This window comes from Streptomyces sp. P3, assembly GCF_003032475.1.
Classification (GTDB): domain Bacteria; phylum Actinomycetota; class Actinomycetes; order Streptomycetales; family Streptomycetaceae; genus Streptomyces.
In genome coordinates this window covers 6,933,535-6,991,205 of sequence record NZ_CP028369.1, presented here as the reverse complement: position 1 = coordinate 6,991,205, position 57,671 = coordinate 6,933,535, and the positions used below count along the sequence as shown (strand labels likewise).

Genomic DNA, 57,671 nt, shown 5'->3' with positions numbered 1-57,671 from the left:
CCGAACTGACCAAGGTCTCGAAGCCTGAGCTGTCGCAGTAAGACACTGCACGACCCTCAGCCCCGATGTCGCCGCCGACCGCGTTGACGGTGTCATCGAGGATGTCGGTACCACCGTGTTCCAGGCTTGCCCGGTCAAGCCTTTTCGAGGCCTCGATGACCGCATGCCCTGCCGATTCGGCGTTGTCGAACTCGGGCGACTGGACACTCTGTCCGTCACCGGCATCGGCGTCTGGCTCGCCGGTTGTCGTGGCGTGCGCCGTGTCCTGCCAGGACCCCAGCTTGGTGCAGTAATCCCGTTGTCGCTCCTTGGCCTGCGCTGGATCGTCCGACGAACAACTGCTCATCAGGACAGCGGCAACGACAACGACCGCTGCTCGCCCGACTGCTCGTGTAATCCCACTGCTGTGCTGCAAGGACATGCCCTCCCCGAAGCTGCCGCCACAGAGTATGGATCACGAAGGTGTCACATTGCACCGATCTCCACGCATCATCAGCACCGGATCGGCAAGGAGTTGAGCAGTACACGGCCAACCCGGCGAACCTATGCGGTCACAGCACTAGCCTCCGGCACTGACCCGTCAAGGGTTGTCAGGCTCTTGGAAGCCCTTCGTCTTGATGTGCGCGATGGCTGACGGATGACTGGTCAGCCACTCACCGCACACCCGCCAGTGATGAATGGTGCCGTCGCTGAACTCGGTGCGTACTTGCGCGACGAGCTTGTGGTCGCAGTCGCCGCGCGAGGCCATGGAACAGATCACGTCCTCGTGTTGCCCAATGGCCGGTATGTACGGGTGGATCGACAGGATCGGAGAGCGCATCTCCCGCGCCGCATGATGCATGGTGCGGAGGGTAACAACGCGGCACCGTAGCTGCTCCGCGTCACGGTGCTTCCGGCACCGCACCGCGGCCTCGGCCCCGATCCGCACTGATCCGCCCGGCGCCGCCACCAGCACCGAGCCGTCCAGGCCCACAGCCGACGGAACACCGCCCTCGCAGAGGCGGCCAACCCGACTGGAGGACGGAGATCCCGACCCGCACCCGTCGCGGCAGAACAACCAGGGTACGCCGGCGGGGTGAGCGCCGGTGGGGCCTCCGTGGACCTTTGCGTGGAAGGTCCGGATCCGGCAGGGTTCGCGGGCGTTGACCTACTCCGCCGCTGTCCGGGCCGGTAGCATTCGGCCGCGAAGCGGACGGAGGGGGACCATGTCGGCGTCCGGGGACACGGAGCACCAAGGGAACGGCGGACACACCGGGTGCCAGCAGGATGTCGGGCGCGGCGGGCACAGCGAGGCCAGGATCGCCGTAGCGGCGGTCGACGACCACCCGGTGGTCCTGCTTGGCCTGCAGGCGTACTTCGCCGAGCACACCGCCGACATAGAGCTGGTACATGTGGCGCCCGACGTGGACGCGCTCCTCGCAGGGCTGCACCCGCCCTCGCCTGCCGGCCCGTCGGCGGGCGCCTTGCCCGGCGCACCATCGGATTCGTCTCCCGGCGCACTGCCGGGGGTGCTCCCGGCGATGCCCTCGGTGGTCCTGCTCGACCTGCGGCTGCGAGACGGCAAGGCCGTCGACGACAACGTCCGGCGCGTTCGGGCCGCCGGAGCGCGGGTGCTGGTCTTCACCACCGAGCACCGGCCCGCCGCGGTACGCAAGGCGCTGGACGCGGGGGCCGCTGGTCTGGTGCTGAAGGAAGACCCGGAGGCGCGATTGGTGGACGCCATCCGCGCTGTGCACGGCGGGGAGCCTTATGTGTCCAGTCGGCTCGCACACGCCATTGTCACCGATCCGCGCGGTGCCGTCCGCCTCAGCGGTCAGGAGCGCCGCGTCCTGGAGCTGATCGCCCGGGGTCTGCCGCACCGTCAGGTGGCGCGGATGCTGCACATCACCGAGGACACCGTCCGCACGTACCGCAAGCGTGCCATCGAGGCGTACGCCGCCGCGGGCGAAGGGCTGCTGGAGGACAACCGTCAGCTGGTGTGGCGCGCCGTGGCCGACGGCCACATCGACCTCGCGCCGACTCCGGCGGACGACCTGCCGGACAGCCCGGGGTGGTGACACCGAACCCCGAGGCGCCGAGGCCGGGAACCTACCGCCATGGCGTGTGGTCCGGTCTTCAGCGCGCGATGGCAGCGGTCACGGCGCTGTTCGCGGTGAGCTGGTCGATGCTGCTGGTGTCATCGGGCGGACGGCTCGCGCCCGCCGTTCTCGCCACCGCCGTGGTGTTCACCGCGCTGGCGGCCGCCCTGACGGTGCGCGGCGCACTCGTCCTGCTGGGCCGTCACGATGTCTGGGCGGCTGTGGGTGTCTCGCTCGTCACGGAGGCGGTGTTCGCGGTCGAGCGGCCGTCGCTGATCGTCGTCGGGCTGCGCTGCGAACCCACCGCCGCCACCGTGCTGGTGGCGATCGGGTTCGGACCGCGCCGACTCGCGTGGCCGGTGTCCTTGGCGGTCATCGGCGCGCAGATCGCGGCGAGTTGGCCGATGGACGGTCCGGCTGCCGCGGTGCAGGGCACCTGGCCGGTGCTGGCCGCCGCGGTGGCGGCCGCGGTGCTGGGCCCACTGCTGCGCACCGCCGGAGCCCGTGCCGACGCCGCACAGGAACAGGCACTGACGGCAGGCGCCACGGCCGCACGCGCGCAGGCCCGCCGGGAGGCGCACCATCGCTTCCAGGACCTGCTGCACGACGAGGTGAGTTCCGCGCTGCGGGCGGTCAGCATGCCAGGGATCGCCACGACGCAGGTGAGGCAGGCATGCCGCAGTGCCGTGGACGCGCTGCTGCGGGTGCCTGCCGCACCAGGGCAGGCCGCCGACCTCGCGGCCCTGCTCACCAGGCTCACCGCCGGAGGCGGGCCGCCCCTGAGCGTCGAGGTCTCGGGTGCCGTCCCGGTGCCCGCCGAGGTGGCCGAGGCCGCCCTGGGTGCGGCGGCCGAGGCGGTGCGCAACGCGGTCCGGCACGCCGAGGCGCAGGCGCTGAAGGTGCGGCTGCGCGGGGACGAGCACGGCTTCGTGCTCTCCGTCGCCGACGACGGGGTGGGGTTTTCCCCGGCCGGGGTGCAGGTGTCCTCGGTGGGACTGCGCAGATCGGTGCTGCGGCGGATGGCCGACGTGGCAGGCACCGCGGAGGTGCACAGCTCCCCCGGCGACGGCACCACCGTACGGCTGGTCTGGCAGCGGGCGCGGGCGGTACGCACGGGCGAGTTCCGCGGGGCTGCCGCAGAAACCCCGGACCGGATGGCGAGCATCCGCGCCGCGGTCGGGGACGTCCGCCGGCCGCTGGCCGCGGTCTGTGTCCCCTATCTGCTCGCCACCGGGGTTGTCGCCGCGATCCACACCGTTCGGTCCCCACGGGTGAGCTGGCTGATGGTGTGGTATGTGCTGCTGGCCGCGGTGACGGTGGCGTTGCTGTTGCGCGCCCGGACGGCGATCGGGGGGCGCGCGGCCGCCGCCGCGAGCGCCTTCGCCGTCGGCGGGGCGGTCGGCAGCTTCCTTGTGATCCCCACGTCGGGCATCGCCGATGACACCTCCTGGCCGATCGGCGCGGTCACCCCGCTGCTGACCGTGCTGGTGATCGTCCGGCCGCCCTGGGAAGCCCTGCTGGCCCTGGTACTGGAACAGGCGGGGGTCGTCCTGGTGCTGCTTGCCGGGCCGCCGTTCGCCGACTCATGGGGCGAGAGCGTGGCGAAGGCCGTGCCGGCGTTGTTCGCCCCGGCGCTGGGTGTGGGCATGGGGCTGGCCATCGGGCAGACCGTGGCCCGGCTGGGCGCGGCGGTGATGCGAGCCAACGCCGAGCGGGCGGCCTCGGCCGCTGTGGAGTCCGCCCGGCAGGCCCGCGAGGCGGTGCACCGCAGACGCCTGGCCGACCTCGACGAGGAGATCCTTTCCTTCCTGCGCCGTACCGCCTCCGGTGATCTCTCCCCGCAGGCGTCGCAGATCCGGGTCCGGGCGCGGATGCTGGATCTGGCCGTCCGCGACGAGCTGCACCTGCCCGGTGCGCTCGGCCGCTCCACCCGTGAACTTCTGGGTGCGGCGCGTGCCGAGGGCTGTGTGGTGACCATCCAGTCGGACGCCGACCATCCGCCCCCGCCGGATCTGCTGCGTCGCCTGCTCACCTGCGCGCTGGGCACGGGCCCCGCCCCGAGTGACCTGATCCTCAGCGTGGAACCCCGGCCGAGCGCGCTCCTGGTCAGCCTGGTGACGCTGCCGGGAGATCCGGCACGGGCCGCCGCCCTGCGCAAGGCCCTGACGGGGACCTCCGCGGTCGTTGAGGACGGTACGGAATCCACCTGGGTCGAGGTCTCCACCCACGCAGCCGGCGTCGTAGCCCCGCCTACCGCTGTCCCCATCGATGGGGACAGCGCGATCGGTGCCCCGGCGGCAGGATGACCGTACGACGGGCGGCCGTTCGGGGGATGGCCGCCCGTCGGTGACAGGTACGAAGACCGGACCGTACCGCGGTCGGCCCAGGCGGTCCTGACCGGGACGGCCATTGCGCCGCCCGGTCCGCAGGGACCCGAAGGAGAACGGGAGGTGGCCGTGGCCACGGCTGAGGAATACGAACGGGTGCTCCGCAAGGCGGAGTTCGGGGGCAAGCTCAACCAGCAGGAACTGGACATGCTCAAACGCCTGTACCGGGAGGCCGGTGAGCGCGGAAACCGCGCACGCAAGATCATCGACGGCTGACAGGCCCGCGGTCGGCCACCGGGCGTCCGCAGCGGCTCTCCGCGACCGGCCGCCTGCCCCGACTCGGTACGCACGGCTTTTCACAGCAGAACGGAACCAAGGAGATCATGGTGGGGTTCTTCGGAAGCAAGTCCAAGCGGTCCTCGGCAGTACGGGACTGGTCCACCGGCCCGCTGGTGAAGCAGAGCCCCCTCGCAGCCGATGCGCCCGACGTGCTGGCGTTCGCCGTCGAAGCGGCCAAGCAGGCGGACCGGCCGGGCGGTGTGGACGTGGAGAAGGTGCTGGCGGCGATCGACAGGATGCTGGCGGGCCAGATGGACGCTTACGCCGGTGCGCTGCCGGGACTGGACGCCGGACAGATGGCGCAGATGCGCGAGGCGCTCTACGCCAGGCCGGACTTCCGCTTCGAGATGTTCTTCGACGGGCTGACGTACTTCGGGTCGAGCGGCATCGCGATGTGCAACGGCCTCGTCGAGCAGTGGGGGACGTTCCAGTCGGTGGTCGTGGGCCTCATCGAGAAGGGCGAGTTCGACCGGGGCTGAACGAACCGGCAGCAGGCCGGGTCGACGCCGCCCGGCCGGCTGCCGGTTCGTCCTCGCGACACTGCGGGCTGACCGGCCGGTACCCACGTTCCCCCGTCAGCCGCGCGGGCCCACGGCGGCAGGTCCAGATCAGGCAGGCCACCGGGCCGGTCGCATCACGAGAGCCGGAGTCATGCGCAACGCGATCAAAGTCCTGTTCGCCCTCGCCTGCTTCTACATCTTCTGGAAGTTCCGCAACACCACGCTGGGGCAGAGCAGTTTCATAGTGTCCGTCATCGGCCTCTTCATCGACGACTGGTTCTTGAACCACCTGCGCGGCGGTGTGGCGCACCGCACCAGCGGGCCGCAGCGGCACGCGGACGCGCCACAGCCCCCCACCAGCGACGGCGGGCGGCCCCCGGTCGGCGTAGGCGACTACCCCGCGGTCGTGGTGACATCCGTACTGTCGGCCGTCATGGCGGATTCCTTCTTCTTCACCACCTGGCTCGACCTGCCGCCGGCAACGGGTTCGGCCGGCACCAGCGGCCTGGCGGTCGTGGTGAAGGTCGTCGCCTCCGTACTGGCCATCGCCGTGGCGGTGCTGGCGCCCGTGGTCCTCGCGGCCTTCACGTACCTGACCTGCGCGGAGTGGCTGGCCGACCGCTCAGGTAGCCCTTACCGCAACGGCGGATGCCTCGCCCTCTTCCCCGCGGCCCTGCTGGGCATCGCGGCATATGGGCACTTCTACCTGGCCTACGACTTCTACCAGCTCCTTGGGGTGCTCCGACCGCACGGCTAGACCTGACCGCCGCACACTGCGGGCTGTGCCTGGCTTGCTCGTGGATCAGCACCCGCGCCTCGCACGAGGGCCGGTACGGGAAACGGAAGATCGTCAACGCGCTGCTCCACCGGAGCCGCACCGGCGGGCGACGGTGGTGCCGGCCGTCTCGAACAGGCCCTCGTCGGCGCAGAGCTGGTCCGGGACGAGGACGGGGCCCACCGCCATGGCGAGGGTCGCCACGGGGACGGCGCCCGCCGCTTCCGCCCAGCCTCGCGGCCGGACTACGGCGAAGGCCAGCACGGCCAGCACGGCCAGCAGCAGGACGGCCGAGACGGTCTCGGCAACACACGCTGGAACAGCCCTGGAACCTGGGCGGGTTCGCCAACAACGCCGTCCAGCGGGTTCCCGTGCCCTCCCCGATCCTCCTGACGCCCTCGATCCTCCTGGCGCCCTATGACCGTACGCCCCGCCGCCCGGCATGGCGGGTGCCAACCGGCGCGTGTGAAGATGAGCCGCGCCGGGACGGCAAGGGGGGCTCCGGGTGGATGCATGGGCGTGTGAGGCGTGCGGTGGCGAAGTGCCTCAGTCCGAGGACGAGACCACGGCTGCGGCGGTGCGCAGACACACACGCGCGACCGGGCACCCACCGTCGAGCGTGCGCAAGGAACTGCCCGGCGGGATCAGTCAACGGTGGCGTACTCCCGAAGACCGGGAGCGGGACCGGCAACGGGAAAACGAACAGGAACGCGGACGGCTCCACCACGCCCATCCGGTCGGCCGTGAAAAGCCCGAAGCCCATGCCGGAGAAGGCTCGCCGGGCAGAGCCAGCCAGGCCGACAAGCCCTGGTGGGCTGTACCGACGCTCCGGGCCCTCGGTTCGCTTCGTGACAGTGCGCTGCTGCAGACCCTGCTCGCTGCGGTTCTCGTACTCGTCCTCGGGACACTGGCGATCGTGTCCATCAGCGGAGCGGAAAGCACGCAGTCGTCGGCGGAGGCCGCGGGGAGTTCGTCCGTCCCGCCGGAAGGCGCGCTTCGCGACGCGTTCTCGTTGTCCGGCCTCGAAGGCAGTACATGGGGCGAGGCGCGGGATGTGATGGAGGACAGGTCGGGCTGCGGCGAGATCAGCGTCCTGGAGCATGGGACCGGACTTCCACTGACGTTCGCGTACAGCGGCGATCCGCATCGCGACGAGTGGACGGTGTGCACCGCGGATTTGACCAGCGGCACCTTCGACGAGCCGGGCTGGCTGGTCACGATGGAAATAGCGAGCCCCGACGACGGATGCCCAACGGGCGCACTCGGATCCGAAGCCACGGCGACCGACCGGTACGACGATGGATCCGAGACCGCCGCTCCCGAAGCCCGGGACGGAGGCTCCGGGCAAGGGGTGCGTCCTGGTTCCTGGTGCGGTGATCCCGGAGCGTACGGCTACACCGGTGCCGGAACCCGTATGCAGTGCCGGTACGGTGCGGGCAACGACTACCGGTGGCGTCGCGCGGGCTGAACGAGTGGCCGAGCCCGCGCCGGGCGGTCGCACGCGACGCCTTACGACGGCCGGAGGGGATCACCATGGGGTTGGCCATGTGCCCGTTGTGCAGCGACGACGAGGACATCGAGGTGGTACAGAACCTGGAGGGCGGGCGTCGGCGCGTCCGGCACCGGTGCGGCTTCGCGTGGGAGCACGGGGAACCGACCGACCCGAAGAAGCAGCCCTCCCGCTCCATCAGTGACCTCAAGGCCCGATTCCCGAAGTCCGAGGACGTCGAGCCCGGCGTACTGGAACGCGCGAACCGGCTCAAGGCTCAGTTCCTCGCCACCAGACCGGGCCTCGACCCCGAGGTGGCGGCCTACTGGGAGAAGTACCAGCAGATCTTCTCGCGCGAGGGACTGCGCACCGGCGGCCCCAAGGCACTCAAGGACTTCGCCAACTCCGACGTCGGAGCCCACCCCGGCAACCAGTCCATGTTCAACGCCGCCTGGAACGCCATGGGTGACGCCGATGCCGCGGAGTCGACTCGCCGGACGATCGAGCACCTTCTCTACGGCCCCGACGACGCACCGCCCGAGGACCGGCTGCAGCAACTCCTCGACGGCACCTGGTCGTTCGCCATGACGGGCTTCAAGGAAGCCCTCCTCACAAAGGTTCTCTGCGTCATGGAGCCGGACAGGTTCCTGTCCGTCCTCAAGTACACGACGGAGGCGGGCGGCAAGCGCGAGATCGCGCGGATGGTGTACGGGCTGGATCTGCCGGCGCCGGAGTCGGTGAACTGGACGCTCGGCCGTCTCGTCTTCTGGAGCAACGGCCTCCTGCGCGAACTCGTCGGCGAGGGATTCGCCAACCAGCAGCACTCCGCCGCGTTCCTGTGGTGGGCCAAGGACCAGCCCGGGGCACCCGGGTGAGCGAGCGGGGCCGGCACTGGCCGGCGCGGGGCGGGCGCCGGCCTCGCCTGCCACCGTGATCAGCACAGTGACGGCCGTGTCTGGACCGATGCCCACCACCTCGAGCAGTTGCGGAGCGTGGCGCTCAACCAGCCGGGTCAGGCGGCCTTCCAAGTCCTGGACCTCGTCGCTGAGCTGCCTGATGTGCCGGGCCAGGAGACCCAGGGTGACGTGGGTGGCGTGGAGCACCGCCCTCTCGCCGGCATCTTGGTTCAGTTGTCGTCGACGAGCCCGGCGCAGGTGCGGAAGAGTTTTGCGTTGCCCAGCCCGGCAAGTTCCTCTCTCAGCTGCGGATCGGCACGGATGAGGACGGCCTTAATTGGTTGATCGCCTGCGTGCGGGCCTTGACCGCCGAGTCCTTGGCCAGTTTGTACCTCCGGGCGATCTCCACCGGCCCGTCGCCCCTCTTGGCCTGGGCGCGCGCCCGCCCGCTCAGCACCGCCCGGGCCGCGTTCTCGGCATCGAGCGGGTCGGACTTGCCGCGCCGACGGCGGTCGGCCCGGTCAAACCGATTGACATCGAAAGCGTCCACGCCCTGGGCCAGCAGGTAGCGGGACAGGGCAGCCCCGAAGGAACCGGTACCTTCCACTCCGGCCCGGCGCACCGTACCCGACGTCCTGGCCCACCCCAGCAGGACGGTATCCAGCCGCACTGGCTGGGAACTCCTCGGTGCCGATCACTTCCCCCACCAGGGAGAGCACAGCGGCCACATGGGCATCCCGATGCGTGGACCAGGTCTCGGCGATCAAACTGTGGTCGACCGCGCCCGGGGCCTCTTTGTCCACGGTGCAGACCATTGCGTCCTACGCCTACGACGCCAGTGGCCGGCTGCGTGAGCAGTGGGACCCCCGTGTCAGCCCCGCGCTGAAGACCGCCTACACCTACGACGACGCCGGTCGCGTCACCACCTTGGCCCCGGCCGGACAGCTGCCGTGGACGTTCACCTACGGACAGGCAGGATCCAACCCTGCCGCCGGAGCCGGCATGCTGCTGAAGGCATCCCGCCCGACGCTCACTCCGGGCAGCGCCAGCCAGACCAACGGCACGGCCGCCACCAGCATCGTCTACGGCGTGCCGCTGACCGGTTCCACCGCGCCGGAGGACCTCGGCACTTCGACCCTTGCCTCATGGGGGCAGACCGACATTCCCACTGACGCCACCGCGGTCTTCCCTTCCGACCAGGTGCCCGCGGGCAACGACGGCAGCGCCCTGGCCTCCGGCTCCTACACCCGGGCTAGCAGGCGCCGGCCGCCTCATGGGCTACAAGTGCAGCTACCGCTACGGCATGAGAACGTGCGTCGACGGATGGGGTCTGCACGCGCGCGGTGGCACAACACTCGGAACCACCTATTTCACGTCGAATAATTCCGACTTCCTCTCAAGGGACCGGATTGCTCACGAGAAGAGGCACAGGTCCCAATGGCTGCGCTATGGTCTTGGTTTCGGCATCCGCTACTTGCGAGCTGGCAGTAATCCCTGCCGCAACCGGTGGGAGCGGTTGGCCGACTGGGGACAGGGAGGATACAAACAGTGCTACCGGTGATTCGTTCCACGCGGCAGCAGGACATCTTGTCAGGTCTCCTGACCGTGATCGCACTGTTGGGAGCATCCGGCTGCGGCATGTTTCCATCGGATCCAGCCGACCCGCCGGAGTTCGGGGCACGGGTCGAGGGCGACGCGATCTTCGTCAAGATACCCATGTGCCCCACGGATGAAATCAGGCGCGTTGAGGTCTACGACTTCGACGATGTCAAGCACGAGAATCCCGCGCGTCGTGTGGTCCGCCTCAGGACCGAACTCGACATCCACCCGGAAGGGTCTCATCACGCTTTGGTCCGGAGAGGGCTTCGCGAAGCACTCAGAAAAACCCAGCAAGTCCTCTATTCCGCCCAACAACGGAGTGAGCTACACGAATCCGACGGGCGATGGTCGCGACGACGTCTTCGCCCTGCGTACGATCGAGAGCGCGAAAGTGGAACCGGGCAAGTATTGGACCCGCGACGGTCCCATGACCGCCAAACAAATCGACGCGCAACTCCACTGCAGTGAGTAGCCGTAGCTCAACTGATCTCGAAATCCGCGAGTGAACGGAATCCCTGGTCGGGTAATCCGTCAGCCCTAGTACTCCAGCCGTAGATCGTGACCTTCATGTCTGAGGTGGCTGAGCGCCATAGTTGGACACCGCGCACCTCAGCTGGCCACTTTGTGGCGCTTCAGCCACCCATCACGGGCCCAGCGGAGGCAGCTTGCGGCTACCGCGGCGGAGGGTGTCGCGGTCGCGCATGACCAGAATGAAGCCGCCAAGGCTGAACGCTGCAAAGCAGACGGTGAGGATGAAGCCGAGCGGCTGCTGGCTCCCAGACAAGGAACTGGCTGCGCGAAAGAACTGCCCCAACCCGATCGCCATGGCGCCCCATCCCGCACGGGTGCTGGCGCGCCTGCGGTGCTGTCGCCCGACGAACCACACGCCAAAAGTCATGCAGATGAGACCACCAGCACCGAACATCACTGCATCGAACATCCCCACCTCCGCGGGAAGCGTACCGATCGCGATCGGGCCCGGCCCGGCCCCGGCCCCCTGCAACGCGAATGCGTCGTTGCCGCGCGGCCGACTGACATGCTCAGTCACATCTGAACTGCGGCTTGTCGCCGATAGTGACTGACGCGTGATCGGGCTTGATGACGTCGTCTCCACTCGGACCAGCTGAGGCGGTGAGTCACGGTGGACAGCGGCTGGACGACGAGCGCGATGAACAGGTGCTGGATCTCGTTGCAGGACAGCGGGACCAGGTCGTCGGGGATGGACTGGCGGGTGTGTTCATCGGCGCGGACGACGGCGAGGAAGGCGTGGGCGAGCATCGCGAGGGTGACCCAGCGGGCCCAGGAGGGGTAGCGGCGGACCTGGTGCTCGTCCAGTCCGGCCAGACCCTTTCCGGACTGGAAGGTCTCCTCCACCTGCCATCTCGCCCCAGCCACGCGGACCACAGTGGTCAGGGGCACCGGGGCGAGGGACCAGCGGCGGTAGTAGGCGAGTTCGCCTGTGGTGCGGTTACGGCGGATCAGCAGCTGGTGACTGCCGGGGCGGGGTTCGGCCAGGCCCGCTTCGGCACCTTCGCGGCCAGGGCATCCGCGCGGAACCTGCCTGCACTGGTGATGACTTCGGCCGAGCAGGCGACGGCAAGCACGTAGCCGACCCCGTACTGTTCCAGCGCGGACCGAAGCTTCGGGTTGCCGCCGTAGACCTCGTCGCCGGCGACCCAGCTCGCGCGGTGCCCCGCGTTGAGGAACCGGCCAATCATGCGGGTGGCCAGCTCCGGCTTGGTTGCGAAGACAGTGTCCTGGCTCAGGCCCGCGGCCCTGCAGCGTTCCGGATCAGCAGTCCACGAGCGCGGGACGTACAGCTCGCCGTCCACCGCCGCGTGTCCACGGTGGCCCGCATAGACGAGGTAGACCGCGACCTGTGCGTTTTCGATTCTGCCGACGGTGCCGGTGTACTGGCGCTGGACACCGACGGTGTGTGTGCCCTTCTTGACATCCCCGGTCTCGTCGACCACCAGGACCGCATCCTCGTCGTGTAGGTGTTCGAGCACATACTCACGCACGTCGTCGCGGACGGCTTCGGCCTCCCACCTGGCCCGGCCGAGCAGGTGCTGCATGCCGTCCGGAGTGGCTTCCCCGGCCCACTCGGCGATCGTCCAGCAGTTCTTGCGCGGCAGGTCCGAAAGCAGCCCAAGTACCAACCGCGCTATCCGGCGCCGCGGTTCAACCCTGACGAACCGGCCTGCGATCCGGCCCATCAGGCCCTCGAATGCCGCCTGCCACCGGGCAGGGTCTACGCTGTGCCCCGCGGCCACCGCATGATCTTCAGTCTTCACACATCGATGATCAACGCTGGCTGCACCCGTCTTCCTACCGGGTTGGAGTGGGGTGCGAAGTGTCGACATCGTCCGAGTTCCGTGGCTTCGATCTGACGCGGCGGGGCTACGACCGCCATCAGGTCGACCGCTATCTCAAAGTCCTGTCTGAAGTCGACTCGCCGGTCGGCCCGCCGCCGTTCAAGATCGTGTGGCGGGGCTACGACCGCCAACAGGTTGACGCACGCATCAAGGACCTTCTTGCGGACAGAGGCATCAGCGGCTAACAACCACTCGCGCCCTACCAGTCAGTGCTGTTCACCGTCTCTACCGGCGAGATCACGATCTACGGCTGGAGTACTAGTACTCCAGCAGTACTTCGTGGCTTGACCTGGGGAAACGTCGAGCGGTGGGAGTGTAGCGGGCAGTTGGCCGTCACGAACTGCTTCTGCCCGCACACCCCTCGAAAGAGTGCCCACGACGGCGGTAGTGGCAGCGGCGGGCCACCGCCTGGCGTCGTCGGCGCCAGTGCGACCAGCTCAACGCATGGGTGTGGGTGCGAAGGTCTCGGGGTGCGTGAGCTGCCAGGAGTCGCCGCACTTCCGCCACGGTGAGCTCGATGACCACGGCATCCTCACCGGCGGATCCCCCTTTTCGGCTGCTCGCGCGCTCATCGCCGCTAGGAAGGCGTGGGCGAGCATGGCCAGGGTGATGTGCCGGTACCAGCCGACGTAGCGGCGGACTTCGTACTCGTCCAGGCCGCACTCGTTCTTCGCCGCCTGGAAACACTCCTCGATCGCCCACCGGGCGCCGGCGACCCGCACCAGTTCGTCCACTGCGACGTCCAGCGGTGCGTATGCGAGGTAGTAGGCGATCTCGTCGGGCCGGCTCAGGCTGCGCCGTGCCAGCGCCCACCGCCGACAGATCAACACGCCGTCCTGATGGTCGTACTCGGCCACGGGGCGCAACTGGAGGGCCGCCCAGTCGTACTCGCGCTGCCCCTTCGCACCCGCGCCGCAGGAACGACGTTCCCATGCCTGGTCGGGGGCCTGCTCGAAGACTCTGTCGATGCGCGGGCCGGCCAGGGAGAACTGGGACTTGGGGACGGCCAGGACATACCCGACGCCGGATGTTTCCAGCATCAGGCGGAAGCGGTTGTCCTGTCCGTAAGCGGCGTCCGCCGTGACCCAGGCGATCGGCAGCGGCGAGGCCAGCGCCCTGCTGACGAGCGTCGCCGCGAGGCTGTTCTTGGTGGCGAACTCCCGCTGATCGGGGACCTTGGCCGCGCGGCAGCGGTCGCGGTCCTCGGTCCAGGACTTCGGCAAGTACAGCTCCCGATCCACCAGGGCGCGGCCGGCCGTGCTGGCGTAGGCGGCGAAGACGCCGATCTGGCAGTTCTCGGTGCGGCCGGCGGTGCCGGAATACTGCCTTTGGACGCCGGCGGAGGTGGTGCCCTTCTTCAGGAACCCGGTGTCGTCGATGACCAGTACCCCGTCGGGGCGGCCGAGGTGTTCGGCTACGAAGCTCTGCAGGTCGTCGCGGATGTCGTCGGGGTTCCAGCAGGCTCGGGAGAGCAGGTGCTGCAGTCCGTCCGGGGTGGCGTGGCCTGCGTGTTCGGCGAGTTGCCAGCTGTTTTTGCGGGCCACCGGGGCGAGCAGTGCGCGGACGTAGTCCCGCATGCGGCGCCGTGGTTCGACGCGGCCGAAGTGGTGCCCAATAGTGGTGAAGAGGTGGTCCAGGTCGCGGTCCCAGGTTTCGGCTGCCTGTTCGGTGATCACACCCCGAGACTTCCCAGAACCCTGGGCGACCTTGCCGTCGTGGGCACTCTTTCGAGGGGTGTGCGGGCAGAAGCAGTTCGTGACGGCCAACTGCCCGCTACACTCCCACCGCTCGACGTTTCCCCAGGTCAAGCCACGAAGTACTGCTGGAGTACTAGGCGAACGAAGACAGGGCCTCTTGACAGCTCGGGGGTGCAACCCCTTTCCGAGCGGTTCACGGAGGCCCTGTTGTCGTTGTCGTACGCAACCGATCCCGTTCACTTCAACCCGTCTGCAGGGTCGTGTTACTTGCGCACGCGTACGGCAACGTGGCTGATCATCCGGCTGGGAGGCGCCGGCATCCCGGACATGCCGAGCGCGAAGTAGGCAGAGGTCCCGGCCTTTGCTGCCGACTCTGGCTTGGCCCAGGACAGAGACGGGCAACCCGGGGACTACCGCTACCGCCACATACTCGACGCGATCCGCTACCTGCTCATGGGCGGGATCTCGTGGATGGCAATGCCCGCGGACCGACGGACGCTCACACGCCCCTATAACGCGGGGGCACGGGAAACCGGTCTGACCAGGTTGAACACCTCGTGGGGGGCATATCGCCTGAGGCATCGGATGATGTCGCGTCGGGTCTTGCCTTCCTGGGTGCGGCGTTCGTATTACGCCTGGGTGCGCAGGTAGTGGCGCAGGCGGGTGAAGACGATGCGGTGCAGGACCGCTTTCGCCTGGCGGTCGCCGCCGTGGTTGAGCCGGCGCGTGCTCCGCCGGCCGGATGAGTACTCGATGGGGCTGACTCCACAAAGGGCAGCCAAGGACGCCTCGGTGTTCAGCCGATCGGGGTTGTCTCCCTTGGTGATCAGGAGCGTGACGGCACTGTCCGGACCGATGCCCACCCGCTCGAGCAGCTGCTGTGCGTGGCGTACGACGACCCGGGGCAGGCGCTGGTTCAGCTCATCGATCTGCCCGCTGAGCTGCTCGACGCGCTCGGCCAGCATGCGCGATGTCAGATAGGTGGCCTGGGCCGCCGCGTCCTCGTCTCCGGGCGCTGCCACTGAGCACGGCCCGCGCGTCGATCGGTCCGATTTGCAGGGCAACCGGCGGGTCGAGCGATCGGGCCGGTTCACCTCATACACCTGGACGTACTGGGCGAGGAGGTAGTGGGACAGGCTCGCTCCGAAGGTGCCGGTGCCCTCCACCCCCGCACGGCGCAACCGTATCCAGTTTGGCGGGCGCAGACGTCAGCTGCCAGCAGCTGGCGGCCGTCGCCGGAGAGGATTCGGTGCCCATGACCTTCCCCAACCGGGGGACCGGGGCGGCGACGTGAACCTCGCCGTGCGTGTCCACACCCAGGTCGACCTCACCCCGATTAGGCAGATCCGTGCTCGAGGAGGTGCTGCGCCCCTCGACGGAACCGGCTCTTTAGACGCATGCGCGAGTGCAATCGCAAAGTAGGCGCACCCCGAAATCGTCACAGAGACACGGGCCGCATGAGGCGCCGACCGCATCGTGCCCGACAGCGCAGCCGATCTCTCGACGAAGCCGCGCCGGAGCTCTCCGGCGCGGCTTCGTCGTCTCGCGGCTCCACGCAAAGCCCCCAGGCGGGGCCCCGCCGTATCACTCGTCTATCACACCGCCATCACCAACTGGGCGGACCCTCCCAGACCAGCAGGCCCTGACCTGCTATTTCATGCCCGCGCTGGACTGGCGTAGACGCCCCTGGACGGTCTCTACAACCTGTGCCAGGTGGTGCCCAGTGAGGGACCGAGGATCAGGACCGGAGCGTCTTCCGGCCCGTCGAAGCGGTATTGCAGGGTGTTCATCGGTGTCTCACTCACCCGCCTGAGCCTCTCATCTGTCACGAGATGTCACATCGCCGGGGTGAACGTAGCGGACCCTGCCCCGCTCCGGGACTGCCTGAGCGCGGACGAGAGCCCAGGCATGCGTTCTCCGACATGTTCTCGCGGCTCGCGTCGCGGCATCCAGTGTGGCGGAACGGACGAGGCTGGGCGTGCCCCATCCGGAAACCTTCCTGAATCCCACCCACCAGCAGAGCGAACACCGTACGGTGAACGCTTGGCCGACGGCCGGCGGTAGCCGCGTGCTCTCGATTGCAGGCCCCGGTCCGGGCCGGCACACGGATCTCGAATCGTATGCCCGGCCCGGTTCGCGAGGATGTCACAGATAGAGTCTCTCGTTGATCTCGATTCCGTTGGCCCTGCAGTGGCTCTCGTAATGATCGATGAACCAGAACACGTCGACCGATTCGAGCACGCGGTCCTCTTCGTCGAGGAATTCCAGTGGTCCGTTGAGCCAGAACATCGTCTTCATGCCGCCCTCGGAGTAGAGCGTGTGGCTCCGCCCCGGGCTCTCGCGGACGAAGTCGCCCGACCGCGCGACCCAGTCGTATTCCATGTAGCGCCAGCTGCCTTCCAGCACATAACCGGAGACCGGGCCGCGGTGCCGGTGGCGGCCGAGCACACCGCCCTCCTGCACCCACAGCACGTTCGCGGCACTGCTGGTCCGGACGTCGAAGGTGAGGTGCTTGATGAAGACGTTGGGCGCGAACGGCACCCACGGAGTGCTGTCGTCGCCGATATAGCCCTCTTCCAGGGCGTACTTGTCCCGCATGAGGTCCACCCGCGCCTCTGTCGCGACATACTGCTTCATGATCTCGTCGGAAGTCGTCATCTCTCCTCTTTTCTGGAGCCGGGGCAGGAGGGGTATTTCACGGAAACCGATTCCGGTGCGGACGCCGTTGCCGGGCACCGGTTCCCGAGAACGCACCGAACGTATGCGGAGACGTCCGGTCAGGTCTTGACTCACGCCGCACGGGATTGTTGACTCTGCGCGCACACGGTTTCCCGAAGTCCGTGAAGCATCGGCAGCGAGGTGACCGCATGAGTCGGCAGTTCTCCACCGCGACGGTCGCAGACCCTTCCCGGTTGTCGTACTGGCGCCAGGTGGTCAGCGAGGCGTTCATCCCCTACGAAGTCGCCGTACCGCGGCACCGCGCCGAGGGCTTCCGGGGCACGGTCAACGCTCAGCAGATCGGCGCCATGCAGGTGGCCACGGTCGACGCCGATGCGCACACGGTGTTCAGGACGTCGTCCCTGGTACGCCGGTCACCACAGGACGACTTCCTCGTCAACCTGGCCGTCCGGGGCTCGGTCACCGTCACGCAGGACGAGCGCGACGCGTTCCTGCGGCCGGGCGAGTTCACCCTCTACGACAGCGCCCGCCCGTGCCGGATCACGGGCGTCGAGCGGTTCCGTCTGGTGTCGCTGAAGATTCCCCGGGCGCTGTTCACCGCGCACTGCCCCTCGCCGCGGGACGCGACGGCGACCGTGGTGCGGGGCGATCACGGCGTGGGCGCCCTGTTCCCGCCCTACCTCCACTCGCTGACCAGGCACGCGGCCGAGCTGGCGCCCGATGTCGTCCAGCAGGTCGGCATCAACGTGCTGGAGCTTCTGGGGGCCGCGCTGCCGAAGCCGTCCGCCTCCGGCGCGGCGCTCCCTCGATCGGCACAGTGGCTGCGGGCCCGCCAGTTCATCGCGGAGCACATCGCGGACCCGCAGCTCTCGCCCGCCGGCGTCGCCGACGCCCTGGGCGTGTCCGTCCGGTACCTGCAGGTGCTCTTCCGCGCCGAGGGCACCTCACCTTCCCGGTCGATCATGGAACAGCGGCTCGAGCGCGCCGCGCGGCTCCTCACGGACCCCCGGCACGCGGGGCGGACGATCACCGACATCGCCTTCGGCCTCGGGTTCAAGGACACGTCCCATTTCACCAGGGCGTTCAAGAACCACTGCGGGACGGGGCCGCGCGCCTACCGCGCCGGGCACTCGCCCCTCGGCCCCGTCTGACAGGTCGCCCCGCCGGCCCCAGTCCGGGTGCGCCCTTTTCTCAGCCGAGGGTCCACTGGACGCTGTCGGTGTACGTGGAGCCGTTGATGGTCGCGGTCACGACCACGGTGTTCGGTCCCGGCCTCAGCGTGACGGGCCACCGGAAAATGCGGTCGCTGCTGCTCAGGGCCCCCAGGGAGGTGCCGTTGAGGGTCGCGGTGACAGTTCCCGCGTTGGAGTAGACCTTGAGTTCGGCGCCGGCGTCGGTTCGCTGGGTCCAGCGGCGGCTGGTGATGTGGAGGGTCGGGGTGGTCGCCCAGTTGGCCTTGTACCAGTAGAAGGCGTCCTTGCGGATCTGGCGGTCGCGGGTGACCAGGCCCTTGTCGTTGATTCCGGGCTGGCTTCCCTCGTTGCGTCCGTCGGAGGCGAAGTCGAACATGGCCCACACGAAGGTGCCCCAGACGTACGGGCGGGCGGCGAGCTGCTTCCAGGCCGCTTCGTGGAACAGCGACTGGTATTCCTCGGGGTGCCAGGAGCCGCCCGGGTCGGGCTTCGGCGGGTTGAGGGCGTGCTGGGCCGGGTTGGCGCCCGCGCCGTACTCCGACAGGGCGATCCTGCGGGTCGGCGACTGCGCGTGCAGGTTGTCGGCCCATGCGCCGAGGTCCCCGTCCTTGGAGCCGTAGTACCAGCCGTAGTACTTGTTGAAGCCCGTCACCTGCGTGTGCAGCCCCGCCTGCGCGCTGTCCGGGTCCTCGCCGCGCACCGCGTAGGTGGAGAGCCGGTCGGGATCCTCGGACGCGACGATGCCGGCCAGTGACGCGAGCAGCGTGTTGGTGGCGGTCCCGTTGTAGTCGATCTGCTCGTTGCCGATGCCCCAGAAGGCGATCGACGGGTGGTTGTAGTTCTGCCGGATCAGCTCACGCAGCTGGTTCTGCGCGCCGGTGGTGAAGGCGGCCGAGTCGGTGACGATGTCGACCAGCGGGATCTCCGCCCAGACGATCAGCCCGCGTTCGTCGGCGAGGTTGTAGTCCTTCTGGTCGTGCTGGTAGTGCGCCATCCTGATGGTGTTGGCGCCGATCTCCTGGATGAGGTCGAAGTCCTCGGTGTGGTCGGCGTCGGATATCGCCCATCCCTTGACGGCCCTCTCCTGGTGGAGGTTGACGCCGTGCAGGCCGAGGTGGTTGCCGTTGAGGCGGAAGCCGGTGCCGGCGTCGACCGCGACGGAGCGAAGACCCAGGGGTTCGGTCACGACGTCGGCGATTCTGTCCCCGCCCGCGGTGACGTCGTGGATCTCGACGCTGGCGTTGTGGAGGTAGGGATCCGCCACGCCGTTCCACAGTCGCGGGTTGTCGATGGTGAGGGTCTGCGCGATCTCCGCGCCGGTGGCCGCGGGGACGGTCTGCGCGGTGCCGACGGTCTCCGCGACGACGTTCCCGTTCCGGTCGGCGATGACGCTGCGCACACGAACCGATCTGGTGGTGGTGCTGTCGTTCCACAGCTTCGTCGTCACGGTCACCGTGGCCGACGCCGCGGTGACATTGCTCTGCCGCAGGTAGACCCCCGGGCCCGCGAAGTCCGTCATCCGCACGTGCAGGTCGTCGACGGCCCACAGGCTCACGTTGCGGTAGATGCCGCCCTGGAAGGTGTAGTCCGCGCCGACCGGCGCGATGCCGGTGTCGCGGGCGTTGGTCGCCTTCACCGCGATCACGTTGTCCCCGCCCGGAACGAGCACGGCGGTGGCGTCGAACCTGAACCGGGCGTATCCGCCTCTGTGCTGCCCGAGATACGTACCGTTGACCCAGACGTCGGCGACCTGGTTCACACCGGCGAACTGCAGGTAGAGCCTCTTGCCGGCCAGTTCGGACGGCACCGTGTAGTGGCGGCGGTACCAGCCGACTCCCCGGTAGTAGTTGTTGCCGCCGTCGGCGCCGTCAACGGCGTTCCACGTGTGCGGCGTGGTGACCGACGTCCATCCGGAGTCGTCGAACCCGGGTGCCTGCGCACCGGCGACGTCCTGCCTGATGAAGCGCCAGCCGCTGTTGAGGAGGAGCCAGACACGCGGATTCGGCGCCGTGTACGTCGTAGCGGCGGACGCGACACCGGCATTCGGTATCCCGGCCAGCGAGGCCAGCACGCCGCCGGCCGTCACGCTCAGCACCTGTCGGCGACTGGGCATACCTGTCATTTCGGACTCACTTTCGCAGGGTCGAAGCGGAGAACTCTCTTTGGCGCGGCGGCACACCGCCGGTCGTTGCGGGTCGGGCGGCGTGCGGATCGGGGTCGGCGGCGTGCGCGAAGCGACCGGGAGGATCCCCCGGCCCCACCTCGCGAACGCCCCTCACATCCGGTCGACGGTCCCTCCGGATCGCGGCGCCCTGGTCGCGCGAGGTACGGGCCTCGGAGCCGTCCGGTGCGCGCCGCCGACCGGGCGAACGCCGGCGAGGTCGCCTTCGCAGAGGCGGCCCGGCCCGTCGGCGCCGCCGAGCGCCTCGGGTCCGTCGCGTCGTTCCCGTCGTCGAGCACGTGACCGACCGGCCGCTCGGTCGGAGACGGCCACGTCCACTCCGTGGGGCGCGGCACGGCACGGCGGATCCGCCGCCCCGTCCTGATCCTCGTGTGCGAGGCGCCTCCCGGTGACCACGGAGACGAACCTCGCTGATGTCCGCGAAGTTCGGCTGACCGCGCGGTCATGTCTACGCAGTCATTCGCCGGTCGTCAAGAGATCGGAACATATCCGTCACGTCGCGACGCAGGAGGCGGGCGGTGCGGTCCCCCGTAGTCCGAGCGATGACGGCGAAGCAGAGCTGCGCGGCGACCGGGCGACGCGGTCCGTCGGCGGCTCGGTGTCCGTGAGCTGGAGAAGCAAAGGTGGGGCGCCGTGTTCGACATGCGCGCGGACCGGTTCGGCATCCCCGGGCGGCCGACATCGTTTCGCCGCGGAGCCGACCGCGAAGCCCGACCGTCCACGACGGGCTCCGCCGGTGATCGGCGGAGCCCGTCGTGGTCTTCCGTGCCGCGCCCGGGATCGGACCCGGCGAGCGGCGGTCATCAGTCCGGCGTCTGCGTCGCGTCGGCGGTCACCTTCCGCAGGAGCGGCCTGCTGCAGGCGATCGCGGCGAACATGGCCAGCGCGCCGACGGCCACGCACACGGCGAGCTGGACGGCACCGGAGGTGTTCATCGAGACCCCGGCCAGCTCGTTGAACCGATACGCGCCGTAGACGCCCATCGCGGTGGTGCCGCCGGCCAGGACGGCCAGCGGAATGACCGTCTCGCGCACCCGAGCCCGGTCCAGCATCCTCAGCGGGGTGCCGGCCAGTCGCAGCAGCCCGTAGACACGGCGTCGGTCGAGGACGTTCGCCGCGGCGGTCAGCCCGGCGGAGGCGACCGCTACGAGGAAACTCATGACCAGGGCGGCGATGCCGACCACGCCTGTGCGGTCCGCGCTCACGTTGTCCGGGGCACTCACGTAGTCCTGGGTGAACGGCAGCCGGCCCGCCCCGAGGGGTGTCAACGCGGTGACGGCGGTGTCCACCTGCTCCTGGCCCCCGGACACGTGCGCGATCAGGCCCGAGTTGCCGCCCAGCACATTGTCGACGTCGTCCTCGGAGGGGACGCCGACGGAGGCGGTGACGCCCGCTTCGCGCAGCAGGGTACGGGCTTCGGCGGCCGTGTGCCGGGCGGCAGCGCCGTCCGCGGTCACCAGGGCGACCTGGCCGTGGTTGTCGGAAGCGTCGACGTCCAGCCCGATGACGGAGAAGAAGCCGGCCACCAAGCCGGCCAGCACCAGGCCGCTGACGGTGCGCCAGGCGCCGCGCGGGTCGTCGCTGAGCCGTCGGGCCGCCAGCAGAGTCGCCGGGCGGCGGGCGAAGCGACCCGCGATCCGGCCCAGCCGGTCCACGACCCACGGGCCGAACAGCCAGAACGCGCCGTAGAACAGCGCCAGCAGGGCGATCAGCTGCCGGGTCTTGAGCTGGCCGCCCTGTGCGGAGACGAGGATGTAACCCAGCACCACGGCGAACAGCACGAGGCGGATCGTGCGGGTGCGGCGCGGATCGGCCTGCTGGGCGACGCCCAGGGGTGAGACGGCCACCCGGCGCAGCATCGACACGGCGCTGACGGTGAGGAGTGCGACGACCGCCGCCACCACCGCCGCGAGCCGGGGCAGGCCCACCCACAGGTGGCCGGTGTACCAGGTGCCGACGCCGTAGGGAATCCGTGCGAGGGCGGGCAGCAGGGCCGCGTAGGCGAGTGCGCCCGTCAGCGCTCCGGCCGCTCCCACGGCCGCCGACTCCGCGGCGGTCATCGCGAGGATCTGCCGCGGGGTGGCCCCGGCCAGCCGCAGTGCGGCGAGCCGCTGCTCTCGCCGTGCGGCGCCCAGTCGTCCGGCCGCCGCGGCCAGCACGATCACGGGGGCCACCACCAGCACCACACCCAGCACCGCCGTCTGCCGGTCGCTGCCGGTGAAGATGCTCGGCTTGGGCTCGGCCGCGGAGAACCCGGCGACAGGGGCCCGCTCGGTCTGCCCGTCGTCGAACCAGTTGTCGCCGTCGGCCGCCTCGGACACCGCCGGGTCGGTCGACGCCCGGCCCACCACGACGACCAGCTCGTCGGGGGAGGCGAGTCCGGCCGTGCCGATCGTGCCGTAGGACGCCGGCTTCGGGAAGCGGTCGGCCAACCGGCTCGCCGGCAGCTTGTGCACCAACTCGGCCAGGGCGGGGGAGAGATACACCTCGCCCTTCTCCGGGAAGGAGCTCAGCCCGGGCGGGGCGGGGGTCGCCGGGCGGCCCGGGAGCTGGGCCAGGTTCACGACGGTGACGGGTTCGTGGCGGGCGTACGTCGTGGTCACGGCCTGGACGGCGGTCGCCCGCGCGGCGGACACGGCGGCCGGGGTGCGCCAGGTCGTGTGGTCGGCGCGGACGCCGGAGCCGAGGGTGGCGGCGATCATCACCAGCAGCACGAACGCGCCCACGGCGGCGGCGCCGGCTGCCAGCAGGTGGCTCTGCAGACCGCGGCGGCCAACGGAGCGGGCCAGATGCCAGGTCAGGGGCAGGACGGAGGAAGGCATGGGGTCTCCGGGGCTCTGCGTCAGGCGACGGTGTATTGGATGTGGCCGCTGATCCGGCCGTCGCGGACCTGGAGGATGCGGTCGCAGTGGGCGGCGACGTCGGCGTCGTGGGTGACCATGACCAGGGCCGCGCCCTGCTCGCGGGTCACGGACGTCAGCAGCCGTACGACCTCCTCGCTGGTGCTCTGGTCGAGGGCGCCGGTGGGCTCGTCGGCGAAGACCACGTCCGGCTCGACGGCCAGCGCGCGGGCGATGGCGACCCGCTGTGCCTGGCCTCCGGACAGCTGCCCGGGGCGGCGCCGCTCCAGGCCGGCGAGGCCGAGCGGCGCGAACCAGCGGCGAGCCCGCTCGACGGCCGCCTTGCGCGGCACGCCCTCCAGCATCAGCGGCAGTGCGACGTTCTCCTCGGCGGGCAGCTCGGGCAGCAGCTGGCCGAACTGGAACACGAACCCGAACCGCTTGCGGCGCAGCGCGCTGAGCCGGTTCTCACCGAGGTCGTCGATGCGCTCACCACGCAGCAGCACCTGGCCGTCGTCCGGGCGGACGATCCCCGCGAGCGTGTGCAGCAGGGTGGACTTCCCGGAACCGGACGGGCCCATGATGGCCAGCGAGTCGCGCTCGCCGACCTCCACGTCCACACCGGCCAGCGCGGTGGTGGAACCGTACTTCTTGATCAGGCCGTGTCCGGCCAGGAGAATGCTCATGAGGGGCTGCTCCGGAGTGAGGGTGTCAGCGCTGGAACGTCCGGGTGACGGAGGAGTCCGTCGCCTCGACCACGGTCACGGGGATGTCGACGGCCCCGCCGTCGTCCTGCTCGCCGGTGCAGGTGGGGGTGGCGCCCTGGCCGGCCTCGAGGCCGGCCGGGCAGCGCACGTCGGAGACCTTCTCTCCGACCCGGGGCAGCGGGTGGTACGTGAACTCGACGCGGCCCTGGACGATGCTCTTGCGCAGAGCCCTGTGACCGTCCACCGTCACCGTGCTGCAGGCGTCCTACGAGTCGGTCGACTCGGTGTCGGCCGGCGGGCAGGTGCCGCCTCCTCCCACGGCGACGAGGAGTGTCGCACCGCCGACGAGGCTGATGTGGAACTTGCGCCGCATCACGAACTCCTGGTGTTCGGGGGGAGGGGAAGTGGCTTCAGCCTCGCCCTCGGACACCCCGGCCCGCCTCGGCCGAACGGTCGGCTTCCGGGCCGGGCTCCTCGGCCGTTCGGCCGACCCCGGACGCCTCGGCCGTCCGGCCGACCCTCCGGACGCCTCCGCCGTCCGTACAGCCCCACCGCTGATGCCGGTCGTCCCTGAGCGCGGGGAGCGACAACTCTCTTCCGTCACTCCCCGCGCGAAGATCCTCCGGCCTCGACGACCGGCAAGGAGGGAAGGAGGGAGGGGGACTGCGACCGCGTTCTCGGGAACGGCCTTCACGACGAAGCGCGCGGTCGGCCACCTGGACCGACCGCGCCCACGTCATCCGGCTCTTCGAAGCACCGACGTGGCAGTACATCCGCACCACCGTCACCCACCGCCGGGAGCCTCGCGCTCCCCCCTGGTCTCGTCGGGTCGGGGTCAGGCGGTGGTGCCGGCGGTGCGGTGCCCGCGCCCGCTGCCGGTGCGCGGCTTGCGCTCGCTGTCCTCGGCCGCGGTACGGACACCGGTGAGGGTGAAGGCCAGGGCCGCGGCGGCGACGACCGCGAGCAGCACGAGACCGGCCGCGTACGTCCCGTACTCGCCGTACAGCGAGCCCATCACCAGCGGCGGCAGGAATCCGCCCAGCCCGCCCGCGGCACCGACCACGCCGGTGACCGAGCCGACCTGGTTCGCCGGGGTCCGCAGGGCCACCAGGGCGAAGGTCGCCCCGCTGCCCGCGCCGAGCGCCCCGGCCATGGCCAAGAACGCGATGGTCCCCACCGGGGCCAGCGCCGGGGTGAACGACTGCACGACCGCGCCGGCCACGACCACGGCCAGCGACCCGGCCAGCACCCGGACCGGACCCAGCCGGTCCGACAGCCAGCCGCCGATCGGCCGCATCGCCACCGCCAGCAGCACGAACCCGGCCATACGGTTCGCGGCGTCCGCCTGGGTCAGCCCGTAACCGGTCTTGAGATAGGTGGGCAGATACACCGAGAAAGCCACGTAACCGCCGAACGCGACCGCGTACAGCGCGGACGCCTGCCAGGTGATGCCCAGCCGGGCGGTGGCGGCCAGCCGCCGCGCCAGCGGCTCGCTCGGCACGGTACGGCCGGGCGCGTCACGCAGCAGCAGCGCGGCAGCCACGGCATACACCGCCAGGACCGCCGCGGTGATCAGGAACGGCGTCGCCATGCCGCGCGCGTCGACCAGCTTCACCGTGGTCAGGGCACTGATCGCGGTACCGCCCATACCGGCACCGAACACACCGATCGCCAGGCCCCGCCGCTCGGGCGGGAACCAGGCGTTGACCAGCGGCACACCCACAGCGAAAGCGGTACCGCCGATCCCCAGGAAGAACCCGCCGACCAGCAGCGCGGCCAACGAGGAATGCCCGGCCAGACCGAGGTAGAGCACCGGCACGATGGTCACCGCCGACACGATCGGGAACATGACCCGGCCACCGAACCGGTCGGTCAGCGCACCCACCGGGATCCGCCCCAGAGAACCCACCACCACCGGCACCGCCACCAGCAACGACTGCTGAAACGACGACAGATCCAGACCGTCCTTGAACCGCGGGCCCAAGGGACTCAACAGCGCCCACGCCCAGAAGTTCACAGCGAAACCCACCGTGGCCAGAGCCAGCATCAGCCACGCCCGGCCGGACACCGGAGCACCCGACGACGCGCTCCCGCTCCTCGACTTCAACGACTGGACCATGGTGTCCGTCCCTTTCCTCTGCCCGGTGTACCGCACCACGCGATCACACCCAGCAGGCCCCTTGCCTGCCCAACGGCATCCGCAACCACTGTCCGCAACCACCACCACCGCCGGCATGGGCCAAGAGTCCCTACCGACCGCCGAACAGACCCCCCATTCGGGGCCCAGCCGTCCCACCCCCACCCAACCACCCCGCCCGCCTCCCCGCTCCTCAACCTCCCCGCTCCTCAGCCTCCCCGCCTCCCCGCCCGCCCGCGCACGGATCGCCTGCCCGCCCTACCTGCCTGCCTGCCCGCGCACGGGTCGCCGGCCCGCCCGCCCTGCCTGCCGGCCTGCCTGCGCGCGGGCCGCCAGGCCCGCCCCGCGCGAAACAGGGACCCCGGGTCGGCGCTCCCGACGGATCACCGGAAAAGGTGGGCCGGTCGGCCCTACCTCCACGCAGCACCTGCGGGGACCCTGGACCGATGTCCCAGAACGACGCCTTTCGCGCACTCGACCGGCAGGAGTGCCTGCGCCTGCTGGCCAAGGTGCCCGTCGGCCGCGTGGTGTACACCCGGCAGGCACTGCCCGCGGTCCTGCCCATCAACTTCTCCCTGGACACCGACGCCTCCGTCCTGCTGTGCACCTCACCGGACTCGGACCTCGCACGCGCCATCGACGGCGTCGTGGTCGCCTTCGAGGCGGACGAGTTCGACGCGGCCACCCGCTCCGGCTGGAGCGTGGTCGTCACCGGACGGGCCACCGTCGTGACCGACCCCGCCGAACACGAACGCCTCTCACACACCGGCCCCAGCTCCTGGATGCCCCTGCACAACCCGGCATTCATACGCATCAAGTCCGAGATGGTCACCGGACGCGAACTCACCGGAGCGCACGTCACGCGGTAAGGGGTCCTGAGCCGCGTCCCGCTGCGAGCGCCGGGATCCGACGCCTGCCGAGCGGACCGGCGCGAGCCGGCGGCGCGCAGGCGATTCGTCGGCCCGGCCCTCGTACCGTGCCCGCGTCGGTGCTTCAGACCGGCGCCCCCGGCTCCGGTCCCGCCACGTCACCGGTCACCGGTCACCGGTCGTGCAGACGCGCGGGGCGTCCTGCCGCCGTCCGGACCGTATCCGAAGCGGATCAGCAGCTGCGGGCAGCGCCGCTGCCTCGATCCGGCCAGCGCCGCCCGCAGGTCCGGCCACTCCATCGCCTGGTGCAGCATCGAGGTGCGCACCCCGCGCAGGGTCGCCGTGAGCAGCACGCGCTGCAGGGCCTGGCCCGCCCTCAGCCAGTCCTCCCGCCGGTCGCGCTCGGTCCACAGCAGGGCCACCTGGGCGTGGCGCTCGAAGCGCAGGACCGGCGGGCGTGACGCCGGGAGTTCTCCGGTGAAGTCCCGCATCGGCATCCGCCCGGAGGCGTCCGGCGGGCCCAGGGCTGCGAGGGGAATGCCGTAGGAGGTGTCCGCCCCCGGGGCGGTGACCCAGGTGCGTGCCTCGGCCTTACGGTCCGGGCGGCCGGCGTTGCGGGCCTCGGCCGCCTCGGTCAGCCGCAACAGGCGCCGGGTCCCCACGATGTCGGGGACGTCCAGGTACGCGCCCTCGCTCCTGGCCGAGCCGATCATCTCCGTCACGATCGGCTCCGGGACCGGCCGGCCGGTGAAGGGCATCCGGCTCGTGTGGCGTCGCTCGATGGCCTCGTACAGGACGTCCAGGGACGCCTGCCCCTCGGCCACGGGCCCGATCGTCAGTCGCACCGTGGCCGGCGGATCGTGATCGTCCGCGGCGGGGAGCAGCCGCACGACGGTATTCCAGCCCAGATGCGCGGCGGCCAGGCGGAGGTTGAAAACGGCCGCGCCCACCGACAGGTACTGGGCCCGCCGCTCCGGATCGGTCCTCGGCAACCAGCGTTCCCGGTCGACACGGACCTCGATCGACCGGCTGTCCGGATCCAGACGGAACCGCCAGGGCTGGGTGTTGTGGATCGACGGTGCCGCCACCGCCGCGGCCAGCAGGGCCTGAACGGCTGTGGCGTCGACTTCCCCGGTCTGCATCTGGGCTCCTTCACCTGCTCTTCCTCGTGTCCGACAACCTTCTGCGGACATCTCGCTGCCCGGGAGGGTTGACCGGCCCCTCCCGACGGGCCATGCGGCCTCGATCCACGAGCCGGGCCACGGCGCCGGCAGTCGGGCCTCCTCCAGGCGCGCAGGGCGGAGGGGGACGTGCCGTCAGACGCTCTTGACGGGTTCTCCCCTCCACCAGGTGCCGTGGATCGCGGCCCTCGGAGAGGAGGCGCGGGCTGGCGGGTCGGTGTCCGCCGAGGCGATGCCGGGGCGGGGGCCCGGGGCGCGAGCGGCTCTCTAGCGGCGCCGGAGGCCGCCAACGGTATGCCGCTGCGGTGGCATCAGGACGAGCTGGACGATGCGGCATCTGCGGTTCGATCCGTACCCGGCTGCATGGAGGGCCTGCCCGGCTCCCCGGCCGACCGACCCCGGCACCAGGGCCAATGGTCCCTGTCACGGCGTCCCCAAGGGGGCCGAAAGGCCGTCCGGCAGGGACCGCCGGCCCCAGGTGCGGCACGGTCGGCACCGCCTAGCGTTCCCAGCCATGGAGAACGATCAGAACGCACGGCGTCAGGCGTCGGCGGCCGGTGAAGGCTGGCCGCTCGCCGCCCGCAGGCTGCTCACCCGCAGCGAGGTGTCCGCCGACGGGCGCGCCGTGTTCGGCGAGAACGACGGCAAGTGGGAAGGCTTCTACCGGGACCGCTGGTCGCACGACAAGGTGGTGCGGTCCACGCACGGCGTGAACTGCACCGGTTCCTGCTCGTGGATGGTGTACGTCAAGGACGGCATCATCACCTGGGAGCACCAGGCCACCGACTACCCGTCGATCGGCGCCGACTGCCCCGAGTACGAGCCGCGCGGCTGCCCCCGCGGCGCGTCGTTCTCCTGGTACACCTACTCGCCCAGCCGGGTCCGCTACCCGTATGTGCGCGGGGCGCTGCTGAAGCTGTGGCGTGAGGCCCGCAAGCGGCTCGGCGACCCGGTGGCGGCCTGGGCGGAGATCACCGGCGATCCGGCGAAGGCCCGTGCCTACAAGCGGGCCCGTGGCAAGGGCGGTCTGGTGCGCGCCGACTGGGACGAGGTGTCCGAGCTGATCGCCGCCGCCCAGGTCCACACCGTCAAGGCGTACGGCCCCGACCGCGTCGCCGGATTCTCCCCGATCCCGGCGATGTCGATGGCGTCCTTCGCGGCCGGCGCCCGCTACACGTCCCTGATCGGCGGCACGCTGCTCTCCTTCTACGACTGGTACGCCGACCTGCCGGTCGCCTCCCCGCAGGTGTTCGGCGACCAGACCGACGTGCCGGAGGCCGCGGACTGGTGGAACGCGGGCTATCTGATCATGTGGGGCTCGAACATCCCCGTCACCCGCACACCCGACGCGCACTTCCTCACCGAGACCCGCTACAACGGCACCAAGGTCGTGGCGGTGAGCCCCGACTACGCCGACAACGTCAAGCACGCCGACGAATGGCTCTCCCCGCACCCCGGCACCGACGGCGCGCTCGCGATGGCCATGGGGCACGTCGTCCTGCGCGAGTTCCTCGTCGACCGCGAAGTGCCCTACTTCCAGGAATACCTGCGCACGTTCACCGACGCCCCGTTCCTGGTGACCCTGCGCGAGCACGAACGCGGTCTCGTCCCGGAGGGGTTCCTGACCGCCGCCGACCTCGGACACGACACGGAGCACGCCGAGTCCAAGACCGTACTTCTGGACCGGGCCACCGGTGAACCGGTGGTCCCCGGCGGCTCGCTCGGCTTCCGGTGGGGGGAAGCCGGGCGAGGCCGCTGGAACCTCGACCTGGGCGGGACCGTGCCCGAGTTGAGCCTGATCGACCGCGCCGAGGACACCGTCGAGATCGCCCTGCCCCGCTTCGACGAGGGCAGCACGGAAGGCGGCTCGGTCATGGTGCGCGGGGTACCTGTGCGGCGGATCGGCGGGCGCCTGGTCACCACGGTCTTCGACCTGATGCTGGCGCAGTACGGGGTGCGGCGGCCGGGGCTGCCCGGCAGCTGGCCGTCCTCGTACGAGGACGCGAGCGAGCCCTGCACCCCGGCCTGGCAGGAGACGATCACGTCGGTGCCGGCCGAGCAGGCGGCCCGGATCGCCCGTGAGTTCGCCCGCAACGCCGAGCGCACCAACGGCCGTTCGATGATCGCGATGGGAGCCGGCACCAACCACTGGTTCCACTCCGACACCATCTACCGGGCGTTCCTGGCGCTGACGACCATGACCGGCTGCCAGGGCGTCAACGGCGGCGGCTGGGCGCACTACGTCGGCCAGGAGAAGGTCCGCCCGGTCACCGGGCAGCAGCACCTGTCGTTCGCCTTCGACTGGCAGCGGCCCACCCGCCACATGGCCGGCACGTCGTACTGGTACCTCCACACCGACCAGTGGCGCTACGAGGCGTTCGGACCCGAGGAACTGGCCTCCCCGCTGGGGGAAGGACGGTTCAAGGGCAAGGGGTTCGCCGACTGCCTGGCGCAGGCCGTACGCCTGGGCTGGACGCCCGGCCACCCCGGCTTCAACCGCAACCCGCTGGACCTGACGGACGAGGCGGCCGCCCAGGGCCGTCCGGTCGCCGAGCACATCGTCGACGAGCTGAAGTCGGGGCGGCTGCGGTTCGCCGCCGAGGACCCCGACGACCCGGCCAACTTCCCGCGGGTGCTGACCGTGTGGCGGGCGAACCTGCTGGGCTCGTCCGGCAAGGGCAACGAGTACTTCCTGCGCCATCTGCTGGGCACGGACACGGCGGTCCGCTCCGAGGAGACCCCGCCCGAGCACCGGCCGAAGGACGTGGTGTGGCGGGACGAGGCTCCCGAGGGCAAGCTCGACCTGCTGGTCACCATGGACTTCCGGATGACCTCGACCGGCCTGCTCTCCGACGTCGTCCTGCCGGCCGCGACCTGGTACGAGAAGGACGACCTGTCCAGCACGGACATGCACCCCTTCGTGCACGCCTTCACCCCGGCCATAGCCCCGCCCTGGCAGGCCCGCACCGACTACGACACCTTCCTCACCATCGCCGACCGGTTCAGCGAGCTGGCGGCCCGGCATCTGGGGACGCGTACCGACGTCCTCGCGGTGCCGCTGCTGCACGACACCCCCGACGAGCTCGCCCAGCCGGGCGGCGTGGTGCGGGACTGGAAGAACGGGGAGTGCGAGCCGGTCCCGGGGCGCACCATGCCCAAACTCGTCGTCATCGAGCGGGACTACGGCGCGATCGCGCAGAAGATGCGCGCCGTCGGCCCGCTGCTGGACACGCTGGGCACCACCACCAAGGGCGTCACCGTCCACCCGGACCGCGAGATCGACGACCTCCGGCACCGCAACGGCACCGTCAGGGACGGAGTCGCTGCCGGACGGCCCTCCCTGGCCACCGCGTCCCACATGTGCGAGGCGATCCTCGCCCTGTCCGGGACCACCAACGGCCGGCTGGCCACCGAGGGCTTCCGCGAACTGGAGCGGCAGACCGGCAGCGAGGGCCTGGTGGAACTCGCCTCCGAACGCGAGGCCGAGCGGATCACCTTCGCCGACACCCGCACCCAGCCCCGGTCCGTGATCACCTCCTACGAGTGGTCCGGCTCGGAGACCGGGGGCCGCCGCTACTCCCCCTTCGTCATCAACACCGAGCACAAGAAGCCCTGGCACACCCTCACCGGCCGCCAGCACTTCTTCGTCCAGCACGACTGGATGACCGAACTCGGCGAGCAACTTCCCGTCTACCGGCCCCCGTTGAACGCGCCCCGGCACTACGGCGACGAGCATCTGCGCGAGGACGGACGGGCGGAGGTGACGGTGCGATACCTGACCCCGCACTCGAAGTGGTCCATCCACTCGAACTACCAGGACAACAAGTACATGCTCGACCTGTCCCGCGGCGGACCCACGATCTGGATGTCCACCGGCGACGCCGAGAAGATCGGCGTCAAGGACAACGAGTGGATCGAGGCGTACAACCGCAACGGCGTCGTCGCGGCCCGCGCGGTGGTCACGCACCGCATGCCGGAGGGCACGGTGTACATGTACCACGCGCAGGACCGCAATGTGAACGTCCCGAAGACCGAGGTCAGCGGGAAGCGCGGCGGCATCCACAACTCCCTGACCCGGCTGCTGCTCAAGCCCACGCATCTCGCGGGCGGCTACGCCCAGTTCACCTACGCCTTCAACTACTACGGCCCGACCGGCAACCAGCGCGACGAGGTCACCGTCATCCGCCGCCGCAGCCAGCAAGTGGAGTACTGACATGCGCGTCATGGCCCAGATCGCGATGGTGATGAACCTCGACAAGTGCATCGGCTGCCACACCTGCTCCGTCACCTGCAAGCAGACGTGGACCAACCGCACCGGAGTCGAGTACGCCTGGTTCAACAATGTCGAGACCAAGCCCGGCGTCGGCTATCCGCGCCGCTACGAGGACCAGGAGCAGTGGAAGGGCGGCTGGATGCTCGACAAGCGCGGACGTCTCGTCCTGCGCTCCGGGGGCCGGATCAAGCGGCTGCTCTCGCTGTTCTCCAACCCCGACCTGCCGTCCATCGAGGACTACTACGAGCCGGTCACCTACGACTACGACAACCTCGTCAACGCCCCCGCCCAGAAGGACATGCCGGTCGCCCGCCCCCGCTCGGTCCTCACCGGCGAGCCCACCGCCATCACCTGGGGCGCCAACTGGGAGGACGGCCTCGGCGGCGCCCCCGAGAACGCCGGCGGCGACCCCAACCTCAGCGGGGAATGGGCGCAGAAGGTCAAGTTCGAGTTCGAGCAGACCTTCCTCTTCCACCTGCCCCGCCTGTGCGAGCACTGCCTCAACCCTGCATGCGTCTCCGCCTGTCCGTCCGGTGCGATGTACAAGCGGGTCGAGGACGGCATCGTCCTCGTCGACCAGGACCGCTGCCGCGGCTGGCGGATGTGCGTGACGGCCTGCCCGTACAAGAAGGTGTACGTCAACCACGCCACCGGCAAGGCCGAGAAGTGCACCTTCTGCTTCCCCCGCATCGAGGCCGGCCAGCCCACCGTCTGCTCCGAGACCTGCGTCGGCCGGCTGCGCTACCTCGGCCTGCTCCTCTACGACGCCGACCGCGTGGGCGAAGCGGCCGCCACCCCGGACGAGAAGGACCTCCTCGACGCCCAGCGCGGGGTGTTCCTCGACCCGCACGACCCCGAAGTCCGCGCGGCGGCAAGGGAGTCGGGCATCCCGGAGGACTGGCTGGACGCGGCCCGCCGCTCCCCCGTGTACGACCTGGTGATGCGGTACAAGGTGGCACTGCCGCTGCACCCGGAGTACCGGACGATGCCGATGGTCTGGTACGTGCCGCCGCTCTCCCCCGTCCTGGACGCCGTCGACGCGGCTGGCGGCAACCAGGACGACCCCGACCATGTGTTCGCCGCCGTCACCCGGCTGCGCATCCCGCTGGAGTACCTGGCGGAGCTGTTCACCGCCGGGGACACGGACGTGGTCGCCGGGGTGCTGATGAAGCTCACGGCGCTCCGCTCGTACATGCGTGAACGCACCCTCGGCGAGTCCGGCGACGAGGCGGCGCTCAAGGCCGTGGGCCTCACCCCCCGCGAGGCGGAGGACCTGCACCGGCTCCTCGCCGTCGCCAAGTACGCCGACCGGTACGTCGTCCCCGCAGCCCACAAGGAGGACGCGGCCGCCCTGACCGCGATGGAGAACCGCTGCCCGGTCGAGACGTCCGGCGACCCCGAGCCCCGCAAGGTCATGCTCGGCATCCCCACCCTGCGCCGCGACACCACTGCCGGAGGACGTCCGTGAGCCCCCTGCCCGCATCGATTCCCGCCCTCGTGCGCACCCGCGTCCGGGCAGCCGCACGCCGCCCGGCCCGGCTCACCCCCGAGGAGACGGCGGGCCGGGCGCTGACACTGCGGCTCGTGTCGCTGCTCCTGCAGTACCCCGACGCCGAACTGACCTCATCCCGGGCAGAGTTGACCGCCGTGGTGGAGGCCATGCCGGCCACGCCCGCGGCGGAGCACCTGGCCCGGTTCACCGACTGGTTCGCCGCACAGGACCCCGAGGCGCTGGAGCGCCACTACGTCGAGATGTTCGACCTGCGGCGCCGGAGCAGCCTCTATCTCACCTACTACCTGCACGGCGACACCCGCCGCCGGGGCATGGCCCTGCTCACCCTCAACCAGCGGTACAAGGCCGCCGGCTGGGACACCGACGGCGGCGAACTGCCCGACCACCTCCCGGTCGTCCTGGAGTTCGCCGCCCTGGCCGGACCCGGCGGCGGCGAGGCGCCACTGCGCCAGCACCGGCGCGGACTGGAACTGATTCAGCACGCGCTGACCGACGCCGACTCCCCGTACGGGCATGTCCTGGCAGCGCTGCTCACCCTGCTGCCGCCGCCCACCGAGGCCGACCGCGCGGCGGTGGCCCAGCTCGCCGCCGAGGGCCCGCCGAACGAAGAGGTCGGCCTCGATCCCTACGGGACGTACGGGGAGGGGGAGTTCGCTCCGCCGGGCACCTTCGTGCCGCCGCCGGCCGCCCCGCCGACCCAGGTGCCGCCCGCTCCGACCAGCCGTACGGAAGGCCCCCGATGAGCGCCGCCCCCACCCCCCTGGCCGCAGCGTCGGCGAGCGGCGCCGACCTGCTGCTGTGGGTCGCCGTGCCCTACATCTGTCTCGCGGTGTTCGCCGTCGGACACGTCTGGCGCTACCGGCAGGACCAGTTCGGCTGGACCTCACGCACCACCCAGCTCCTCGAACACCGCTGGCTGCGCTACGGCAGCCCCCTGTTCCACCTGGGCGCCTTCATGGTGATCGCCGGACACGTCGTGGGACTCGCCGTCCCCGACTCATGGACCGAAGCCGCCGGCATCACCGAACACGCCTACCACACCACAGCCGTCTGGGCCGGCTCCGTCGCGGGCATCGCCATGGTCGCCGGACTGGGCATGCTGTCCGCACGCCGCCTGCTGACACGATCGATCCGGCTGGGCACCGACCGCAGCGACAAACTGCTCTTCCCCCTGCTGACCGCCACCGTCCTGCTCGGCATCACCGCCACCGCCGCCCACAACGTCTTCGGCCCCGGCTACGACTACCGCTCCACCGTCTCCGTCTGGTTCCGCGGCCTGTTCGTCCTGCAACCCCACCCCGAAGCCATCGCCGGAGCACCCCTGCTGTTCCAGCTCCACGCCCTGAGCGCGTTCCTGCTCTTCGCCGCCTGGCCCTTCACCCGCCTCGTCCACGTGTGGAGCGCCCCGGTCGGCTACCTCACCCGGCCCTACCTGGTCTACCGCCGACGGGCCACACCGGCTCCGACGGCAGCGGGCGGGACGCGGTCGGCGTCGGGCTCCCGGCGGGCCGCCTGAACAACGGCCCCGTGCTCGCGCCGGACGACGCGAGCACGGGGCCGCCCGCAGGCAGTGGACGCGAGCCGCCGGACAGGCCGGGTGAGGGTCCGCACCGGGACCACCGGCCGGCTCGCCTCCTTCCGGCCCACCGTGGACGAGTGGACGACCGGCGGCTCCTGGGCGACCCGGCTCACCGACCACCGTGCGACGTCACCCCCGTCGTGAGCCGCGGCAGCGTCATGTCCAGCCCGCAGGGCAGCCTGTTCGGCTTGCCCGACGTGCTGCCCGGACCGGCGGTCTTCGCGGCCGTGGCCGCCCCGGGCGTCGCCGTCCTCGCAAGGGCGCGACCGCACCGTGGGCTGCGGCTCGCGCCGGTGGGGACGGTGCGCCGGTGGGGACGGTTTCGCGCACCGGCTGATCGGACGGCCACCCTACGAGCTCGGCAGGCTCTGCCCCTACGGGGTGTCCCACGCTCCGTCCGGCGGCTTCAGCGGCCTTCGTGCTTGAGACGGTCCTGGGCCTGGGTGGCGATGACGGCGGCCTGGATGCGACGCTCCACACCGAGCTTGGCCAGCAGCCGGGAGATGTGGTTCTTCACCGTCTTCTCGGCGAGGTAGAGCCGCTGGCCGATCTGGCGGTTGGTCAGTCCCTCGCCGATCAGGGCCAGGATCTCCCGCTCCCGCTCGGTCAGATCCGGCAGGGAGTCGGGCGCGGGCTCCGGCTCCTGGCCCTGGCGCAGCCGGGCCATCAGCCTGGCGGTGGCGCTGGGATCGAGCAGGGACTGGCCGGCGGCCACCGTGCGCACGGCCGCCACCAGGTCGGACCCCTTGATCTGCTTCAGCACATAGCCGGACGCCCCTGCCATGATCGAGTCCAGCAGGGCCTCCTCGTCGTCGAACGAGGTCAGCATCAGGCAGACCAGCTCGGGCATCTGCGAGCGCAGCTCCCGGCACACGGTCACACCGTCGCCGTCGGGCAGGCGCACGTCCAGCACCGCCACCTGCGGGCGCAGTGCGGGCACGCGTACCAAGGCCTGCTCGACATTGGCGGCCTCGCCGACGACGGTGATGTCCGGTTCGTCGTTCAGCAGGTCGTGCACCCCTCGCCGTACCACCTCGTGGTCGTCCAGAAGGAAGACCCTGATCGGGTCGCCGGGGCCGGACTGCTCGCCTTCCGCCATGAAAAAAACGCTCCTCGTTCCGCGCTGTCCGAATGCTGCACCGGCCGCGGCCCGCTGGGCGCGACGCGACCGGTCCCTGTCTACCGCAGATCTTGCGCGATCCCGGGCCGAAGGGCCAGGGCCGGTCGGCCCTGCCGAGCTCAGCACGTCGTCCGCCCGCGGGAGCCCGGCCCGCCGACGCCCGGAGCGAGGACGTCGTCGGCAGCCGCAGACCGTCCCCCTGGACGAACGGGGTCGTCCGCATCCCGGGAGGTTCGTTCGGCCACGCGATCACCCGCGGACGTACGCCTACGAGGACCCGTGCGCGCCCGCCGACCCGCGGATGCCGGTACGCGACGGCATCCAGGACGCCAGCGCCCTGTGCGATCGGCGGGACGGACGGCCCGGCGCTCGAGCGGCCGCACATCGACCGTGCGACGCGGGGCGAGGCAGGGCGACGCCTTCAGAGCGCTCGCAGTCCGTGCTCGCGGAACTGCTCGCGTACCCGTTCCGTCAGATCCGGGTCCGGCGTGGCGGTGTCGCGCAGGGGGAAGGGGATGCCCAGCGCGTCGTACTTGTGGGCGCCGAGCTTGTGGAACGGCAGGACGTCCACCCGGTCGACGTTGGCCAGCCCGGCGAGGAACGCACCGAGCCCGTCGACGGCCGCCGGGTCGTCGGTCCAGCCGGGCACGAGGACATAGCGGATCCACACCGGGACGCCGAGCCGGTCCAGGCGGGTGGCGAAGTCGAGCGTCGGGGAGAGGTCCTGGCCGGTCAGCTTCCGGTAGGTGCGGATGTCGAAGGACTTGATGTCCAGCAGGACCAGGTCGGTGTCCGCGAGGAGTTCGTCGGTGGCGCGGGCGCCGAGGAAGCCGGAGGTGTCGAGGGCGGTGTGCAGACCGAGTTCCTTGCAGCGGCGGAAGACCCCGGCCGTGAACGTGGGCTGCAACAGGGCCTCGCCGCCGGTGAGGGTCACTCCCCCGCCGGCGGTGGCGATGAAGGGCCGGTACTTCTCGATCTCGGCCATCACCTCGTCGACGGTCCTCCGCTCGCCGTCGCGCAGGTGCCAGGTGTCCGGGTTGGCGCAGTACAGGCAGCGCAGCGGGCAGCCGCTGAGGAACAGCACGAACCGGGTCCCGGGACCGTCCACTCCCGTGGACAGGTCCCAGGAGTGGATTCGGCCCGTCACCGGCTCGACCGTGGTGCTCACAGTGATCCGTGGAAGGTGCGGCTGATCACGTCGAGCTGCTGCTCGCGGGTCAGGCGGACGAAGTTGACCGCGTACCCGGAGACCCGGACCGTCAGCTCCGGGTACTTCTCCGGGTGCTCCATGGCGTCCTCGAGCGTCGCCCGGTCCAGGACGTTGACGTTCATGTGGAAGCCGCCGGAGGCCGTGTACGCGTCGAGGATGCCGACCAGGTGTCCCGCCCGCTCGGCCGGGTCGTGGCCCAGTCCCTCGGGCGTGATCGTCGTGGTCAGCGAGATGCCGTCGCGGGCCTGCTCGTACGGGAGCTTGGCCACCGAGAGGGCCGAGGCGGCCACCCCGTGGCGGTCCCGGCCGTTCATCGGGTTGGCTCCGGGCGCGAACGGGGCGCCGGCGCGGCGGCCGTCGGGCGTGTTGCCGGTGTGCTTGCCGTACACGACGTTGGAGGTGATCGTCAGCACCGACTGGGTGTGCTCGGCGTCGCGGTACGTGGGGCGCCTGCGCACCTTCGTCATGAACGACTCCACCAGGCCGACGGCGAGGTCGTCCGCCCGGTCGTCGTTGTTGCCGTACGCCGGGAACTCCCCTTCGGTCCGGAAGTCGACGGCGAGTCCGGTGGCGTCGCGGAAGACCTTCACCCGCGCGTGCTTGACGGCGGACAGACTGTCCACGGTGACCGACAGGCCGGCGATCCCGCACGCCATGAACCGGTGCACCGGATAGTCGTGCAGCGCCATCTCGATGCGTTCGTAGGCGTACTTGTCGTGCATGTAGTGGATGACGTTCAGCGCGTCGACGTAGGTCTGCGCCAGCCAGTCCAGCACGCGGTCGTACGCCGCCGACAGTTCCTCGTAGTCCAGGTACTCACCGGTCAGCGGGGGCGTCGGGGGCGCGACCTGCTCGCCGGTCATCTCGTCCCGGCCACCGTTGACCGCGTACAGCAGCGCCTTGGCCAGGTTGACCCGCGCCCCGAAGAACTGCATCTGCCTGCCGACCGCCATCGCGGACACGCAACAGGCGATCGCCGTGTCGTCGCCGGTACGCGGGCGCATCAGGTCGTCGGACTCGTACTGGATCGCGCTGGTGTCGATGGAGACCTGCGCGCAGAACCGCTTGAAGCCGTCCGGCAGCCGCGGCGACCACAGGACGGTCAGGTTGGGCTCGGGAGCCGGGCCGAGGTTGTAGAGGGTCTGCAGGAAGCGGAAGGAGGTGCGGGTGACCAGCGGGCGTCCGTCGGTGCCGATACCGCCGATGGACTCCGTCACCCAGGTCGGGTCGCCGGAGAACAGCGCGTCGTACTCGGGGGTGCGCAGGAACCGCACGATCCGCAGCTTGATCACGAAGTCGTCGATCAGCTCCTGTGCCCGGGTCTCGTCGATGCGGCCTTCGTCCAGGTCACGCTGGAGGTAGACGTCCAGGAAGGTGGAGGTGCGGCCCAGCGACATCGCCGCGCCGTTCTGCTCCTTCACCGCCGCGAGGAAGCCGAGGTAGAGCCACTGCACCGCCTCGTGCGCGGTCGTGGCGGGACGCGAGACGTCGCAGCCGTACGAGGCCGCCATCTCGGTCAGCTCGCCCAACGCCCGGATCTGCTCGGCCAGTTCCTCGCGGTCACGGATGACGTCCGGAGTGGAGGGCGATGCGTCCAGCAGGGCCAGGTCCGCGCGCTTGGCCTCGATCAGCCGTGCCGTGCCGTACAGCGCGACGCGCCGGTAGTCGCCGATGATCCGGCCGCGCCCGTAGGCGTCCGGCAGCCCGGTGATGATCCCGGCCTTGCGGGCGGCCCGCATGGCGGGGGTGTAGGCGTCGAAGACGCCGTCGTTGTGGGTCTTGCGGTAGTTGCTGAAGACGCGGGTGACGAAGGGGTCGGCCTGGTAGCCGTACGCCTTCAGACCGTTCTCCACCATCCGCAGCCCGCCGTTGGGCATGATCGCCCGCCGGAGCGGGGCGTCCGTCTGCAGGCCGACGATCAGTTCCCGGTCGCGGTCGATGAAGCCCGGCCGGTGCGAGGTGATGGTGGACGGTGTGCCCGGGTCGACGTCGAGGACGCCCCGGCGCCGTTCCTCGGGGAACAGCCGGGCGACCTTCTCCCAGACGGCGAGCGTGCGCTCGGTCGGCCCGGCCAGGAACGTGTGATCACCTTCGTACGGTGTGTAGTTGGCCTGGATGAAGTCGCGCACGTCGACGTTCTCCCGCCACTGCGCGCCGGCGAAGTCGCGCCATGCCTCGGTCGTCGCCCGGGGTCCAGCTGTCACCGTTGCGGTCATCGCCGGTCTCTCCCTCGTCTGCCGTGTGAACTTTCCGTCCTGTCGATGGTCGTCGCTCACGGCGCCGGGGAGGAGGGTCGGTCGGCGTACCCGGAGCGCGCCATCGGGCCCCCGTCCGCCGGGCCGTTGGTCCCGGCCCGGACCTGACGACGAGCCCGGCGGCCGAGGAGGACGACCCGCTCGGCCCGGTCCGGTACCCGTCGGACCGGGGCGGCTCCGTTGGCCGGCCGGGGTGCCCCGGTCGTGGGTGACCCCTGCCGCCGCGGCGCGGCCACCGTGCACACCACCTTCCGCCGAGTCGTCTGTCGTCCTCGTCCCACGTCCAGGACCGTTCCGCCGCAGGGTGCCGAAGGACCCGGCCGCGGGGCCGGGCGGCCCGCCCGCGGGGCCGGGCGGCCCCTCGTCCGGCGCCGGACACGGGGAGCACGCTGGATGCGCAGGTTCGAACGCACCGCAGGCACGTCGGGAACGCTCCCGCCACGGCCTGCACGCTGCGGTCGTCGCCGGCCGGGCACCGCGGCTGCGCCGACGACTCGAAGTGACAGCGCCGAAGGAGAGGGAGACGTCATGCACGGCACCCCGCACATCGTCAGCGATGTGATGACCCAGACCGTGGCCGCCATCGGCCGCGGCGCCTCCTTCAAGGAGATCGTGCGGATGATGCAGGACTGGAAGGTCAGCGCCCTGCCCGTCCTGGAGGGCGAGGGCCGGGTCGTCGGAATCGTGTCCGAGGCCGACCTGCTGCCCAAGGAGGAGTTCCGCGACAGCGACCCCGACCGGGAGACCCAGCTGCGGCGGCTGTCCGACCTGGCGAAGGCCGGCGCGGTGACCGCCGGGGAGCTGATGACGTCACCGGCGCTCACCGTCCCGGCCGACACGACGCTTTCCCAGGCCGCTCGGACCATGGCCCGGGCGAAGGTCAAACGGCTGCCCGTCGTCGACGACGTGGGCATGCTGCAGGGCATCGTCAGCCGCGCCGACCTGCTGAAGGTGTTTCTGCGCGATGACGACGACATCGTCGAGGAGGTGCGCCGGGAGGTGGTGTCGTACCTCTTCCCCGCGTCGACGTCGTCCGTACGCGTGGCGGTGCGGGACGGGGTCGTGACGCTCGGCGGCCGTATCCGCGACACCTCCCTGATCCCCGTGGCCGCGCGTCTGATCCGGGCCGTCGAGGGGGTCGTGGACGTGGACTTCGACGTCTCCGAGCCCGACCGCTCCGCCGGGCCGCGCCCCGACCCGACGAGCGACGCCGAGAACACATCGCGCGCGTGAGGGGCCGACAGGCCACGGGCCGCGAGGGCACGGCCGCGGGGCGGGGTGGCGTGTCTTCGACGCAACCGGCTGCGACGACGGGGACGACGCGAAACCGCTGCGCGAGCGCCTGCCGTACAAGATCACCGGAACGACCGGCGAGCGCGGGCTGATCGGCTCGCACGAACTCGCCCACTACGCCGGAGCCTCGGGGCTGACGCTGTCGTACGCCTCCCTGGTGACGCGGCTGACCGAGTTCGGCAAACCGGACGCGGAACCCGAGAAGACCGACCCGGTGCCGCTGCTCATGATCGCGGTCGTGTTCGTCGTGCTGCTGACGCCGGTCGCCGTGTTCATCGCCGCCGCCGTCCGCTTCGGCGGCGAACGCCGCGACCGCCGCCTCGCCGCGCTGCGCCTGGTCGGCTCCGACCGGGGGACGACCCGGCGGATCGCGGCGGGCGAGGCGCTGGCGGGAGCCCTGCTCGGCCTGCCGCTGCTGCTGCTGCTGCGCATGATGCGCCCCGCGGGCCTGCGCACGGAACAGCCCCCGGTACGGGCCGGGACATGGGCTCCTCCTGCCAGGAGGAGCCCATCCGTGCGCGCGGGCAGGCCCGGCCCGGCGTCGGCACGGCCTTTCGACCCGGGGCGCAGGCCTCGGAGACCGGACGCCGCCTCAGGAGGGCCGTCCGCCGAACCCGGTCACACGGCCCCGGTGCCCGTACTGACGTGCGACGACGTTTCCGGGTCCGGGTACGGTCCCTGGCCCTGGCCCTGGTCCGGTGGGGGATCGGCCGGTCCGGGCAGCCCGCCGGGGCCGGCTCCCGGGACCGGGCGTCCGGTGGTGGGACGTTCCGTGGCCGGGCATCCCGGGGACGGCTCGGAGCTCTCGCCGAGGAAGCCGCCCGACTGGTGCTGCCACAGCTTGGCGTAGGCGCCGTTCGCCGCGAGCAACTCCTCGTGGGATCCCTCCTCGACGACGCTCCCCCGGTCGAGGACGACGAGACGGTCCATGCCGGCGACGGTGCTCAGCCGGTGGGCCACCACCAGGGCCGTGCGTCCTTCCATCAACCGCCACAGGGCGTCCTGGACGAGGAGTTCGCTCTCCGAGTCCAGCGCGCTGGTCGCCTCGTCTAGCAGCAGGATCGGGGCGTCGCGCAGGATGGCCCTGGCGAGGGCGACGCGCTGTCGCTGGCCGCCCGAGAGCTTCACTCCCCGCTCCCCCACCAAGGTGCCGAATCCATCCGGGAGTTGGTCGGCGAACTCCGTGACGTGTGCCGCCGTGGCCGCGGCGCGGATCTCCTCGTCGGTGGCGCCGGGCCGGGCGAAGGCGATGTTGTCCCGCAGGCTGCGGTGGAACATGGCGGGGTCCTGCGGGACATAGGCGATCAGGGAGCGCAGGTCGCTCTGGCGCAATCGGCTGATGTCCTGACCGCCGATCAGGATGCGTCCGCCGTCGATGTCCGACATCCGCAGCAGGAGCCGGGTGAGTGTGGTCTTGCCGCCGCCGGACCTGCCGACCAGACCGATCCGCGCGCCGGCGGGCACGTCCAGTTCGAGTTTCTGGAAGATCGGCTTCGCGCCCGCGTGGGCGAAGGTCACCGCCTCGAAGCGAATGCCGGTGTCCCGGGCCGCGAGCGGTTGGGGTTCCGCCGGGTCGAGCACGGTGGGCGGATCCAGCAGCAGCTCCGTGAACTGCGCGGCCTCGGTCATCGAGCTTTCCAGACGCCGGTAGATCTGGTTGAACTCGAACATGATCTGGGTCGCGTTGGAGTAGTAGGTGAACGCGACGACGACCTCCTCCACTCCCTGGCCGGGGCCTCCTAAGGCGATGGCGACCACCAGGCCCAGCACGTTCGTCAGCACCGACAGAGGGGCGATCAGGGTGTCGACGCGCAGATTGCCGTAGTCCCACGACCGCAGCATCAGGTGCCGGGATTCCGCGACCCGGCTGCGGTGTTCGTCGGCCTCCCGCCGCTCGGCCGCGAACGCCCGGATGGTCTCCATGTTCGCGAGACTGTCGGCTACATGTCCGGAGACCCGGGCGATCGCCGCCTCACGGTCGTGGACGAGCATCTGCCGGCGACGGATCACCGGCGTCGCGGCCACCACGGTCAGCGCGATCATCACGAGAAGTCCGACGACGAGCATCGGCTCGTAGCTCCACAGCACCACGGCGCCGAACACCAGGGGGACGAGACTGCCCACGATCCGGTACGTCACCGTGTCGACGAAGTCCTCGAAGCGCTTGCCGAAACTCAGCACCCGTTTGGTCAGGGAACCGGCGAAGTTGTCGTGGAAGAACGCCGCGTCCTTGGCGAGGAGTTCGTCCATGCCGCTCACGTACAGGTGTTCTATGCCGAGGGCGTCCACACGGTTCAGGCAGTGCAGCCCGACCCGCCACACCGCCTCGGCGAGCAGCAGCGTCGCGCCGAAGCCCAGCACGTACGGCAGCGCCGAGCCGAGGGTGAGACCGCCGCCGCCGGCGGCCTGTCCGGCCAGTTTGGCGATCAGCAGCGGGGCGACGTAGCGGATGCCGATGTTGCCCACGGCCGGCAGCAGCAGCGCGGGCAGGGCCAGTCGTCGTAGCCGCAGCAGTTCCAGGCCGTAGCGGCGCAACGCCAGAACGACCGCGCTCCTGCCCGGCGTCGGGCCTCTCATATCTGTTGTTCCCATCACGCTCCCGGTGGTTCGGAAGTCGGAAGTCTCCCGTCCGGGAAGCTCCGCAGTCCAGGCATTTAATGCGGAAGGGCGAGAACCGGACAGGAGAGCCCTTCTCCATACGCAGCGGACGTATCCGGTGATGAGCCGAGGGCAGCCGACGCAGCCGTCACCCCTGACAGCCGTCACCCCTGACAGGGGTCCGGCCCGGCACGAGGCGTGGCGCAGGCACCGCGAAGGCGCACGCCGTCCCGGACTGCGGACTGCGGACCGCGGACTGCGGACTGAGATCAGAACTCGCCCGAGCCGCCCAGTCCGGTGAGCGCGCCCACCGGGTCCGGGTCGGGGGTGCCGCGCGGCCACCAGTCGTCATGGCCGGGTTCGGACTCGTACGCATACCACAACCCGTCCCGCCCGAAGCGGAGTTGGACATGGCCGCGCGGGTGGGTGAGATGGTTGCGACGGGGGCGGAAGGCGGGCAGGTCGGCGGCCAGGAGGAGGGGACGCGCCCGGTCGAAGCGGCCGGCCGGCGGGTCCCAGGACTCCTCCAGGACGGCGAGTCCGTCCGGTCCGCCCTGTCGCCAGGCGGCCACCGCGCGCGCCAGTTCGGACGGGGTGCGGCCGGCGGCGGAGGACAGCGAGGCGTAGAGGGCCCGGGTGGCGACGGTGAGCCCGGAGCCGGGGCGGGACGCTGCGAGCCGCACGGCGTCCTGCCAGAGGGTCAGCGCGCCGATCTCGTCGTACCCGGTGGTCAGCAGGGCGTGGGCACGGGCGGCCGCGTCCGTCGCGAGGTGGTCCAGGGCGAAGGAGTCCGGGCCGTTCGGGGCGGACGGGTACACCGGAGGCTGCTCGGGGTGCGCGGGCGCGGGCAGCGGGTCCGGGAGGGGCGGCAGCCGGCGCTCCGCGAGGGCTTCCGCGGCCCGCACACCCGGCAGGAGACGGGGTTGCCGCTCCAGGGCGGCGCGGGCCGCCCGGGCGGCGTTGCGCCGGGACAGCGCGTCCAGCAGTTCGCGCTCGCCCCGGCCGCGCAGCAGGAGCAGCACGAACGGGTCGGCGTCGAGCAGCCGCGCGGTCTGGTAGCAGAGGGCGGCCGCGTGCTTGCAGGGGTGACCGCGGTCGGGGCAGCTGCAGTGCGGTTCCAGGTCGCCGGGGCCGGGCAGCAGCGGCACCCCGCACCCGGCGAGCGACTCCGGCATCTCCTTGTCGAGCAGCGCGGCGATGTGCCCCGGGTGCTCGACGGCGGCTGCCAGGAAACGCTCCCAGTCCTCCTCGCCGAGGGTGCGCAGCCGCACCTGGACGCGGTACGGGCGGGGGCGGCTGCCCTGCACATAGGCCAGGACGTGGCCCGGCGTGACCGTGATCGCGTCCACGTTTCCCTGCTCGGCGTAACCGCGCCCGCGGAGCACGCGCTTGGGGTCGAGGGCGCCCTCCTCGAGCGCGGCGACCCAGGCGTTCCCCCACCAGGTCCCGGCGAAGTCGCCGCCGGTGTGCGGGGGGAAGGCCGGGAAGGTGCGGCGGTGATCGCCGTCCCGGGAGGGGGCCGCCATGGAACGGGGGGTGTGGGGTTGGACGTCGTCGAGCGCCACGGAGAGCGCGTGGAACGCATGACCGTCGCGACCGTCGGGGACATGGGGGTCTTCGGGGGCGTAGGAGCCGTCGGGGCCGTCGGGGCCGTTCTCCGCGTCGTCCCGGCGGGTCGTTCGCACGGGTTCCGGTGCGGGTGCGGATGCGGATGCGGGTTTGCAGCCGGGCTCGGACTCGCACTCGCACTCGAGCCGGGGTACGGATGGGGGCTCGGGTACGGACTCGGGCTCGGGTACGGACTCGGGCCCGGCAGAGTCGTCCGTCGGCATACGGAAGGAGTCGGCGAGCAACTCCCTGACCGCGCGGGCGCGTTCCTCGGCGAGCCGATCGCGCGGGTGGTCCGCGCCTCGGACACCGGCGGTGCGCCCGGCGGGCGGGGCGAAGGGACGTGCGGGGTTCGGGCCGGGACGGTGACGCCGTCGGCGGGCGGCCGTCTCATGGCCCTCGTGGGCCGACTGTTCATCTGTGCCGGCGGATGTGTCGGCGGATGTCCGGGCCTCGGTTCCGGACGGATCGCGGCGTGCCTGGGCCCGGGCCGCGCGCAGGGCCTCACGGGCGACGTCCCCCGGACGTGGGCCGGTCGTCACGGACGGCGCGGTCGTGGCGTCCGGCGCGGATTCGGCCCGTGCGGGCGTGGTGTTCCGGACGGTCGTGAGGCGGGAGGAGGGTCCTGGCTGCTCGTCCGACGCAGAGGACGGTCGGGGCCGCTCGTCGGACGCGGCGGCGTCGGCCCCCGCCGCGTCCACGGCGGCCGGCGCTGCGGGTGCGGGCGGCGCGGCGGTCGCCGCGGGCCGGCGATCCGCCGGGGTGACGGCCTCCCTGTCGGTGGAGGCAGTCGCCCCTGCGGCGGTGCCGGCGGCGTCGCCACCCGGTCCCGGACCGGCCTCCGCAGAACGGGTCCCGGACGCGGAGTCCGGGACGGACGCAGGGTGCGGGACGGACGCAGGGGCGGAGTCTGCCCCGGGGTGGGCGCCGGTCGCAGGCACCGAGCCCGGCACCGGAGCCACGGGACCGGTACCGGCCGCGGAACCCGGGGGCTGCACAGGGTCGGGGCCGGCCGCTGCGCCGATGCCGGACGCGGGACCCGAGCCGGTCCCGACTCCGGGGCCGACCACGGGAACGGGTTCGGCCCCGGAGTCGGGACCGGGGTGGGCGTCGGCCGCAGGCACCGAGCCGGCCACCGGAGCCACCGGACCGTCGTCACCCACGGAACCGGTGCAGCCCGCGGGACCAGGGTCGGCGACGGGGCCGGGGACGCCCACGGAACCGGTGTCGGGGACGGGGCCGGCGTCACCCGCGGGACCCGGACCGGCAGTGACGGGAGAGGGCTGCGCGGCGGCGCGGCGCAGGGCCGCGCGGGCGGCGTCGGCCGGCCGAGGGGCGGCGAGGGCCGCAGGACGGTCGGGGCGGTCGGGGCGGTCCGTCCGCCGTTCGGTGCGCTCCTCCGGCGTGTGCTGCTGTACCGTCTGCTCCTGCCGGCGCCGCTCCCGGGCAGCCCGCAGCGCTCGGCGCGCCTCGTCGGCCGGCCCGGCACCCTCGCGCGGTTCGCTCATCACGCCTCCCTCCGCAGCCTGACCAGGTCGGTGAGTTCACGGTCCGTGAGTTCGGTCAGGGCCGACTCGCCGGAGCCGAGGATCGCGTCCGCCAGGGCACGCTTGACCTGGAGCATCTCGGCGATGCGGTCTTCGACCGTGCCCTCGGTGACGAGGCGGTGCACCTGCACCGGCTGGGTCTGGCCGATGCGGTAGGCGCGGTCGGTGGCCTGTTCCTCCACCGCCGCGTTCCACCACCGGTCGAAGTGCACGACGTGCCCCGCGCGTGTCAGGTTGAGACCCGTGCCGGCGGCCTTCAAGGACAGCACGAGGACCGGGGTCGCGCCGCTCTGGAAGCGGTCCACCATCCGTTCCCGTTCCGGCACCGGAGTCCCGCCGTGCAGCAGGTCGACGGGGACGGCGCGGGCGGTGAGATGGGCGGTGATCAGACGGGCCATGCCGACGTACTGGGTGAAGACGAGGGCCGAGCCGTCCTCCGCGAGGAGGGTGTCCAACAGCTCGTCCAGCAGGGCGAGTTTGCCTGAGCGGGCGGCCAGGGCGTCACCCACGGCGGGGCCGGCCTCCTTGAGGTAGAGGGCGGGGTGGTCGCAGATCTGCTTCAGCGCGCCGAGGAGCTTCAGGACCAGGCCGCGCCGGGCGATGCCGTCCGCCGTCTCGATGGCCAGCAGGGACTCACGGACCACCGCCTCGTAGAGGGCGGCCTGCTCACGGGTGAGCAGGACCGGGTGGTCGGTCTCCGTCTTGGGCGGCAGCTCGGGCACGATGCCGGGATCGGACTTCTTGCGGCGCAGCAGGAACGGGCGGACCAGCCGGGCGAGGCGCTCCACCGCCTGGTCGTCCTCGCCGTTCTCCACCGCGCGTGCGTGCCGGGCGCGGAAGGACTTCAGGGGGCCGAGGAGCCCGGGTGTCGTCCAGTCGAGCAGCGCCCAGAGCTCGGACAGGTTGTTCTCGACGGGGGTGCCGGTCAGCGCCACGCGCGCGGGCGTCGGGATGGTGCGCAGTGCCTTCGCCGTCGCCGAGTAGGGGTTCTTCACGTGCTGCGCCTCGTCCGCGACGACCATGCCCCAGGGCTGTGCGGCCAGTGTCGGGGCCGCCGTGCGCATGGTGCCGTACGTGGTGAGGACGAAGCCGCCGGACAGTTCGGCCAGGCTGCGGTCGGGGCCGTGGAAGCGGCGGACGGGCACCCCGGGTGCGAAGCGGTTGATCTCGCGCTGCCAGTTGCCCAGCAGGGAGGCCGGGCAGACCACCAGCGTGGGCTCGGTGCGGGCCCGCTTCAGATGCAGGGCGATGACGGTGATCGTCTTGCCGAGGCCCATGTCGTCGGCGAGACAGCCGCCGAGGCCGAGGGAGGTCATGAGGTCCAGCCAGGCCAGGCCGCGCAGCTGGTAGTCGCGCAGGACGGCGTGCAGACCGGCGGGCGGCTCGGCGGGCCTTACCCCGGCGGTGAGCCGGTCGCGCAGGGCGGCCAGGGCGCCGACCGGCACCGCCTCGACGGTCTCGCCGTCGACCTCGGCCACGCCGGAGAGGGCGACGGACAGGGCGTCGACCGGGTCCAGCAGGCCCAGTTCGCGTTTGCGGGCCTTGCGCACCAGCGCCGGATCGACCAGCACCCACTGGTCGCGCAGCCGCACCACCGGGCGGTGGGCCTCCGCCAGCGCGTCCATCTCGGCCTCGCTGAGCGGGTCGCCGCCGAGCGCCAGCTGCCAGCGGAACTGCAGTAGTTCCTCGCCCTCGAAGAAGCTCCCGCCGTCGGTCGCGGAGCCGGGCGCGGGACGGACCACGGCGGCGGCGCTGAGGTCCTGTGCGAGGTCCCGAGGCCAGTGCACGGCAACCCCGGCAGCGGCGAGCCGGGTGGCGGCCACGCCGAGCAGATCGCCCAGTTCGTCCTCGGAGAGGGCCAGGACGTCCGGCGCGTCCTGTTCGGCGAGCCGGGCGAGCGGCGGCCACACGCGGGCCGCGCGCCGCACGGCGAGGGCCGCGTCCACGCGCGCGCGTGCCCCGAAGGCCGCGTCGGCCTCGCCCGCCCACAGCGCCGCCGCGTCCGCCACCAGGGTCGGGTCGGCGAGGCTGTGCACCTGGACGATCGCCGCGCCCGCGCTGCGCACCCGCGCTGCGCCGTGGCCGTCGTCGCCGGACGCGTCGAACATGTCGTACGCCGACAGGTCGAGGCGGAGCGAGATCCGCACCCCGGCGTCCATGCCGGCGGCGACTTCCGCGGCCCAGTCGTGGGCGCCGGACAGCCGCTGCGGGCGGCGGTCGGCGAAGGGCTTCCCGCAGGCGTGCGGCGCGGCCGGGGTGCGGGGCATGGTGTCCGCCACCGCGTCGAGGAACGCGCGCATCAGGGGCTCGGGCCGGGGCAGCAGGAGCGGCCCGGAGCCGGGGAGCGGCACGGCGTGGCCCTCGGGCGGGAGCGCGGCGGCGACCGCGCGCAGATGCGCGATGTCCTGCGGGTCCAGCGGGCCCGCGCGCCAGGCGTCGTGCCCGGCCGGCGTCAGGCCGGGCAGGAGGCGGCCGCGGGCGGCGAGCCGCAGCGCGTGCAGCGCGGCCGCGCCCCAGCAGGCGGTCGCCGGGTGGGCGGCGGGGTCGCTGCGGGCGCGCACGAGCAGCGGGAGCGCCGTGTCGAGCGGCAGGGACAGGGCCGGGGTCCGCCTGCGGCGGATCGTGGCACCCTGGCGCCGGACGACGGTGAGCTCCGTGTGTTCCGCCGCCGCGGCGGGCAGCGCGTCGCCGGCCGGGTCCCAGAAGGCGACGCGGCCCTCGCGCGGGAGGGGTGCGGGCAGGAAGACGGCGGCGAGCCGCACGGGGAGGGAGAGGGAACCGGGCTCGGCGGTCGCCGTCCCGTCGGCCGTGACGCTCATGCCGGGTGTCCACCTCCCGCCCGTCTGTCGGATCAGTCGTCTTCGACTCTACGGGCGGGGTCTGACAATCGGCCCCGGACGGCCGGCCGGGGCCCGGGTCGGGTCCGGCCGGGGCCCGGGCGGGGCCCCGGGAACCGGGTCAGGGGACCGTGCGGGAGACGACGTACACGAACGGGAAGACCGCGTTTCCGGTGTTCACGACGATGTCCAGCGTGGGCTGCGGGTTCTTCCGCTCGAGGACGATGCCGAAGTCGTCCCCCGGACGCGAGCCGGGGCCGCTGAACTTCCAGCCGGTGATCTCCTGGTCGCGGTCGCTGATGGCGATGTCACCCTTCTTCAGGTCGTCACGGCCCACGCCGATCTCCGCGAGGAACTGGTCGAGGCCGGCGTGCGTGGTCTGGAACTGCACATAGAGCCGGCTGGTCTTCCAGTTGTTGGTCTCGTAGTAGGCGACCTTGTTGGCCGGGTGCGGGACCGGCACCTGGTACAGACGGCGCTGCACCTTCGAGGGCCAGCCCTCGGTGAGCCCGGTCGCCGAGTACTTCGCCTCCTTGTCCTTGCCGCTGCTGCGGCTCTGGTTGGCGGAGATCACCAGGTAGCCGGCCGGGACGCCGATGAGCAGCACGATGATCAGCAGGGTGAGCGCCCTGCGGCGGATCATGTGCCGGCGGTCCTCCGGCGGGTGGGGCGGCTCGCCAAAGGACGCGGCCTGGCGGGGCAGCGGTGCGCTCATACGGCGTCCGAGGTCGTGCGGGGCGGTTGCGGTACCGGGGTCATGCGATGTCCTGGGCGGAGGGCGGCACGGCCGTCAGGCCGTGGCTGGGGCGGAGGGCGGCTCGCGCGTCGGGCCGTGTCCCGGGCGGGGACGGTACAGACGTCACGCCGTGTCCTGGTTGCGGCGGGCCGCCTCCGTGAACCGTTCGAAGCGCTCGTAGCGCTCCACGCGGCGGCGCTTGGCGCGCCGGAAGCGGCGCGCCACCAGACGGGCCAGGTCCGCGGCGCCGACCATGCCCGCCTCGGGGCCGAGCTGGGCGCGCACTATCCGGGCCTCGGGACGGTAGCCACGACCGGTGAGCTGGCGCTTGAACGCGTCGCGCGCGGGGCTGATCAGCAGGTCGTCGGCGGCCGAGACGCCACCGCCGATCACGAAGCAGGAGGGGTCGAGGGCGGCGGCGAGGTTGGCGATGCCGACGCCCAGCCACTGGCCGATGTCCTGGAGCAGCTCGATGCACATGGCGTCGCCCTCGCGGGCCAGCTCGGTGATCATGGGGCCGCTGATGTCCCCGATCTGCCCCTTGACGTGCTCGATGATCCCGTAGGCCACCGGCGAGTCGGCGGCGGCCAGCTCCTTGGCCTCCCTGACCAGGGCGTTGCCCGAGCTGTACTGCTCCCAGCAGCCGCGGTTGCCGCACGGGCAGCGATGGCCGCCGGGCACCACCTGCATATGGCCGAACTCGCCGGCGACGCCGTACTTGCCGCGCTTGACCTGGCCGTCCTCGAGGATCGCGCCGCCGATTCCGGTACCGAGGGTGATCATGACGAGGTGGTCCTCGCCTCGGCCCGCGCCGAAGCGCCACTCCGCCCAGGCGGCGGTGTTGGCGTCGTTGTCGACGAGGACGGGCACCGCGAGACGGCCGGAGAGGCGGTCCCTGAGGGGTTCGTTGCGCCAGGACAGATGAGGCGCGAACAGCACACGGTTGCGGTCGGCGTCGACCCAGCCCGCCGCGCCGACGCCCACGGCGTGCACGTCGTGGCGGTCGGACAGGTCGAGGACCAGTTCGACGATGGTGTCCTCGACGACCTTCGGGCTCTTCGACTTGTCCGGCGTCTCGGTGCGGACCTTCTCCAGGATGTTGCCGTCGGCGTCGACGACGCCCGCCATCACCTTGGTGCCGCCGATGTCGATGCCCACGGTGGGCACCCGTGGCGCGGTCAGGAGCGAGCGGCGCTCCCTGGTGCCCACCGTGCGGAGTGCGGGGGCGCGACGGGAGCCGATGGGGGCGCTGAAGTTGCCGTAGGTGCTCATCGTCGCCGATTCTGCCTCACCCCCACCTCGGGTGCCGAGCCGGGCGACGACGCCGCGCGGCCTTCGCCGCCGGCTGACGCCCGGCGACTGCGGCGGCGCGGGGACGGACGGCTGTGCGACGTCCCAGCTCGTGGCGGGGGTCTCCCCGGCGGTCCTCGTCGCTTCCCCGCCGCCGGCGTGCACGGGTGACGGGGGTCACAGCGTCGTGGACGTCACGCTCCTGACCGCGGTGACCCGCGCCGCGGCCTCACGGCGCCGCGCCCGCCGTCGCGCCCGGGGCGCACAGAAGCGCTCAGGGGCGCACGAGCAGCTGGAACTCGAAGGAGTAGCGGGTCGGGCGGTAGATGTGGTCGCCGAACTCCACCGCGCGGCCGGTGTCGTCGAAGGTGGTGCGCTGCATGGTCAGCAGCGGGGCGCCCGGCTCCTCGGCGAGCCGCTCCGCCTCGTCCACGGTGGCGGCGCGGGCGCCGATGGACTGGCGGGCGCTGTGCAGGGTGATCCCGGCGGCCCGCATCAGGCGGTACAGGCCGGTGGCCTGCAGCTGTGCGGTGTCGAGGTCGAGCAGGCCGGAGGGCAGGTGGTTGCACAGGTACGCCATCGGCTCGCCGTGCGCCAGCCGCAGCCGTTCCACCCGGTGGACGTCACTGCCCTCGGCCACCCCGAGCGCGGCCGCCACCTCGGCGGACGCCGGCAGCACGGTGTTGACCAGGACCGTCGTCGCCGGACGCTGCCCGGCCGCCTCCAGGTCGTCGTAGAGGCTGCTGAGCTCCAGCGGGCGTTTGACCTGGCTGTGCACGACCTGTGTGCCGACGCCCCGGCGGCGCACCAGGAGCCCCTTGTCCACGAGCGACTGGATCGCCTGGCGGACGGTGGGCCGGGACAGGCCGAGCCGTGCGGCGAGCTCGATCTCGTTGCCCAGCAGGCTGCCGGGGGTGAGCGAGCCGTGCTCGATCGCGGCCTCCAGCTGCTGGGCGAGCTGGAAGTACAAGGGCACCGGCGAACTGCGGTCCACACGTAGTTCCAGCTGCACGGTCGGGTCCACTCCTGGTTTCGGCACGGCCCGAGCGTAGCTCCGCGACCGGTTGACGGGAAGTTGTGTAGTCCGATTGTCCGGACATGCGCATTGACAGGGTGCTGCCTGCGACGTCACTTTGGTTCCATGCGCATCGGGGTCATCGGGACGGGCCGCATCGGCACCATTCATGCGAACACACTCAGCCGTCACCGCGAGGTCGGATCCCTCATCCTGACGGACGCCGACCCCGCGCGGGCTCAGGAGCTCGCGCTGCGGCTGGGCGAGACGGCCGCTCCCGGGGTGGACGAGATCTTCCGCTGGGGCGTGGACGCCGTGGTCATCACGACGGTCACGTCGGCCCACGCCGAACTGATCGGTCGGGCAGCGCGCTCCGGACTGCCGGTCTTCTGCGAGAAGCCGATCGCCCTGGACCTGGCGGGGACCTTACAGGCGATAGCCGAGGTCGAGAACGCCGGAACGATCCTTCAGATGGGTTTCCAGCGCCGCTTCGACGCGGGGTACACGGGGGCCCGGGAGGCGGTGCGCTCGGGGCGGCTCGGACGGCTGCACACGGTGCGGGCGCTGACCTCCGACGAGTCGGCGCCACCGGCCGCCTGGCTGCCGGTGTCCGGCGGGATCTACCGGGACGCGCTCATCCACGACTTCGACTGCCTGCGCTGGGTGACCGGGCGCGAGGTGGCGGACGTGTACGCGGCAGGGTCCGACGCCGGTCCCGCGATGTTCCGCGAGGCGGGGGACGTGGACACGGCGGCCGCGGTCCTCACCCTCGACGACGGCACCCTCGCCACCGCGACGGCGACCCGGCTGAACGGGGCGGGTTACGACGTCCGCATGGAGCTGGCCGGGGAGCTGGACCAGATCGTCGTGGGCCTGGACGACCGCACGCCGATCGCGTCCACCGAGCCCACCGGTCCACCGGCCGCGGACAAGCCGTGGACGGGATTCCTGGAACGCTTCGAACCCGCCTACACGGCGGAGCTGAACGCCTTCGTCGACGTCGTCCGCGGGGACCGCGCCAACCCCTGCGACGGCCGCGAGGCGCTGCAGGCCCTGCGTATCGCCGAGGCCTGCGAGGTGTCCCGCCGAGAACGCCGGGCGGTACGGCTCGCGGAGATCCCGGCGTCCCTCGGGACGGCGTGAGCCGGGACGGCGCCCTCAGGACTGTGTGAGCGGACATGGCGGGCCGGCGCGGCGAACGGCCGCGGGTCCTGCCGCCGCCCGGACCCGTTCCCCCGGACCCGCCGCCCGCGGTCTTCGCCCGGGACGGTCCCGGGGCGTGCTTGCGGGCGTTGGTCAGCCCCTCCTGGACGATGCGGTAGGCGGTGCGGCCGAGGGTCTGCTCGGATTCTTCGCCCTGGTGCTGGGCGTCCTCGGGCTGCCGCACGAGGACGCCCAGCGGCATGTGGGCCTCGTGCGGCGGATCGGCCTCCTGGACGGCCACGAGGTGTACGCGAGCGTCGCGCTGCTCGTGCCGGCGTTCGCGCTGTTCGCCGCCGGGGAGAGCCGGGGATCCGACTGACCGGGCGTCCCGGCGGCGGCCCGCCGGCTCCGTGGGTTCCCGCGAGGACGGCCCGGTCAGCCGCCCAGCTCCTGATGGCGGGCCGTGAGGCGGCGCGCGCCCTCCTCCGTCAGCGAGCCGAACAGGCGCAGGCGGGAGATGCCGCCGTCCGGATAGATGTCCACGCGCGCGTGCGTGCCGACCGCGGGTTCCGGCAGGACGAACCGGTGGTCGGTGTCGGGCTGCAGGCGGGTGCGCGGCAGGATCTCCGTCCACGCGCCGTCGTCGCCGTCCTTGACCGACACCGAGGCCCAGCCGGCGCTGTTGCCCTTCAGGTACGCCGTGTCGATCTCCAGCGCGCGGATCCGCGCCTGGGCGGCCAGCCGGTAGCGGATCCAGTCGTGGCCCCGGTCGCGGCGGCGGCGGGTCTCCCAGCCGTCGTCCATCTTGCGGGAGCGGCCCGGCTGGATGGTGTGGACCGCGGGCGAGTAGAAGCGGTCGGATGCGTCCTCGACCCGGCCGCCGTTCTCCAGGGCGACCACGTCGAAGGCACCGAGCACGGCCAGCCACCCGGGGTCGGGGACGACCTCGCCGTGCACCCGCAGGCGGGCGATGCCGCCGTCGGGATGCTGGTTGACCCGCAGGTGAGTGAAGCGCTGCTCGGTCGCCACGGGGAAACCGTTCGCCGCGTGGCCGCCGACCGGCGTGCGCGGGACCAGCGTCGTCCACTTCACGTCGTCCCCGAGGAGTTCCTCGGGCGACGGCGTGCCCGCCACCGACGCGCCCTCGACCGACACCGCCTGCGGGTGGTTGCCGCGGAAGTGGGCCGTGTCGACGACGATGCCCCGGATCACGCCGGGCGCGCCGAGACGGACGAGCGCCCAGTCGTGGTCGTCGGCGGCCGGCCACGGGTGGTCGGCGTCGGCGCCGCGGCGTCGGCGGGTCTCCCAGCCGTCCATGATCTTGCCCTTGTGCCCGAAGCGCTCCGGGTCGAACTCGGCGGGTCCGGGCAGCAGAAGGTTCTCGCGCTCGGCGAAGAACTCGTCGTTGGCGGCGACGACCGCACCGCCGAGCCGCCGGTCGGCGAGGTCGACGTACCGGGTGAAGGGGAGGTCGGCGGTGCGGTAGTCCGCGTACGGGTCGCCGCCTCCGTAGGGGTTCGCGTCGCCGGTGAATCTCGTCGTCGCCGTCACGGTGATCAGATCTGCCTTTCGGGAGTCGGCCGGTGCGGGGTGCGGGTGCGGGTGCGGGGAGCGCGGTGCGGGTGCGCGGGTGCGGGCGCCCTGCGGCGTCGGCGTCAGGGGCTGCGGGTGAGCAGTCGGCCCTTCGGCTCGGTGAACTCGCCGCCGGCGACGATGCGTTCGCCCCGCAGCCAGGTGGACTTCACGACGCCGTGGAGGGTCCGGCCGGAGTACGCCGTGACGCGGTTGCGGTGCTGGAGCGCCGCCGGGTCGACGGTGAAGGTCTCGTCGGGGGCGAGGACGGCGAAGTCGGCGTCGCGGCCCGCCTCGATCGCGCCCTTGCGGTCGAGGCCCACGAGGGCGGCGGTGCGCGTGGACATCCACCGCACGACGTCCTCGAGACCGTGGCCCCGTCGGCGGGCCTCGGTCCAGACCGCCGGGAGGCTGAGCTGGAGGCCGGAGATGCCGCCCCACGCGGTGGCGAAGTCGTCGGTCTTCAGGTCGGCCGTGGACGGCGAGTGGTCGGTGACCACGCAGTCGATCGTTCCGTCGGCGAGGGCCTGCCACAGCAGGTCCTGGTTGGCGGCTTCGCGGATGGGCGGGCAGCACTTGAACTCGCTGGCCCCGTCCGGCACTTCCTCGGCGGTCAGGGTCAGGTAGTGCGGGCAGGTCTCGGCGGTGATCCGGACGCCGTCGGCCTTGGCGGCGGCGATCAGCGGGAGCGCGTCGCTGGAGGAGAGGTGCAGGACGTGCACGCGCGCGTCGAGCCGCCGGGCCTGGTCGACGAGGTGCGCGACGGCGGTGTCCTCGGCGCCGCGCGGGCGGCTGGCGAGGAAGTCGGCGTACCGGGGACCGCCCCGCTGCGGGGCCGCGTCCAGGTGGTGCGGGTCCTCGGCGTGCACGATCAGCAGGCCGCCGAAGCCGGCGATCTCGGCCAGGGAGCGGGCCAGGGCGTCCCTGTCGAGGTGCGGGAACTCGTCCACGCCCGACGGGGAGAGGAACGCCTTGAAGCCGAGGACCCCGTTGTCGTGCAGGGGCCGCAGGTCCTCGACGTTGTCGGGCAGGGAGCCGCCCCAGAAGCCGACGTCGATGTGCGCCTTGTCCGCGGCGACCTCCCGCTTGACGCGGAGGTGTTCGACCGTCGTGGTCGGCGGCAGGGAGTTCAGGGGCATGTCGACGAGGGTGGTGATGCCGCCGGCGGCCGCCGCGCGGGTGGCGGTCCAAAAGCCCTCCCAGTGGGTGCGGCCGGGATCGTTGACATGCACGTGCGTGTCGACCAGGCCGGGCAGCAGGACGTCGTCGCCGAAGTCCTCCAGGCGGGCACCCCCGGGAACGGGGGCGTCGTACGGCAGGACGGCCGCGATCGCGCCGCCCGCCACCGCGACCGCTGCGGGGCGCATCCCCTCGGGGGTGATGACGCGCCTCGAGCGCAGCACCAGTTCGGCCTCGGACACCCGGACCCCTCTCTTCCGTGCACTCCGGTCAACTGTCAGAAACGTTCGGAAACTTCCGCGTAACGGAATTCAACGTTCTGTTGAAGGAGTCTTCACTCCCACCCCCGAGCCGTCAAGGGCGCACTCCCCCACAGTGCGCCCGCCACCGCCGCCCTGGACGTTTCCGCAAAGCGGAATGATAATTCCGTGCAGCAGAACGTAGCTATGCACAGACCGGGAGTCAACCGACCGACGGGTAGGCTTCAGCCCCGCCCGCCCGTAGCGAAAGGACGCGCCGTGCCGACGTCGAGCGCCAGCACCACCGACTCCGCCAGGTCCGCCGGCGGAGGGGTCCAGTCCCTCGAGCGCGCCTTCGATCTGCTCGAGCGGATGGCCGACGCGGGCGGCGAGGTCGGCCTGAGCGAGCTGTCCGCGAGCAGCGGGCTTCCGCTGCCCACCATCCACCGTCTGATGCGCACCCTGGTGGCCTGCGGCTACGTCCGCCAGCAGTCCAACCGCCGCTATGCGCTGGGCCCTCGGCTGATCCGGCTGGGCGAGTCGGCATCCCGGCTGCTGGGCACCTGGGCCCGCCCCCACCTGGCCCGCCTGGTCGAGGAGACCGGCGAGACGGCGAACATGGCGCTGCTCGACGGCGACGAGATCGTGTACGTGGCGCAGGTGCCGTCCAAGCACTCGATGCGGATGTTCACCGAGGTCGGGCGCCGGGTCCTGCCGCACTCCACGGGCGTCGGCAAGGCCCTGCTGGCCGGCTTCCCCGACGACGAGGTGCGCGCCCTGCTCGCCCGCACGGGCATGCCC

The 57,671-nt window shown here is 71.5% G+C and carries 45 protein-coding genes and 3 pseudogenes (2 of these 48 only partly in view); 22 read left to right on the top strand and 26 right to left on the bottom strand.

The window, feature by feature from the left end:
* On the bottom strand, positions 1–421 hold the 5' portion of the coding sequence (locus C6376_RS30620; protein ID WP_159083303.1) for a hypothetical protein. 8 nt of this gene lie to the left of the window's left edge; the window shows 421 of its 429 coding nt (coding positions 1–421); the start codon lies at positions 419–421; its stop codon lies off the left edge, out of view.
* Between the two features lie 159 nt (positions 422–580).
* Complete coding sequence (locus tag C6376_RS30615) at positions 581–841, bottom strand: hypothetical protein (protein WP_159083302.1); 261 nt, start codon at positions 839–841, stop codon at positions 581–583.
* 364 nt (positions 842–1,205) lie between these two features.
* On the opposite strand from C6376_RS30615, the gene C6376_RS30610 reads away from it, so the two are divergent.
* The 5 genes from C6376_RS30610 to C6376_RS30595 all read left to right on the top strand — a co-directional run bounded on the left by C6376_RS30610 (position 1,206) and on the right by C6376_RS30595 (position 6,001).
* Positions 1,206–2,057, top strand: a complete 852-nt coding sequence (locus tag C6376_RS30610) for a response regulator transcription factor (RefSeq protein ID WP_107446372.1) — start codon at positions 1,206–1,208, stop codon at positions 2,055–2,057.
* A 68-nt stretch (positions 2,058–2,125) separates the two neighbouring features.
* Positions 2,126–4,384 carry an ATP-binding protein gene (locus C6376_RS30605; RefSeq protein WP_159083301.1) on the top strand — a complete coding sequence of 753 codons (2,259 nt, stop codon included), beginning with the start codon at positions 2,126–2,128 and terminating at the stop codon, positions 4,382–4,384.
* A gap of 144 nt (positions 4,385–4,528) precedes the next feature.
* Positions 4,529–4,681, top strand: coding sequence for a hypothetical protein (locus C6376_RS44005; RefSeq protein ID WP_159083300.1), 153 nt, complete (start codon positions 4,529–4,531; stop codon positions 4,679–4,681).
* A 107-nt stretch (positions 4,682–4,788) separates the two neighbouring features.
* Positions 4,789–5,223 carry a hypothetical protein gene (locus C6376_RS30600; RefSeq protein ID WP_107446370.1) on the top strand — a complete coding sequence of 145 codons (435 nt, stop codon included), beginning with the start codon at positions 4,789–4,791 and terminating at the stop codon, positions 5,221–5,223.
* Between the two features lie 172 nt (positions 5,224–5,395).
* Positions 5,396–6,001 carry a hypothetical protein gene (locus C6376_RS30595; RefSeq protein ID WP_107446369.1) on the top strand — a complete coding sequence of 202 codons (606 nt, stop codon included), beginning with the start codon at positions 5,396–5,398 and terminating at the stop codon, positions 5,999–6,001.
* Positions 6,002–6,094: 93 nt separating this feature from the next.
* Here the strand turns inward: C6376_RS30595 and C6376_RS30590 are convergent, their stop codons facing one another.
* Positions 6,095–6,292 (bottom strand): hypothetical protein, encoded by a 198-nt coding sequence (locus tag C6376_RS30590; RefSeq protein WP_216825620.1) that lies wholly within the window; start codon positions 6,290–6,292, stop codon positions 6,095–6,097.
* A gap of 268 nt (positions 6,293–6,560) precedes the next feature.
* Between C6376_RS30590 and C6376_RS30585 the strand changes: the two genes are divergently transcribed.
* Together C6376_RS30585 and C6376_RS30580 are read left to right on the top strand one after the other, a co-directional pair.
* The gene (locus C6376_RS30585) at positions 6,561–7,487 is read left to right on the top strand and encodes a hypothetical protein (protein ID WP_159083299.1); all 927 of its coding nucleotides are present in this window, start codon (positions 6,561–6,563) and stop codon (positions 7,485–7,487) included.
* A 65-nt stretch (positions 7,488–7,552) separates the two neighbouring features.
* On the top strand, positions 7,553–8,383 hold the full coding sequence (locus C6376_RS30580; protein WP_107449285.1) for a hypothetical protein: 831 nt from the start codon (positions 7,553–7,555) through the stop codon (positions 8,381–8,383).
* 322 nt (positions 8,384–8,705) lie between these two features.
* Here the strand turns inward: C6376_RS30580 and C6376_RS45640 are convergent, their stop codons facing one another.
* Entirely contained in the window at positions 8,706–9,074 is a 369-nt protein-coding gene (locus C6376_RS45640) for an IS110 family transposase (protein WP_254076130.1), read from the bottom strand.
* Positions 9,075–9,148: 74 nt separating this feature from the next.
* Between C6376_RS45640 and C6376_RS30570 the strand changes: the two genes are divergently transcribed.
* Positions 9,149–9,787, top strand: a complete 639-nt coding sequence (locus tag C6376_RS30570) for an RHS repeat domain-containing protein (RefSeq protein ID WP_254076129.1) — start codon at positions 9,149–9,151, stop codon at positions 9,785–9,787.
* Positions 9,788–10,646: 859 nt separating this feature from the next.
* On the opposite strand, the gene C6376_RS30560 is transcribed toward C6376_RS30570, so the two are convergent.
* Together C6376_RS30560 and C6376_RS30555 are read right to left on the bottom strand one after the other, a co-directional pair.
* Positions 10,647–11,051, bottom strand: coding sequence for a hypothetical protein (locus C6376_RS30560; RefSeq protein ID WP_159083298.1), 405 nt, complete (start codon positions 11,049–11,051; stop codon positions 10,647–10,649).
* Positions 11,048–12,219 (bottom strand): annotated as a pseudogene (locus C6376_RS30555) (IS701 family transposase). The gene C6376_RS30560 and the pseudogene C6376_RS30555 overlap by 4 nt, the downstream one beginning before the upstream one ends.
* A 137-nt stretch (positions 12,220–12,356) precedes the next feature.
* Here C6376_RS30555 and C6376_RS30550 point away from each other — a divergent pair.
* Positions 12,357–12,563, top strand: coding sequence for a hypothetical protein (locus C6376_RS30550; RefSeq protein WP_107446365.1), 207 nt, complete (start codon positions 12,357–12,359; stop codon positions 12,561–12,563).
* A gap of 252 nt (positions 12,564–12,815) precedes the next feature.
* Here the strand turns inward: C6376_RS30550 and C6376_RS30545 are convergent, their stop codons facing one another.
* From C6376_RS30545 to C6376_RS30530, 3 genes are all read right to left on the bottom strand, one after another.
* Positions 12,816–14,015, bottom strand: a complete 1,200-nt coding sequence (locus tag C6376_RS30545; protein WP_107449284.1) for an IS701 family transposase — start codon at positions 14,013–14,015, stop codon at positions 12,816–12,818.
* Positions 14,016–14,704: 689 nt separating this feature from the next.
* On the bottom strand, positions 14,705–15,097 hold the full coding sequence (locus tag C6376_RS45635) for an IS110 family transposase (protein WP_254076128.1): 393 nt from the start codon (positions 15,095–15,097) through the stop codon (positions 14,705–14,707).
* Positions 15,098–16,220: 1,123 nt separating this feature from the next.
* Entirely contained in the window at positions 16,221–16,733 is a 513-nt protein-coding gene (locus C6376_RS30530; RefSeq protein ID WP_107446363.1) for a 2,4'-dihydroxyacetophenone dioxygenase family protein, read from the bottom strand.
* A gap of 209 nt (positions 16,734–16,942) precedes the next feature.
* On the opposite strand from C6376_RS30530, the gene C6376_RS30525 reads away from it, so the two are divergent.
* A complete protein-coding gene (locus C6376_RS30525; RefSeq protein ID WP_107446362.1) occupies positions 16,943–17,905 on the top strand; it encodes a helix-turn-helix domain-containing protein in 963 nt (320 codons plus the stop codon).
* A gap of 40 nt (positions 17,906–17,945) precedes the next feature.
* Here C6376_RS30525 and C6376_RS30520 read toward each other — a convergent pair whose 3' ends face one another.
* From C6376_RS30520 to C6376_RS30500, 5 genes are all read right to left on the bottom strand, one after another.
* Positions 17,946–20,060 (bottom strand): glycoside hydrolase family 2 TIM barrel-domain containing protein, encoded by a 2,115-nt coding sequence (locus tag C6376_RS30520; protein ID WP_254076127.1) that lies wholly within the window; start codon positions 20,058–20,060, stop codon positions 17,946–17,948.
* Between the two features lie 872 nt (positions 20,061–20,932).
* Positions 20,933–22,951, bottom strand: a complete 2,019-nt coding sequence (locus C6376_RS30515; RefSeq protein WP_107446360.1) for an FtsX-like permease family protein — start codon at positions 22,949–22,951, stop codon at positions 20,933–20,935.
* 20 nt (positions 22,952–22,971) lie between these two features.
* On the bottom strand, positions 22,972–23,655 hold the full coding sequence (locus tag C6376_RS30510; protein ID WP_107446359.1) for an ABC transporter ATP-binding protein: 684 nt from the start codon (positions 23,653–23,655) through the stop codon (positions 22,972–22,974).
* A 25-nt stretch (positions 23,656–23,680) separates the two neighbouring features.
* Entirely contained in the window at positions 23,681–23,926 is a 246-nt protein-coding gene (locus C6376_RS45630) for a DUF4333 domain-containing protein (RefSeq protein WP_301554716.1), read from the bottom strand.
* Between the two features lie 585 nt (positions 23,927–24,511).
* Positions 24,512–25,723 (bottom strand): MFS transporter, encoded by a 1,212-nt coding sequence (locus C6376_RS30500; RefSeq protein WP_107449283.1) that lies wholly within the window; start codon positions 25,721–25,723, stop codon positions 24,512–24,514.
* A gap of 536 nt (positions 25,724–26,259) precedes the next feature.
* On the opposite strand from C6376_RS30500, the gene C6376_RS30495 reads away from it, so the two are divergent.
* Complete coding sequence (locus C6376_RS30495; protein ID WP_107446358.1) at positions 26,260–26,682, top strand: pyridoxamine 5'-phosphate oxidase family protein; 423 nt, start codon at positions 26,260–26,262, stop codon at positions 26,680–26,682.
* Positions 26,683–26,840: 158 nt separating this feature from the next.
* Here the strand turns inward: C6376_RS30495 and C6376_RS30490 are convergent, their stop codons facing one another.
* On the bottom strand, positions 26,841–27,824 hold the full coding sequence (locus tag C6376_RS30490) for a hypothetical protein (RefSeq protein ID WP_107446357.1): 984 nt from the start codon (positions 27,822–27,824) through the stop codon (positions 26,841–26,843).
* Between the two features lie 553 nt (positions 27,825–28,377).
* Between C6376_RS30490 and C6376_RS30485 the strand changes: the two genes are divergently transcribed.
* The 6 genes and pseudogenes from C6376_RS30485 to C6376_RS46525 form a co-directional block, all read left to right on the top strand.
* Positions 28,378–32,076, top strand: a complete 3,699-nt coding sequence (locus C6376_RS30485; RefSeq protein WP_107446356.1) for a nitrate reductase subunit alpha — start codon at positions 28,378–28,380, stop codon at positions 32,074–32,076.
* Position 32,077: 1 nt separating this feature from the next.
* Complete coding sequence (narH, locus tag C6376_RS30480) at positions 32,078–33,604, top strand: nitrate reductase subunit beta (RefSeq protein WP_107446355.1); 1,527 nt, start codon at positions 32,078–32,080, stop codon at positions 33,602–33,604.
* Entirely contained in the window at positions 33,601–34,392 is a 792-nt protein-coding gene (gene narJ, locus C6376_RS30475) for a nitrate reductase molybdenum cofactor assembly chaperone (RefSeq protein WP_107446354.1), read from the top strand. The genes narH and narJ overlap by 4 nt, the downstream gene beginning before the upstream one ends.
* Positions 34,389–35,165, top strand: a complete 777-nt coding sequence (gene narI / locus C6376_RS30470) for a respiratory nitrate reductase subunit gamma (RefSeq protein WP_107446353.1) — start codon at positions 34,389–34,391, stop codon at positions 35,163–35,165. The genes narJ and narI overlap by 4 nt, the downstream gene beginning before the upstream one ends.
* Positions 35,166–35,246: 81 nt before the next feature.
* Positions 35,247–35,372, top strand: a complete 126-nt coding sequence (locus C6376_RS46205; RefSeq protein ID WP_301554715.1) for a hypothetical protein — start codon at positions 35,247–35,249, stop codon at positions 35,370–35,372.
* Positions 35,369–35,446: pseudogene (locus C6376_RS46525) on the top strand (hypothetical protein); the annotation flags it as partial. The gene C6376_RS46205 and the pseudogene C6376_RS46525, both read left to right, overlap by 4 nt.
* Positions 35,447–35,634: 188 nt before the next feature.
* Here the strand turns inward: C6376_RS46525 and C6376_RS30465 are convergent.
* The 3 genes from C6376_RS30465 to pflB all read right to left on the bottom strand — a co-directional run bounded on the left by C6376_RS30465 (position 35,635) and on the right by pflB (position 39,774).
* Positions 35,635–36,327 (bottom strand): response regulator transcription factor, encoded by a 693-nt coding sequence (locus tag C6376_RS30465; protein ID WP_107446352.1) that lies wholly within the window; start codon positions 36,325–36,327, stop codon positions 35,635–35,637.
* 442 nt (positions 36,328–36,769) lie between these two features.
* Positions 36,770–37,516, bottom strand: a complete 747-nt coding sequence (pflA, locus tag C6376_RS30460; RefSeq protein WP_173985763.1) for a pyruvate formate-lyase-activating protein — start codon at positions 37,514–37,516, stop codon at positions 36,770–36,772.
* Entirely contained in the window at positions 37,513–39,774 is a 2,262-nt protein-coding gene (pflB, locus tag C6376_RS30455) for a formate C-acetyltransferase (protein ID WP_107446351.1), read from the bottom strand. The genes pflA and pflB overlap by 4 nt, the downstream gene beginning before the upstream one ends.
* A gap of 567 nt (positions 39,775–40,341) precedes the next feature.
* Here pflB and C6376_RS30450 point away from each other — a divergent pair.
* Together C6376_RS30450 and C6376_RS45625 are read left to right on the top strand one after the other, a co-directional pair.
* On the top strand, positions 40,342–41,046 hold the full coding sequence (locus C6376_RS30450) for a CBS domain-containing protein (protein ID WP_107446350.1): 705 nt from the start codon (positions 40,342–40,344) through the stop codon (positions 41,044–41,046).
* A gap of 85 nt (positions 41,047–41,131) precedes the next feature.
* Positions 41,132–41,515, top strand: a pseudogene (locus C6376_RS45625) (ABC transporter permease); the annotation flags it as partial.
* Between the two features lie 209 nt (positions 41,516–41,724).
* On the opposite strand, the gene C6376_RS30440 reads toward C6376_RS45625, so the two are convergent.
* The 6 genes from C6376_RS30440 to C6376_RS30415 form a co-directional block, all read right to left on the bottom strand.
* Positions 41,725–43,698, bottom strand: coding sequence for an ABC transporter ATP-binding protein (locus C6376_RS30440; RefSeq protein WP_254076125.1), 1,974 nt, complete (start codon positions 43,696–43,698; stop codon positions 41,725–41,727).
* Positions 43,699–43,973: 275 nt separating this feature from the next.
* The gene (locus C6376_RS30435; protein WP_367881060.1) at positions 43,974–46,820 is read right to left on the bottom strand and encodes an SWIM zinc finger family protein; all 2,847 of its coding nucleotides are present in this window, start codon (positions 46,818–46,820) and stop codon (positions 43,974–43,976) included.
* Positions 46,820–49,678, bottom strand: a complete 2,859-nt coding sequence (locus tag C6376_RS30430; RefSeq protein ID WP_107446349.1) for a DEAD/DEAH box helicase — start codon at positions 49,676–49,678, stop codon at positions 46,820–46,822. The genes C6376_RS30435 and C6376_RS30430 overlap by 1 nt, the downstream gene beginning before the upstream one ends.
* A 139-nt stretch (positions 49,679–49,817) precedes the next feature.
* A complete protein-coding gene (locus C6376_RS30425; protein WP_107446348.1) occupies positions 49,818–50,411 on the bottom strand; it encodes a sugar kinase in 594 nt (197 codons plus the stop codon).
* 144 nt (positions 50,412–50,555) lie between these two features.
* A complete protein-coding gene (locus C6376_RS30420) occupies positions 50,556–51,704 on the bottom strand; it encodes an ROK family glucokinase (RefSeq protein WP_107446347.1) in 1,149 nt (382 codons plus the stop codon).
* Positions 51,705–51,996: 292 nt separating this feature from the next.
* A complete protein-coding gene (locus tag C6376_RS30415; RefSeq protein WP_173985930.1) occupies positions 51,997–52,734 on the bottom strand; it encodes a GntR family transcriptional regulator in 738 nt (245 codons plus the stop codon).
* Positions 52,735–52,863: 129 nt separating this feature from the next.
* Here C6376_RS30415 and C6376_RS30410 point away from each other — a divergent pair, with 129 nt between their 5' ends.
* Together C6376_RS30410 and C6376_RS30405 are read left to right on the top strand one after the other, a co-directional pair.
* A complete protein-coding gene (locus C6376_RS30410; RefSeq protein WP_107446345.1) occupies positions 52,864–53,880 on the top strand; it encodes a Gfo/Idh/MocA family oxidoreductase in 1,017 nt (338 codons plus the stop codon).
* Positions 53,881–54,043: 163 nt separating this feature from the next.
* Positions 54,044–54,259 carry a hypothetical protein gene (locus tag C6376_RS30405; protein WP_107449280.1) on the top strand — a complete coding sequence of 72 codons (216 nt, stop codon included), beginning with the start codon at positions 54,044–54,046 and terminating at the stop codon, positions 54,257–54,259.
* Positions 54,260–54,315: 56 nt separating this feature from the next.
* On the opposite strand, the gene alc is transcribed toward C6376_RS30405, so the two are convergent.
* Positions 54,316–55,431: an allantoicase gene (alc, locus tag C6376_RS30400; RefSeq protein ID WP_107446344.1), complete on the bottom strand. Its 1,116-nt coding sequence runs from the start codon at positions 55,429–55,431 to the stop codon at positions 54,316–54,318.
* 104 nt (positions 55,432–55,535) lie between these two features.
* On the bottom strand, positions 55,536–56,873 hold the full coding sequence (allB, locus tag C6376_RS30395; protein ID WP_107446343.1) for an allantoinase AllB: 1,338 nt from the start codon (positions 56,871–56,873) through the stop codon (positions 55,536–55,538).
* Positions 56,874–57,149: 276 nt separating this feature from the next.
* Here allB and C6376_RS30390 point away from each other — a divergent pair, with 276 nt between their 5' ends.
* Positions 57,150–57,671: the 5' portion of an IclR family transcriptional regulator gene (locus C6376_RS30390; protein ID WP_107446342.1), read on the top strand. 279 nt of this gene lie beyond the right edge of the window; 522 of the gene's 801 nt are visible here — the first part of the coding sequence; the start codon lies at positions 57,150–57,152; its stop codon lies beyond the right edge, outside the window.

What these genes read in the sequence shown, in the direction of transcription:
- C6376_RS30615 (WP_159083302.1), bottom strand. Translation starts at nt 841, where the DNA reads ATGCATCATGCGGCGCGGGAGATGCGCTCTCCGATCCTGTCGATCCAC.
- C6376_RS30610 (WP_107446372.1), top strand. Translation starts at nt 1,206, where the DNA reads ATGTCGGCGTCCGGGGACACGGAGCACCAAGGGAACGGCGGACACACC.
- C6376_RS30605 (WP_159083301.1), top strand. Translation starts at nt 2,126, where the DNA reads ATGGCAGCGGTCACGGCGCTGTTCGCGGTGAGCTGGTCGATGCTGCTG.
- C6376_RS30600 (WP_107446370.1), top strand. Translation starts at nt 4,789, where the DNA reads ATGGTGGGGTTCTTCGGAAGCAAGTCCAAGCGGTCCTCGGCAGTACGG.
- C6376_RS30595 (WP_107446369.1), top strand. Translation starts at nt 5,396, where the DNA reads ATGCGCAACGCGATCAAAGTCCTGTTCGCCCTCGCCTGCTTCTACATC.
- C6376_RS30580 (WP_107449285.1), top strand. Translation starts at nt 7,553, where the DNA reads ATGGGGTTGGCCATGTGCCCGTTGTGCAGCGACGACGAGGACATCGAG.
- C6376_RS30530 (WP_107446363.1), bottom strand. Translation starts at nt 16,733, where the DNA reads ATGACGACTTCCGACGAGATCATGAAGCAGTATGTCGCGACAGAGGCG.
- C6376_RS30525 (WP_107446362.1), top strand. Translation starts at nt 16,943, where the DNA reads ATGAGTCGGCAGTTCTCCACCGCGACGGTCGCAGACCCTTCCCGGTTG.
- C6376_RS30520 (WP_254076127.1), bottom strand. Translation starts at nt 20,060, where the DNA reads ATGCCCAGTCGCCGACAGGTGCTGAGCGTGACGGCCGGCGGCGTGCTG.
- C6376_RS30515 (WP_107446360.1), bottom strand. Translation starts at nt 22,951, where the DNA reads ATGCCTTCCTCCGTCCTGCCCCTGACCTGGCATCTGGCCCGCTCCGTT.
- C6376_RS30510 (WP_107446359.1), bottom strand. Translation starts at nt 23,655, where the DNA reads ATGAGCATTCTCCTGGCCGGACACGGCCTGATCAAGAAGTACGGTTCC.
- C6376_RS30500 (WP_107449283.1), bottom strand. Translation starts at nt 25,723, where the DNA reads ATGCTGGCTCTGGCCACGGTGGGTTTCGCTGTGAACTTCTGGGCGTGG.
- C6376_RS30495 (WP_107446358.1), top strand. Translation starts at nt 26,260, where the DNA reads ATGTCCCAGAACGACGCCTTTCGCGCACTCGACCGGCAGGAGTGCCTG.
- C6376_RS30490 (WP_107446357.1), bottom strand. Translation starts at nt 27,824, where the DNA reads ATGCAGACCGGGGAAGTCGACGCCACAGCCGTTCAGGCCCTGCTGGCC.
- C6376_RS30485 (WP_107446356.1), top strand. Translation starts at nt 28,378, where the DNA reads ATGGAGAACGATCAGAACGCACGGCGTCAGGCGTCGGCGGCCGGTGAA.
- narH (WP_107446355.1), top strand. Translation starts at nt 32,078, where the DNA reads ATGCGCGTCATGGCCCAGATCGCGATGGTGATGAACCTCGACAAGTGC.
- narI (WP_107446353.1), top strand. Translation starts at nt 34,389, where the DNA reads ATGAGCGCCGCCCCCACCCCCCTGGCCGCAGCGTCGGCGAGCGGCGCC.
- C6376_RS30465 (WP_107446352.1), bottom strand. Translation starts at nt 36,327, where the DNA reads ATGGCGGAAGGCGAGCAGTCCGGCCCCGGCGACCCGATCAGGGTCTTC.
- pflB (WP_107446351.1), bottom strand. Translation starts at nt 39,774, where the DNA reads ATGACCGCAACGGTGACAGCTGGACCCCGGGCGACGACCGAGGCATGG.
- C6376_RS30450 (WP_107446350.1), top strand. Translation starts at nt 40,342, where the DNA reads ATGCACGGCACCCCGCACATCGTCAGCGATGTGATGACCCAGACCGTG.
- C6376_RS30440 (WP_254076125.1), bottom strand. Translation starts at nt 43,698, where the DNA reads ATGGGAACAACAGATATGAGAGGCCCGACGCCGGGCAGGAGCGCGGTC.
- C6376_RS30435 (WP_367881060.1), bottom strand. Translation starts at nt 46,820, where the DNA reads ATGAGCGAACCGCGCGAGGGTGCCGGGCCGGCCGACGAGGCGCGCCGA.
- C6376_RS30430 (WP_107446349.1), bottom strand. Translation starts at nt 49,678, where the DNA reads ATGAGCGTCACGGCCGACGGGACGGCGACCGCCGAGCCCGGTTCCCTC.
- C6376_RS30425 (WP_107446348.1), bottom strand. Translation starts at nt 50,411, where the DNA reads ATGAGCGCACCGCTGCCCCGCCAGGCCGCGTCCTTTGGCGAGCCGCCC.
- C6376_RS30420 (WP_107446347.1), bottom strand. Translation starts at nt 51,704, where the DNA reads ATGAGCACCTACGGCAACTTCAGCGCCCCCATCGGCTCCCGTCGCGCC.
- C6376_RS30410 (WP_107446345.1), top strand. Translation starts at nt 52,864, where the DNA reads ATGCGCATCGGGGTCATCGGGACGGGCCGCATCGGCACCATTCATGCG.